Genomic DNA, 56,005 nt, shown 5'->3' with positions numbered 1-56,005 from the left:
AAACCCGGCTTCACGAACTCCGACGGCTGAAGCAGTACGCCGCCGATGTTGAGCCAGCGCACGGCGCCGTTGCGCTCCATGCCTTGCAGCAGCGCAAGCGCCATCAGCGCGAGGCCGACGCCGAACATGATCAGCGCCAGCCGCTTGACCTGTTGCGGAGTTGCAAGCGAAACGATGAACACGATCGCGAGCGCCGCCATCATGCCGAGCGCATGCCGCTTCACGAAATAGAACGGTTCGAGCTTGAGCTTCTGCGCGATGTAGGGGCTCGCGGCGAAGGAGGCCGCCAGACCGGCGACGGCGAGCACGAGGATCAGCGCAAGGAGCGTGCGATCGACCGTGATCCACCAATCGGTGACGACGGCGCGCTCCGCGCGGCTGAAGCTCATGCCGCATTTTCCTTGGCAGGCGGCGCTGACAGGGCCGCGACGGCCTTGCGGAAGGCATCGCCGCGAATTTCGAAGTTGGGATACTGGTCGTAGGATGCGCAGGCGGGCGAGAGCAGCACCACGGCATCCTCGCCGGACGCTTGCGACGCGGCGTCGGCGGCGGCTTCGGCCACCGCGCGCTCCAGCGTGCCCGCCATCGACACCGGCACGCGGCCGCCCATGGTCTTTGCGAAGTCCTCAGCCGCGACGCCGATGAGATACGCCTTCCTGATGCGCGAAAAGAAGGGCGCCAGCGGTTCGATGCCGCCTTCCTTGGGCTTGCCGCCCGCGATCCAGTAAATGTTGGTGAAGGAGAGAAGCGCGCGCTCGGCGGCGTCGGCGTTTGTGGCCTTCGAGTCGTTCACGAACAGCACACGCCCGATGCGGCGGATTTCCTGCATGCGGTGGGCGAGACCGGGGAAGCTTTTCAAGCCCTCAACGAGCGCTGACCACGGCAGGCCGAGGCTGCGCGCCGCGGCGAGTGCCGCGGCGGCATTCTGCGCGTTGTGCGCGCCGCGAAGTGAGCCGATACCGGAAAGCGAGGCGCGGTTCTTGAGCGCGCCGTCCGTCACCTCGAACAGGCCCGAGCCCTCGCCGTAAATGCCGGTCGCAACGGGCTTCGTCGAGGAGATGCGTAGCGTCCGCACGCCGCGCGCCTCTGTCCGCGCCGCGATGGCGTCGCACGGCGCGTCGTCCGCGCCGATGACCGCCGTCTGTCCGCCCGCCATGTTCGCGAACAGCTTCTCCTTCACGGTGGCGTAACCTTCGAGGCTGCCGTGGCGGTCGATATGGTCCGGCGTGATGTTGAGAAGGATGCCCGCGTCCGGGTCGGCGCTTGGCGTCAGGTCGAGTTGGAAGCTCGACAGTTCGAGCACGTAATGCCGGCCGTCGACGAACGGCGGCAGGTCGAGCACCGCCGTGCCGATGTTGCCGCCGCAGACGCTCGAACGGCCCGCCGCGTTGAGCAGGTGGTTCGAAAGCGCCGTCGTTGTGGATTTGCCGTTGGTGCCGGTGATGGCGATGACCGGGCAGCGCGCACCGACGCGCCTGCGCTCGCGGAAAAAGATCTCCGTGTCGCCGATGATCTCGACGCCGTTCGCCTGCGCGAGCCTCACGGTCCAATGCGGCTCGGGATGCGTGAGCGGCACGCCCGGCGCGAGAACGAGGCTGTCGAGCGCGCGCCAGTCGATTTCGTGCAGGTCGCGCAAGAAAAGCCCGGCCGCAATCGCCGCATCGCGCCCTTTCTCGCCGTCGTCCCAGACGATCGTCTCCGCGCCGCCCGCGATCAACGAACGAGCAGCCGCCAGCCCCGACATCCCCATGCCGAAGACGGCGACCTTCCGGCCCTTGAACGCATGCGCTTCGATCACGGGCGTTACCTCAGCTTCAGCGTGGCCAGCCCGACGAGGGCCAGAATCACGGCGATGATCCAGAAACGCACGACGACGGTGGGTTCGGCCCAGCCCTTCTGCTCGAAATGGTGATGCAGCGGCGCCATTCGAAAGACCCGCTTGCCCGTCAGCTTGTACGACAGCACCTGCACGATCACGGACGCGGTTTCGAGCACGAACAGCCCGCCCACGATGGCGAGAACGATCTCGTGCTTCACGGCGACGGCGACGGAGCCGAGGAGGCCGCCCAACGCCAGCGACCCGGTGTCCCCCATGAAGATCATGGCGGGCGGCGCGTTGAACCATAGGAAGCCCAGTCCCGCGCCGAGCATCGCGCCGCAGACGACGGCAAGCTCGCCTGCGCCAGGCACGAAATGGATTTGCAGATATTCGGAGAAGATGCGGTTGCCGACGAGATAGGCGATCAGCCCGAAGGTGGCCGCCGCGATCATCACCGGCACGATGGCGAGGCCGTCGAGACCGTCCGTCAGGTTCACCGCGTTGCCCGCGCCCGCGATCACGAACACGCCGAGGCACACGAACAGCACGGGTCCGAGCGTAAACACCGCGTCCTTCAAGAACGGCACGGTGAGGCTCGTCGAGATCGACGGAGCCGTAGCGACCATGATCGCGTAGGTGGCGATGCCCGCGATCAGGAGTTCGAGCAACAGACGAAAGCGCCCGGAAAATCCGGACGTATTGCGCTTCGTGACCTTGAGATAGTCGTCGTAGAAGCCGATCAGGCCGTAGGACAGCGTGACGGCGAGCACGATCCACACATACGGATTATACGGGTTGGCCCACAGGAGCGTCGCCACGCACAGCCCGAGAAGGATCATCAGCCCGCCCATGGTCGGCGTGCCCTTCTTCGAGAAATGCGACTTGGGACCGTCCTCGCGGATCGGTTGGCCCTTGCCCTGCCGCACACGCAGCGAGTTGATGAGCGACGGCCCAAGCAGAAACACGATGAGCATTGCTGTAACGACCGCCCCTGCCGTCCGGAAGGTGATGTACCGGAACAGATTGAAGACGGGCGCCTGGTTGCTCAGTTCGGCCAACAGATAAAGCATGCAAATGTCCAACCTCGGAGCGCGCCCGCCGATGCGGCGAACCGTCCTGTTTCTGTTTTACGCTCGGCTCTGCCGCTCCGGCGCATCCGGGGCGGGGCGATCCAGGGCACCGAGCGATCTCGCGATCAGGCGCTCCGAGAGGAAGCGAAGCGCGTCCTGAGCGCTTCCGCGAGCGGTCCCATCCGGCTGCCGAGCGATCCCTTGATCATCACGGCATCGCCCCCCCGCACGGCATCGAGCACCGCCCCGCGAAGATCCTCCGAGGCGCTGGCCCATCCGCCGCGCTTCTCGGCGGGCAGGCTTTCATGCAGGTTCGCCATCAAAGGACCGGCGCAGAAAACGAGATCAATGGCGTTGGAGTCAACGGCGCTCGCAAGGCGGGCGTGAAATTGTGGCGCGTCGTGGCCCAGCTCCAACATATCGCCGAGGACCGCGATGCGCCGCGCATAGCGCGAGGGCGAAATCTCGCCCAGCACGTCGAGCGCGGCGCGGACCGACGCCGGGTTGGCGTTATAGCTTTCGTCGATGACGAGCACGGGGCCTTGCGGCGTTTCGAACGTGGCGCTGCGGCCGCGCCCCTCCGGCGCTTCGAAGCGCGCGAGCGATGCGGCGGCGGCCTCGACATCGCCGCCGAGAAGCGACACGCCCGCCAGCGCCGCGAGCGCGTTCTGCGCGAGGTGCCGCCCCGGTGCGGCGAGCGCGAAGGTGACGCGCTGATCGAAAATGTCGGCCGTGACCACGGACCCTTCCTCGGTGCGCTCGAAGCTCACGAGCCGCGCCTCGGCGTTCGAGCTGTGCCCGAACGGCACGACGCGCGCACTCTTTTCGCGGGCAAACGCCGCGAGGCTTTCGAAATGCGGATTGTCTGCGGGCAGGATAGCCGCCCCGCCTTGCTCCAACCCTTCAAGGATTTCGGCCTTCGCGCGAGCGATCTCAGCTTCCGAGGCGAAGAACTCGATATGAACAGGCGCGACAGAAGTGATGATGGCAACATGCGGACGCACGAGCCTCGTAAGCGGCACGATCTCGCCCGCGTGGTTCATGCCGATCTCGAACACGCCGAAGCGCGAGTGCGCGGGCATGCGCGCGAGCGACAGTGGCACGCCCATGAAGTTGTTGTAGGACTTTACCGAGGCGTGCGTCGGCCCGGTTTCGGCGAGCATCGTGCGCAGCATTTCCTTCGTGGTCGTCTTGCCGACACTGCCGGTCACGGCGGCGATGCGCGCATCCGTGCGGGCGCGCGCGACGCGTCCCAGCTCTTCGAGCGCCGCGAACGGTGCGTCCACGCGGAACAGCGGCTCATCGGTCGCCAACGGGACTTGCGGCATGTAGTCGCGCGAGACGAGTGCGCCCGCCGCGCCGTTGTCGAAGGCGGCAGTGATAAACCGATGCCCGTCCGAACGCTCGCCCTTGATCGCGACGAACAGATCGCCGCGCTCGACCGTCCGGCTGTCGATGCTGACGCCCGAAACGGCGACATCGGAGGCTGGCGGCGCGATGCCGAGCGCGCGGGCGATCTCGGCGGCGGTCCACAGCGGTTCAGCCATCTCAACCATGGCTTGCTCTCCGTTCGCCTGAATGCGCGAGCGCGGCGGCGACCGCCTCGTGATCGGAATAGGGAATGATTTTCGTGCCGACGATCTGCCCCGTCTCGTGGCCCTTGCCGGCGACGAGCAACACATCGCCCCGCTCAAGGCCGCCGATGGCGGTGGCGATAGCGTCCGCGCGCCCGTCGATTTCGGCCGCGCCCGGTGCGGCGGTCATGATCGCGGCGCGGATCGCGGCGGGGTCTTCGCTGCGTGGGTTGTCATCGGTGACGTAAACGACGTCGGCGTAAGCGGTCGCCGCGCGGCCCATCTCCGGGCGCTTGCCCCGGTCGCGGTCGCCGCCGCAGCCGAACACCACATGCAGCCGCCCCGTCACGTAAGGACGCAGCGCTTCCAGCGCCTTCACCAGCGCGTCGGGCGTGTGGGCGTAGTCCACGAAGACGGGCGCGCAGTCCACTGTCTCGCCGACATAGTCGAGCCTGCCTTTCGCGCCCCGAAGCGCTTCCAGCGCCTCGAACACGCCGCCCGGCGAACTGCCGAGCCCGAGCGCGAGCCCCGCCGACACAAGCGCGTTCGACACCTGAAATGCGCCAGCGAGCGGCAGCAGCACGGTGAAAAGGCGCCCGCGATAGATGATCGAAAGCCGCTGGCGAAAACCGTCGCGCTCGACACCCTTCAGGCAAAGCGCGGCGCCGCGTTCGCCCACGGTCATCACGTCGAGCTTCCTCGCCCGCGCCGCGCCCACGACATCGTCCGCATGATCGCCATCCGCGTCGATGATTGCGGGTGCGCCCGAGGGCAGGAGATCGCGGAAGAGGCGCATCTTCGCGTTGAAATAATCTTCGAACGTGGGGTGATAATCGAGATGGTCGCGCGTGATGTTCGTGAACGCGCCCGCCGAAAAGCGCACGCCGTCCAGCCGGTACTGGTCGAGCCCATGGCTCGAAGCTTCGAGCGCGAGATGCGTCACGCCCTCGTTCGCGAGATCCGCCAAGGCCTTGTGCAACACGACGGGATCGGGCGTCGTATGCGACAGCGGCCGGTCGCCCGCATTGGTGACGATGCCGATGGTGCCGAGGCTTGCCGCGTCGTGGCCCGCCGTCGCCCATATCTGCCGCAGGAACGCCGCGACGGACGTCTTGCCGTTGGTGCCGGTGACGGCGGCGATGGTGTCGGGCTGGACGCGGTAGAACCGCGCGGCCAGAAGCGCCAGCGCGCATCTCGGCTCGGCGGCGCGAAGCACGGGCACGGAAAGCCCGTCGGCGTTCGCCGTCTCGCTCGCGAGCACCGCCACGGCACCGGCCCCTTCCGCCGCCTTCGCATAGGCCATGCCATCCGCCTTTGTGCCCGAAAGCGCTGCGAACAGCATGCCCGGCCTGACCTGTCGGCTATCGGCCGTAAGACCAGAAATCTCGAGGGTCGCCGCTATATCGGTATCCGCCGTCAGCGCGCGAGCCGCCTCGGTCGTCGCCGTATGCGGGAGGCCGTCGCGGCTGAGAGTAAGCGGAATATCCCTGATCAGATCCGCCAGTTTCATAACGATTCTTCCGGTATGGCGCGCGGCGCGCGTCGTAGGGCGCCGGCTGTTCATAGGAGGTCGCGGCCGCTTCGTCAAACAGGGGAGTGGGCAGAATGTCGAGCATGGGAGCGATGCGCTTGATGATGGCTCCGGCCGTCGGAGCGGCATTCTGCGATGCTTCGTTGCTCTTGGTTCCCGCCTCGGCGTGAGGCTCGTCGATCGTGACCATGACGAGATATCGGGGCGCATCGATCGGAACCGCCGCCACGAAACTGTTGATGACGTCCGAGGAATAGCGCCCCTCCTTCACCTTGAGCGCCGTTCCCGTCTTCCCTCCCACACTCAGACCTTGAACCGCGGCCTTGCGCCCCGTGCCCCGTTCCACCGCAGCGCGCAGGAGATCGCGCATCGTCGCGCTCGTTTCCGGCGAAATCACCCGCTGCGGCTCATCGCTCGCGCCGCTCCCGGCGATCAGGAACGTGGGCTTCACCCGCTCGCCGCCGTTCACGAGCGAAGCCATCGCCGACGCAAAAAGCAGCGGCGGCACCGCAATGCCATGTCCATAGGCTACCGTCGCCACGTTCACGGGCCGCCACACCTTCGGAATGACCGGCGTCGGAGACGATCCCGCCTCCGTCTCCAACTTCTCGAAAAGGCCGAGCGATTTCAGAAACGCCTGCTGCTTCTCTCCGCCCGCAGCCAGCGCGATGCGCGCAGAGCCCGTGTTCGACGAGTGGATGAAGATGTCCTCCACCGAGTACATCCGGCGGCTTGCGTGCGGGTCGCGCATGGTGAAGCGCCCGAGCTTGAAAGGGGTCGCGTCGAACACCTCGTAGCGGGTCGCGACGCCCTGATCGAGCGCCATTGCGATGGTGAGAGACTTGAACACCGAGCCGAGTTCGTACACGTCGGTCACGACGCGATTCTGCCGGTTCTGCCCGGCGGCCTGTTCGCGGCGGTTCGGATCGAAGTCGGGCAGCGACGCCGATGCGACCACCTCGCCGTTCTTCACATCGAGCACGATCCCCATGGCCGCCTGCGCAGTGTAGCGCTCCATGGCCTTCGACAGTTCGTCCGTCAGCGCATGCTGCACGCCGAGATCGAGCGAGAGCTTCACGATGGGTCGTTCCGCGAGCGATGTCGGCGTGAGCTGCGCGCCAAGCTTCTGGTCGATATACCATTCGACGCCGCTCCGACCCTCATTGTCGACATTCGTGATGCCGAGTATGTGCGCCGCGACGCTTCCGGCGGGATAGACGCGCTGCACGGTCGGCAGGAGCGAGAGCGCCGGTATTCCGAGCGCGTGCGCGGCCTCGGCCTGCTTCGGCGTCAGCCCGCGCTTGACGTATTCGAAGCGGCTGTTCTTGTCGCGAAATTTCCGCGCGAGCGAGCCCTGGTCGAGATCGGGAAAAAGAGCGACGATCTTTTCCGCGGCTTCGTCAGGGTTGACGATCTGACTCGGGTTCGCCACCAGCCAGTAAACGCGGATGTCCGTTGCGAGAAGCCTGCCGTTGCGGTCGACGATGTCCGGGCGGCTTTTCGCCAGTTCGGCGGGCGCCGATTGCGACGAGAGCGAAGGCATCTCGGCGGGCGCTGTGCCGTAGCGAGCGATTTGCAGCGAGAGGGTGAGAAAGCCCCCCGCGAAAAACACGGCCAGCAACGTCTGCGCGCGCCGCGCATTCTGCGCGGCTCGCTCGGCGCTTTGCGCGCCGCCGATCCTGCGACACAGCGAGGCCAGCGTTATCATGGGCTTAACGCGCTCCTGTCACCGCCGACTGAAGCGAAACATTCTCGATGAGCGCGGCGATGCCGTCCTTGCGAGCGGGCACGGCGAAGGAAGAAGACGGCTGCACGATTGCGCTTGCGCCGGGTCCGGCGATGACGGCGCTCCACGGCACGAGCTGCCGCGAGGAGATCGGTTCGAGCTTCAGCGTCTTCTTCGCCATCTCCTCGATGCGTTCCGGGCGCGAGAGGTAGCTCACCTCGGCGCGCATGAGGGCGAGAAAGTCGCTTTCGTCCTGAAGCGCGGTAATCAGTTCGCGCGCATCGGTTTCAAGCGCGCGCGTCTTGATCTTCAGGTCGTATGTGTAGGCGAACAATCCTACGAGGCAGCCGAAGGCGAGAAGGCAAAGTGAACGCATAACGGTGATCCCTGCGCGAGCGTCGCCTGATACTGCACGGGTGCCGTAAATTTTTCGTACAACGAGGGTTAACAAGCTGCTGCCGACCGCGAGCCGGGCCGCGTGTGGCTGTCCGCAACGCGGCGTCAGGCGGCCGAGGAGGCGCGCCGCGTCAGCGACTGATCGAGCAGCTTCTGCGCGAGAAGCACCGCAGTTGCCGCGCTGTCGGCCACGCCGTCCGCCCCTACGGCTTTTGCGTGCTGAGGGCACTCCTTGAACGCGGTGCCGCCGACCATGATGGTAATCGAAGGATTGCAGGAGTGCTGGCGGATCGCCTTGATGGTGTCATCAATGACGTCGAGTCGCGAGTCGCAACTCAGCGAAATGCCCGCCACTGCAAACCATTCCGCGTGGACGGCCTTGATCACGGTTTCGAGCGAAGCCCCCGCCTCGGAGCGCACATGCCACCCCGCCGCGCGCATGAATTTCTCGACGACGGCGAGGCCGAAGCGATGCTGCTCGCCTGGAGCCGTCAGCGTGATGATGCGGCGCATGTCGCCCATGGCGGGCACGCTATGCGTGTCGTTGAAAACGGCGAGCAGTTCCTGAAGGCGGGCGACTCCGAGCGTCACATCGAGGAAGTCGCAGCGGTCTTCGTCCCACATGCGGCCGATATGATGGGCGGCCGGTTCCAGGAGTTCGGTGAAGAGCACATGGATTGAAAGGCCCCGCCGCTTCACGCGCTGGATGTAGGTGTGCGCGGCCTGGATGTCGGGCCCGAGCACGAGAAGCGCAAGCTCCTCGATTTCGGCCCGCGTCGGCACGAACGGCTCGCAGGCGCAAGGCTTCAACACGTCGTGGTGGATCTGGATGAGCCGGGGAATGATTTCTTGAGCGATTACGGACGCCAGACGTTTCTGGCGTTCATGCGCATCGGAAGCTGTCGGTTTTGTGGAGCGGGCGACGCCGGAGAACTGATCGGACGAAAAAAAAGCAGACCCAGAAACTCGCTCTACGTTCCTCATAAACCGTTCCCCTCCACCCGACAGTTTTTGGCGACGGTGAAATCACATTTCAGTGATTACACGACCGTAAAAGCTTTTCGAGAAAGAAAACGTCATTTGCGACAATAAGTCTAGCGATCAATTTTAGAGATCGCCGGTCCCGTGCCGCCTGGACGAAACTCTCTCGTCTAAGCTTGGAGCCAGTCCATAACGCTCGACAAGCGTCCAGACATGCTCCGGTACCATATTGTGAATGCGTCTTGGCAGCTTCGCGCGAAGATGAAGCACAGTCTCGACCGCTTTCATCTCGACGCGGGCGCGCGCGAATTCGAGGCCGCGCGGGCCGACTTTTGGCATGAGCCATCCGGCGATCGGACGCGCCCAGTTCGGCATGCTGCGCATCGGAAGACCGCCCGCAGCAAGTTCGGTGTTCTTGAGAAAGCCCTTCACCGGGCCGTCTCGCTTTCCGGCCGTGCCGGGCTGCGAGAGCGAAACCTCGTCGCCGAGCAGCCGCAGCAGTTCCTCGCCCGTCTCGTTGCGCACGATCAGCCATTGCTGGCCCTGTCCGGCCATGTATCCGACCGTGATGTCGGAAAGCGAATTCGTGTAATCGACGCAGGTGCGGCAAGTCAGCGGGAAGAAATCGGCGGGGAGCTTCGAGATGGGCAGCAGGAGGAACGGAATTTCCTTCACCTTGCCGTTCTCAAAGCGCAATTCGACATGATAATCCGCCCGGAATTCCAGATAGGTAATTGTCTCCGGCTTATCCGACAGCAGGTTCAGGAACGTATGAAAATTCTCGGTCGTCGTGTTGTCCGAGCAGGGCGTGCCGATGGCATACACGCGATCGAAGCCGAGGTCGTGTTCGATCCCGCGCAACGCGAAGATCTGGCATGGCACGCCGATGACCGCGATGCGCTTGTGGCCCGCCTCGCGCGCCGGTTCCAGCAGCGCGAGCAGCGGCGCGTATCCCATCCGCATGCCGCGCGCCTTCGCCATGTCGGCGGCGCGCGTGATCAGGGCGGGCTTCGGACGCCAGCGGTCGGCGTCGTCCGCGACCATCGTCAGCACGGCGTCGACCGCGCCTGTTTCGAGAAGGCGTTCGCCGATGCGCGTGGTGATGCCGGTCCATTGCGCACCCTCGCGCGGGCGCTTCATCGCGGCGCGAGCCATGCGCTTGTAAGGGCCGAAGAATCGCTCGTCCTCGCGGTGCGGATTGCGCGCGCGGCCATGCACACGCGCTTCCATTTTCGGATAATCCGGCTTGATGAACTGGCAGGCGCGACCGCAACGGCGCGGATCGGAGGAGCGCGAAACGCCGCAATCGGTGCAGAGATCCCGAGGCAGGGCTTCGGCCACTTCGGGCGACCAGACGGCTGGCGTTTCGGCCTCTATCATCGATCAAGCCTGCTTATGCTGCGAGGGCGACACGAATAGGCGCGATGTCAGGAAATGTCGAGGGAAATCACGCCGCAGGGTTTAACGGAAGGCAGGCCCCTGGGGAACAGGAGCCTGGCTAGAGAAGCAGAAGAAGCCGATCCGAGGCGCAATCTCCAAGCCGCTTTCCGGCGACCGACAACCGCCACACGCCGTTGCAATCAATGCCGGAAGTGTCGCACGCCCGTGAACACCATGGCGAGGCCGCGTTCATCGGCCGCACGGATCACTTCCTCGTCGCGCATCGAGCCGCCCGGCTGGATGATCGAGGTGGCGCCCGCGTCGGCTGCGGCGATGAGGCCATCCGCGAACGGGAAGAACGCGTCCGACGCGACAGCCGTATCCTTCAGCGCCTCGTCCGGGTTTTTCCCGGCGTGCTCTGCCGCCTCGCGAGCCTTCCACACGGCGAGGCGCACGCTGTCCACGCGGCTCATCTGGCCCGCGCCGATGCCCAGCGTCGCGCCGTCTTTCGCGAACACGATGGCGTTCGATTTCACATGCTTCGTGACACGCATGGCGAAGACCATGTTGGCGCGCTCCGCATCGTTCGGCTCGCGCTTCGTGACCGTGCGCAGCGTCTTGCCTTCGAAGCCGCCGACATCCGCATCCTGCACGAGAAATCCGCCCGCGACGGAGCGGAAATAGGGTTGCCGCGCGACCGGCAGCAGCCCGCCCGTCACCAGAAGCCGCACGTTCGGCTTTGCCGCGAACGCCGCTCGCGCCGCATCGGACGCTTCGGGCACGATCACGACTTCGGTAAAGATCTTGAGGATTTCACGGGCCGCCTCCTCTTCGAGGCGCCCGTTCAGGGCGACGATGCCGCCGAATGCGCTCACAGGATCGCAGGCGAGCGCCTTGCGATAGGCTTCGACAAGCGACGAACCCAGCGCCACGCCGCACGGGTTGGCGTGCTTCACGATTGCCACCGCTGGCTCGTTGCCGGGAAACTCGGAAATCAGCTCGAAGGCCGCGTCGGCGTCGGTGAGGTTGTTGTAGGAGAGTTCCTTGCCCTGCACCTGTTCCGCACCGACGATGCCCGGCCCGCTTCGCTCGGCCGATTCGTAGAGCGCGGCCTTCTGGTGCGGGTTCTCGCCATAGCGCAGGCTCTGCTTCAGCGTGCCGGTGATGGTGCAGGACGACGGCGCCGCGCCCGTCTGCCCCGCGAACCACGTGGCAATCGCTGTGTCGTAGGCGGCGGTGCGCGCGAATGCCTTGGCCGCGAGGCGGCGTCGCGTCGCGTCGCCCGTCGCGCGCCCCTCGCCCGCGAGTTCGGCGGCAACCGCCTCGTAATCGGCCGGATCGGTGACGACCGTCACGCAATTATGGTTCTTGGCCGCCGCGCGCAGCATGGCGGGGCCGCCGACGTCGATGTTCTCGATCATGGTGTCGAAGTCGGCCGCGTGCTTCTTCAGCGTCTCTTCGAACGGGTAAAGATTGATGACCACAAGGCCGATGGGCGCGATGTTATGCTGCGCCAGCGCCTCGCGCGCGCTCGACTGTTCGAGATTGGCGAGGATGCCGCCGTGGATGGCGGGATGCAGCGTCTTCACGCGGCCTTCGAGGATCTCGGGAAACTTCGTCACATCGGACACCGACACAACGGCGATCCCATTGTCGCGCAGGAAGGCGGCGGTGCCGCCCGTGGAGACGATCTCGATGCCGAGTGCGTCGAGCTTCTTGGCAAATTCCGCAAGCTTCGACTTGTCGGAAACGGAAATCAGTGCGCGGCGCACCGGAAAAACCTGCGGATTGGTGGATTGTGCGGACATGGCTCGTAAGTGTGAGGCTGTGAAAGAAGATCAAGATCAGACGAGTCGGCGGGCGCCCTGAATCACGGGCTTCTGCTGCACCGCCACCTTCTCGAATTTCCAGTGGACGGACGTTGCCGCCGAGCACGGTCCCTTGAGGACAATCTGGAGAGAGCGTCTCAGGCAGATGGGATCCGCGAAGAAAATGCTCTCCTCGATGTTCAGGTCCGCGCCTTCCGCTACCATGCGCCACGTCGCGCCCGAGGGCAAGGTGAGCGTGACCGCGTTCGTATTGCGCGAAAGCTGCGCCGCGACGCGCGGATGCAGATGAAAGCGGATCGAGAAACGCGCATTGGCCTCCGTGGCCGTCTGGTTGACAGGCAAGAGTTGGTCATGCCCCGCGAATTCATTGCCGGATTTGTGAAGCGCAATCTGCCTGCGGTGGTTCATGCCGAAGCGCTCGCGATAGCCGTCGTGGCCGATGCGCACGCCGATGGAGGCTTCGTTCTCGATGATCTCGTGATGGACGGCGCGAGGGCCGGAAAGCCAGAACAGCTCCCGCCCGGCGGAGCTTTCCTGAGCCTTGATGAGTCGCGATGACGAGAGATCGTCGATGCTCAACGTCGAATGCGCCGCCGTCGACCTCGAAACGACGTACCAGTCGCCCGTCTCGTCCTGAGGCGCGCCGCAATTGGCGATCAGCGGCTCTGTCCCGACGCTCATTTCAAACGCGCCGCAACCGGCATGCGCCCGCGCCGAGAGATGCAGCGGCGGTGGCGCGCCGGCGTCCGCGATGACGACGACCTGGCCCGCTGCAAGCCGGGCATAGTTCGAATTCGGCGCGTGGAGGTCGGGGAAGGTGGCGCCGAGATCGTCATAGGCGAGAACGGCCGAGACCTGGTCGAGGTAGGTCGGCCCCATGCCGTTGAACCGTGCGAGGCTTCCATCGCCGAGACGCAGGAAGCGCACCATGGCCTGCATGCGCTTCAACGCCGAGAAGAGCTTTTCAGGCGGGTCGAGCTGACGCGCGACGAAGCATTGCTTCAGCGGCAAAAGTTCGAGCAGCAGTTCGATGAGTTCGCCCGGGTCGCGGGTGATGTGGCCGCCGTCTTCAAGGATCTGCCGGTCGAGTTCCGCCGAGAACGCGGGCAGATAGGATGTCAGGTAGGTTTCGTGCTCGGCGATGCAAAGGCCGGCCAGCAGAATGGCGGTCAGCGCCCTGAGCTTGGGCACGCCCGACCCGTCGCCATAGATGACGGTGAGTTCGTGCAGGTCGCGCGACAGCACGCGCATCACGGCGTCGTAGAAGTCCGGCTCCGCGCCGTCGAGCAGGAAAGCCGCGTGGGAGAGCAGCGCGATAACACGCCGCGCGGTGATTTCCCGGTCGTGACCGAGCGGCGGCGCGCTGCCTGCGAAGGCGATCCAGTCGAGCGTGAGCTTGCGCGCCTTCTCGCGGGCGATCTGGTCCTCGGCGGCATGCAGGTGGCGGAGCCAGCCGAACCCGTAAAGCTCCTTTTGCCAGGGAACCGTCGGCGGAATGACCCGGAACGGCGATTCCGAGCCGATGGGAGCGGTCGCCCCGGCGAGCCCGAAATACCCGTCGTATAGTTCGACCGCAAAACTCGGGTCGCCGGTGCGCAGGTCATGCGGCAGGATGAGGAGGTGGTAGGCGGCGGGAACGCCCGACATCCAGCGCGAAAGCGAAGATGTCAGCGCGAACCTGAGCGCCGAGCGGCCCGCCCTGTTGACGGCGAGGGCTGCAAGACGCGCCTGATCTGACATCTGAAGTGGCATCATTAACTTTTTTAGGCGATCCGCGCCCGCGTATGCAAGAGCTGTCTGCAACCGGCGGATGACGAACCACCCGTCAAGTTAACGTCTTCCAATCTAGAACCTGATTCGAGACATTTGCGGATCTTTTTCCGAGATTGTCCCCGGCCGCGACACGCTCTCGCGTCGCGACCTATCGCAGGATCGACAACGCCGTCACGGGAGTCGCCGCGCCGGCCTCGGATTCGCCGAAACGATGCCCCGCGAGGCCGTAGGCGAACTGCGCGAACAGCGCCATCCCGAATATGACGAGCACCACGCCCGACGCCTGATTGATGCGCTTCAAACGGCTCTCGGTCAGCTTGTGGCGAACGCGGCTGATGAGCCTCGACAGGCCCACCCACCACAACAGGCTCCCGGTCATGATCGCGGTGACGGCCGTCACCGCCTGAACCCAGCTGTCGATGCCGCCCATGATCGATGTCGCCCCGCCGAAAAGTGCGAACAGGCCGAGGATTGCGCCGGGGTTGGTGATGGTGAGGAAGAACGTCTGCGGCACAATGTTGAGATGCGGCACGATCCGCCAGATGCGGTAGCGCATGGCTGGCCGGAGGAAGGGCGGGATCGTGTTCGACAGCCGCCGGAGGCGCGCGATATTGGTCGACGCGGTGGCCACGATCTTCGGCTGCGCGCGGTAGATGCTGAAGCCGAAGGCGATCAGAATGATGCCGCCGACAAGCTCGATCTTGAGTTGGTGCGAGCGCATGAAGCCGGAGATTGCCGTCGCGCCATAGGCCGCCGCCGATGCGATGAGCCCGTCCGCGAGCACCGCTCCAAGCCCGGCCGCGAAACCGCCCCAGAAGCCGCGCTCAAGCGTTCGCTGGATGCAGACGATGTTCACCGGCCCCACGGGAGCCGCGATCAGCACACCGATGACCAGGCCGATGATGGCAAATCGCGTCGGATCGATGATCGACTCTGCCCACATAGGCCCGCTTCTAGCTCTCGTTAAGTCCCGTGTCACGAGAAGGAGCGCTTTCGCCATCCTCGCGCCCAAAAACGCCCGCGAGGTCACGACCGGATTCGCCGCGCCCGCAAGCACACATGCATGCCGCGAAACGGGGACGTCATGCAACAGGAGACGAACGTGAAGGTATCGCCGAAAACAAATTTCTTTAGGATGAGTGGCCGCTTGCGCCCGCGTTCAAGGATATTCGCGGCGGCGCTCGCCCTCGTTCTGATGCCATTTGCCGCTCTGCCCGCGCTTTCGCAGGCCGCGAACGAGCCGGCCGCGCCGAAGCCCGCCCAACCGGCCGAGGTACAGCTCGGGCGCGACGCGACGAAGCTGCCCGAGCCGGTTCAGCGCATGCGGCAGGCCATCCTTCGGGCCGCGACGAGCGGAGAGATCGAGGCGCTGCGGCTCCCCATCGACATGAACGAGCTTCCCCCCATTTTCGCGAAGGAGCGCACGCCCGACCGGATCGCGTATCTGAAAGGAGCTTCGGCCGACGGCAACGGCCGCGAAATGCTCGCCGTGCTCTACAGTCTTCTTACCACCGGTTACGCGATCAAAAACCAGGGCACGAAGAACGAGATGATCGTGTGGCCCTATCACGCCGCGCTTCCGCTCGACAAGCTGACGCCGAGTCAGGAGGTGGAGATCTACCGCTTCCTTTCGCCCGCGCGCTTGAAGGAAATGGCGGCCGCCGGAAAATACGGCTGGTATCGCGTCGAGATCAGCCCGGACGGCGTTTGGCACACGTTCGCGAAGGACGATTGATCCGTGAAGCGAGCGGCCGATCCGCTCGCTTCGCCTTGTCTACCGCACGCGTTCAACGGCGCGTTCGTCGCGGCGTTCTTCACGCCGCTTCGCTGTATCGGCGCGCTTCTCGCCGGCATCGGCGCGGGCCGTGGCCGTCGCTTCCAGGAACTTGAACGGCGCGGCGTCCTTGAACTTGTCCGCCGTCTCGCCCGCATAAACCTCGCCGTTCGCCAGCGCGAGCTTCTTCACGGGCGCACCGCGCTTCAAATCGAGCTTGTCGACCGAAACCCAGAACGTGTTCGGGCGAGTGGCGGAATCGAAGAAATAAACGCGGTCTTTCTGGTCCGATACGGTGCGCCAGATCGTGGAGGCGATGTTCGGCTTGTCCTTCTCGGGCGCGAGGCCGAGCGGCACGCTGACGCTGCGCACCGTGCTCAACACGCTGGCGGCCGCCTGATTGTCGAAGCTGTGGTCGGGCACGCTCTTGATATAATTCGGGTCGACCTTCTTCGGCAGGCCGTTCAGGAAGAAGGACGCGCGCGCGAAACGGTCGGCCGCGCGGCTCGTGCCCGGCAGGAATGAGTAGCCGCCGACATCTACCCAATAGCCGTTGATCGCGAGTTGCTTGTCGTATGTCGGCGAGTTCGTCATCACGGTGTATTGCCTGCCGTGGTGGATGTGCAGCTTGCCGCCGATGTATTCGAAGATCGCGGAATCGCCCGAGGCATCGGAGAGCGACAGATGCAGCGCGGATTCCGAGCCGTTCGGGAAGGTCGGCGCGAGAAGGGTGAACGGCTCCTTGCGAAGCGCCTCGACGGCTTCGGCGACGGTGGCGAAATTATCGAGCGCGTATTGCGCCCACGCGACGTTCGAAAGCAGCGGCTTCTGCCCGTCCGGCGTGCCGTAATCCGACTCCGCGAGATAGAGCAAATTCGCGACGAGGCCCTTCTCGTTCAACCCGTCGCCGCTGCCCGCATTGTAGCTCGAGGTGACGACGCTGCCATATTTCGACGTCCATTTCAGCGAGCGCGCCCCCGCCGCGCCGTCGCGCTCAAGGCCCGCCGGGAACGCCCACAGGTCGGACGACATGTCCTCCATCCAGTCGAGCGTGCGGCCCGTGAGCACGGTCTTGTCTTCGCCGGTGAACAGGATGCGCGTGCAAGGGGTCGCCGTTCCCGCCGATGTCAGCGCGAACGCGGCGGCGAGCAGGGCAAGGGCGCGAGGCTTCATGGGACACTCCGTTGCTGGGGAACGTCGAAGCGTAATGCCGAGGCTTTAATGCTCCCGCCTGTGCCGGTGCCGCGCTTTTAGTAAGATTCGACGGGTTATTTGCCGAGCGCCATCAGGCTCGCATTGCCGCCCGCCGCCGCTGTGTTGGTCGAAACGGTCTTTTCGCGCACGAGCATCGCGAGAAGGTAGGGCGGTCCGGCCAGCACGGGCACGATTTCCCCTTCGCGCTCCGAAGCCGCGCGCGCCGCATACGCGGCAAGGTCTTCGGTGGCGAGCACGGCCGCGATGCCCACTCCGCGAATCGATCGCGCCATCGACCATCGCGACGCAAGTGCAGACGGAAGCTTGGCGAAAAGCGAATCCGCCGCATTGCCGTCGAGCGCTATGAAATCGTTGCCGGTAACGAGCGCCGCGCCGAACTGTTGGATGAGTTCGGCAATGGCATCAGCCATACCGAGCACCCGCCCGCGCGGTAGGAAAAGGAGCCGGTTGTCCTCGCCGACGGGGCCGGGAAGGTTAAGGTCGCGCCCGATTGGCGTGTCCTGACGACAGGCGCGCAGGAACGCTCCGAGCGCCTCCCGATCCCCCGAGCCAAGCAGACCGCTCGCCCCGAGCCTCACCCAGTCCGCGAGATCGTCGAAAGCCGCAAGCCGGGCTTCATCACGCGGTCCTGAATGCCGCAGCGGCGGCGCGACTCGCATCAGCCTGCGGAGATAAAGCGGCCCGCCCGCCTTTGGCCCCGTGCCCGAAAGACCCTCGCCGCCGAAGGGTTGCGAGCCGACGACCGCGCCGATCATGTTGCGATTCACATAGATATTGCCCGCTTGGGCGCGCGCCGCGATGGAGCTTTGCGTCTCGTCGATGCGCGAATGGATGCCGAGCGTGAGGCCGTAGCCGGTCGCGTTCACGGCGTCGAGCGTCGCGGCCATATCCTCGCGGCGGAAGCGCAGCACATGCAGCACCGGGCCGAACACCTCGCGCTTGAGGTCCGCGATGCGGTCGATGCGGATGAGGGTCGGTGCGATGAAGATGCCCTTCGCCGTCTCGGGAAGCGGCGTCTGGTAGAGCATACTTTCACGCCTCATTTCGATGTAATCCGCAAGCGCGTCGCGCGCCTCGGCGTCGATCACCGGGCCAACGTCCGTTTCGATCCGCACCGGATCGCCCACGCGAAGCTCGGCCATCGCGCCTTGCAGCATTGCAAGCATGTCGTCGGCGATGTCGTCCTGAAGGCACAGCACGCGAAGCGCGGAGCAGCGCTGTCCCGCCGAGTCGAAGGCGGAGGCGAGCACGTCCGCCACCACCTGTTCGGGCAGCGCCGACGAGTCGACGATCATGGCGTTCTGGCCGCCCGTCTCGGCGATGAGCGGCACCGGCCCCCGCTCGGCAAGCGCGCGCTCGATGGATTTCGCGACGGCGGTCGAGCCGGTGAAGACGACGCCCTTCACACGCTCGTCTGCCACCAGTGCCGCGCCGACATCGCCCGCGCCGGGGAGAAAATGCAGCACATCTTGCGGGATGCCCGCTTCGTGGAGGATGCGCACCGCTTCGGCGGCGACGAGCGGCGTCTGTTCGGCGGGCTTGGCCAGCACGGTGTTGCCAACCGCAAGTGCCGCCGCGATCTGGCCGGTGAAGATGGCGAGCGGGAAATTCCACGGGCTGATGCAGGCCACAGGACCGAGCGGCGCGGCGGTGGCGAGGCTTCGGGCTTCGGCGGCGTAATAGCGGCAGAAATCCACCGCCTCGCGGATTTCCGAGACGGCGTTCGGCATCGTGCGGCCCGCCTCTCGGACGAGGAGCGCGCCGAGGCGTGGGCGCGCGTCTTCGATCAGGTCGGCGGCGCGTTCCAGCAATGCCGCGCGGTCTGCGGCGGGTGTTTCGGCCCAGCGCGATGCCGCATCGCTGGCTTTTGCGAGCGCGGCCTCAATGTCGGCGGCGGTGGAATCGGCGGCATGGCCCACGATGTCAGCGGGGTTTGCCGGATTGATGATGGCGCGCGCCACACCTGCCTCTCTCGCGTCGCTCGCCGGAGTTGGCGCGGCGCTGAACGACTCCCCCCGGCTTGTCTCGACGGCATGCGCGAAGGCGTTTCGCTCCCCGGCGTCGGCAAAATCGAGCCCGCGCGAGTTCCGGCGCGGCGCGAACAGATCGGCGGGCGCGGCGATCTCGGGATGCGGAGCGCCGCCGAGCCGCGCGGATTCCTCCATGGGATCGGCGATCAACTCGTCGACGCTCACCGTCTCGTCTACGAGCTGATGGACGAATGAGGAGTTCGCGCCGTTTTCGAGCAGCCGCCGCACGAGATAGGCGAGCAGCGTTTCATGCGTGCCGACGGGCGCGTAAATGCGGCAAGGGCGGCCGAGCGCGTCGGCGCCGACAACGCGGCTGTAAAGCGCCTCGCCCATGCCGTGCAGACATTGAAATTCAAAGTCGCCGACGCGGAAATCCGGCCCCGCGAGGTGGTAGATCGCCGACAGCGTATGCGCGTTGTGCGTCGCGAATTGCGGGAACACGCGGTCGCGCGCCGCCAACAGCCGCTTCGCGCAGGCGAGATAACTTACGTCGGTATAAGGCTTGCGCGTGAAGACCGGGAAGCCCGAAAGCCCGTCCACCTGCGCGCGCTTGATCTCGCTATCCCAGTACGCGCCCTTCACGAGCCGCACCATGATGCGGCGGCCCGAGCGCTCCGCAAGGTCGACGACCCAGTCGATCACCGGCGCGGCGCGCTTCTGATACGCCTGCACCACGAAGCCGAGACCTTGCCAGCCGGAAAGCACAGGTTCGAAGGCGAGCCGTTCGATGAGGTCGAGCGACGGCTCAAGCCGGTCGGCTTCTTCCGCGTCGATGTTGAAGCCGATGTCGCGCTCCGCCGCCATCGCCGCAAGTCGCAGGAGCCGAGGGTAAAGCTCTGACGAGACGCGGTCCGTTTGCGCGTAGGTGTAACGCGGATGCAGCGCCGAGAGCTTCACCGAAATGCCGGGCGCTTCGTAGACGCTCCGGCCGTGCCGCCGCTCGCCGATGGTTCGGATGGCATGGTCGTAGGAGGCGAGATAGGCGAGCGCGTCGGCGTCGGTCATGGCCGCCTCGCCCAGCATGTCGAAGGAATAGCGGAAGCCTTGGGCTTCGAAGGGCGCCGCGTGGTCGAGCGCTTCCTCGATCGTCTCGCCGGTGACGAACTGGCGGCCCACAAGCCGCATCGCAAGATCCAGCGCCTTGCGGATGACAGGTTCGCCGCCCTTCGCCAGCGCCCGTGTGAGCGCCGCGCCGAAGCCTTGCGCCTCATGCGCGGAGACCAGCCGCCCGGTGACGAACAACCCCCAAGCCGAGGCGTTCACGAAGAACGACGAACTTTTGCCCGCATGCGCCCCCCAGTCGCCTTTCGCGAGCTTGTCGCGGATAAGACGGTCGCGCGTCGGGGCGTCGGGAATACGGAGCAGCGACTCGGCAAGGCACATCAGCGCCACGCCCTCGCGGCTCGACAGCGCGAATTGCTGCATCAGCGCCTCGACGCCGAAGCCGTCCTGCTTCTCCGCGCGAAGTTCGGTCACGAGGCGGCGCGCGAGGGCCGCAACCTTCGCTGCGGTTTCGAGATCGAGGCGCGCGCGGTCGACAAGCGGCGGAAGGATGTCGGGCTCCGGGGCGCGCGTCGCTTTGCGGATTTCCGCGCGAAGGGCAGCGTTGCTCCCGGCTTCGAAAACCCGGTCTATGATGTTCATCTCGACCCTCCGCAAGGCGCCATCGCTCCAAGCCGCCCAACCCGGGGGCGATTGAAGCACTACCCTGGATATTTGATGTTTTGTCGCAGGCAACAAGACCGGGGCAGCGAGGAAAGGCGTTGCGAGCAGGCGGGATAGGTATAGTCTGACTGAACAGTCAGTCATATTGAGCGCATCATGACACAGGATGAACGCCCCGAGGATACCGCGTCCCATAGCGAGACGGACACGGCCACGCCGGACCGCAAGCGGCCATCGGCCGACGAGCGCCGCGCGGCCATCCTAGCCGCCGCCTTCGAGGTCTTCGCCGAACATGGTTTCGCCGCCGCGCGTCTCGAAGACGTCGCCCGCAAGGCGGGTGTGGCGAAGGGCACGCTTTATCTCTATTTCCCGGACAAGGAAGCGCTGTTCGAGCAGCTTCTTCTCAGCTTCGCCGAGCCGGTACTGGCCCGCATCGATGCTCTCGCGGCGCTGCCCGACCTTCCCGCGCCCATGATTTTCAATCACATCCTCACGATGTTCCAGACGCAGTTCATCGGGACCGAGCGCGAGAAGATGCTTCATCTCCTGATCTCGGAAGGTCCGCGTTTTCCGCGCATCGCCGAATTCCATCATCGCGAGGTCGTTTCCAAGGGGCTCGCGGCAATTCGCGACGTCGCCACGCGCGGGTTCGAGCGCGGGGAACTTCACAGCGACGCGCTGGTGAAATGCCCGCAGCTTTTTTTCTGGCCGATGCTCGGAATTGTCATCTGGCGGTCGCTGTTCGGTCGTTTCGATCCGATCGACGTTGCCACCGCCGTCGACGCTCATCGCGATCTGCTCGGCCTCGTCAAGAAGGAGAAGCCGGAATGAAACGCATCCTTCTCATCGCCCTTGTCGTTGTCGCGGCAGGCGGCGGCTGGTGGTGGTACAGAGCGAGCCACCGCGATACGGGCGAGTTGCGTCTTTACGGCAATGTCGAGGTCCGGCAGGTGAACCTCGGCTTCAAGGTGGCCGGGCGCATCGAGACGCTTGCGGTTGACGAGGGCGACAGGGTTCAGGCCGGGCAGACGCTCGCCTCGCTGGAGAAGATCTACTTCCGCGAAACGCTGGCGCAGATGCGCGCGCAGGCCGATCAGGCAGCGGCGAATTATGCGAAGCTCAAGGCGGGCTACCGCGTCGAGGAAATCGCGCAGGCGCGGGCAGCTGTCGCCGAGCGCGAGGCAATGCTTGCGAACGCCACCATCACGCGCAAGCGCGCGGAGTCGCTGCTGAAAACTCCCGCCGGATCTCAGAAAGTGTTCGACGACACGCAGGCGGCGGAGCGGCAGGGCGAAGCGCTGCTCAATTCGGCGCGCGAGGCGCTTCGGCTTCAGGAGGCGGGCTACCGCAAGGAAGACATCGCCTACGCCAAGGCGCAGCTCGACGAGCGCAAGGCAGTTACAGCCACCATAGAGCGCCAGCTTGCCGACGCGGATCTGATCGCGCCGGGCAACGGCACCGTGCTCTCGCGCGTTCGCGAGGTCGGCGCCATCGTGCAGCCGGGCGAGACTGTGTTCGTGGTGAGCCTCACGACTCCCGTGTGGGTTCGCACCTATGTGACCGAGCCGGACCTTGGCCGAATAAGGCCGGGGATGCCGGTCACGGTCCATACCGACACGCCGGGCGGGAAGGTCTATCGCGGCAAGATCGGCTTTATTTCGACGGCCGCCGAGTTCACGCCGAAAACGGTGCAGACCGATGAGCTTCGCACGTCGCTCGTCTATCGCCTGCGCGTTGTGGTCGACGGCAACGACGAAGAGCTTCGTCAGGGCATGCCGGTAACGGTGGAGCTAGCGCCCGCCCCCGAAGGCACGCCGGTTGCGAGCAAGGCGCCATGACCAGCAATGCGGCCATCGAAGCGAAAACGCAGGACGCGGCGCCGATGGCGATTGCGCGCGACCTCGTGAAGCGCTTCACGCCCGACGGGCCGCCCGCGCTCGACACGCTGTCCTTCGCCATCAGGCCGGGGCAGGTGACGGGCGTCGCGGGGCCGGACGGCGCGGGCAAGACGACGCTGATGCGGCTCATGGCGGGGCTTTTGGCGCCCACTTCAGGCTCGCTCACCGTTTGCGGGTTCGACACGATCCGCGACTCAATCGCGCTGCATCAATCCATCGGCTACATGCCGCAGCGCTTCGGCCTTTACGAAGACCTGACCGTTCTCGAAAACCTCGCGCTCTATGCGGATCTTCGCGGCGTTATCGGCAAGGAGCGCGATGACACGTTCAAGCGCCTCCTCGCCTTCACCGATCTTGCACGCTTCACCGACCGCCTCGCGGGCGCGCTGTCGGGCGGCATGAAACAGAAGCTCGGGCTTGCCTGCGCCATGCTGAAGGCGCCGCGCATCCTGCTTCTCGACGAGCCGGGCGTCGGCGTCGATCCGATTTCGCGGCGCGAACTCTGGCATATGGTCCACGTACTGACGGGCGAGGGCGTCGCGGTCGTCTGGACCACGGCCTATCTCGACGAGGCGGAGAATTGCGCCGAAGTCATCGTTCTGAACGAGGGCAAGCTGCTCTATCAGGGCGAGCCGAAGGCGATGACGGCGCGTATCGGCGACCGCGTTTTCCTGCTCGAAGGCGCAGGGGCAGAGCGGCGCGTCGTGCTCGAACGCGCGCTGGAACGGCCCGACATCATCGACGGCGTGCTGCAAGGCGCCGCCGTGCGCCTTGTCACGAAGGAAGGCGCGCCGCCGCCGAAGCCCGAGGACATCGAGACGGCGGAACCGATCACCATCGAGCCCGCGAAACCGCGCTTCGAGGACGCGTTCGTCGTCATGCTTGGCGGCCAGCCGAAGCGCACGCGCGACATGAAGTCCAACGGGCAGATCGAGCACCGCGACGGGCCCGCCGTGGAGGCGCTGAACCTCACGCGGCGGTTCGGAAGCTTCACCGCCGCGGACAACATCTCCTTCGCGATCCGGCGCGGGGAAATTTTCGGGCTTCTCGGCCCGAACGGCGCGGGCAAGTCCACCACCTTCAAGATGATGTGCGGCCTGTTGCGGCCCACGTCAGGCACCGCGCGCGTCGACGGTTACGACCTCTACAACGCGCCGGCGACCGCGCGGTCGCGTCTCGGCTATATGGCGCAGAAATTCTCGCTCTACGGCGATCTGACCGTGCGCCAGAACCTCGACTTCTTCGGCGGCGCTTATGGCCTCATGGGCCACGCAAAGCGCGAGGCCATCGAGCGCGCGATTGCCGCGTTCGACCTCGGCCCGCATCTTTCCGCCAACGCGGGGCAACTCCCGCTCGGCTTCAAGCAGCGCCTCGCGCTCGCGGCGGCGATCCTGCACAACCCGCCCGTGCTGTTCCTCGACGAGCCGACCTCCGGCGTCGACCCCATCACGCGCCGCGAGTTCTGGGGCACGATCAACGCCATGGTGTCGGGCGGCGTGACCGTCATGGTGACGACGCACTTCATGGACGAAGCCGAATATTGCGACCGCGTGGCGCTGATCTATCGCGGGCGCTGCATCGCGCTCGACACCCCGGACGCGTTGCAGGCGCGGGTGAAAACGCCCGAGCTGCCCAATCCCACGCTTGAGGACGCATTCATCGCGCTCGTCGAAGAACAGGACAGCCAGCGGCAGGCGGAAGGCGCGGGAGCGCGCTCGGGGACGGCGGCATGACGACGCTCGAACACACACCGGCAGACGCGGTCCCCTTGGCAGCCGCCACAGCGCAAGCCGATGCCGCGCCGCGCGACCGCAGCGGGCGCTTCCGGCGCATGAAGGCGCTCATCCGCAAGGAGACGCTCCAAATCGTGCGCGATCCGAGCAGCCTCGTGATCGCCGTCATCCTGCCGATCCTCCTCCTGTTCCTGTTTGGCTTCGGCGTTTCCTTCGACGTGACGAAGATGCGCATCGGCCTCGTCATCGAGCAGCCGACGCCCGACACGGCGAGGTTCGAGGCTTCGCTTGCCAACACTCAATGGTTCAGGGTGCAGGTGGCGCATGACCGGCGCGCGTTCCTCGACGACCTCACTGCCTCGCGCCTTGAAGGCGTGATCGTACTCTCGGGCGACTTCTCCGAGCGGATCGCGCGGGGCGATCCCGCCGCCGTGCAGATCATCACCGACGGCACCGACCCGAACACAGCCTCGCTCGTCAACGGCTATGCGCAGGGCGCGTGGCAAAGCTGGCTCGCGCAACTCGCCCTGTCGGGCGGCAAGGAAGGCGCGGCAGCCATCACCACGGACCCTCGTTTCTGGTTCAACCCGGAGCTTGAGAGCCGCCGCTTCCTCGTCCCCGGCTCCATCGCGCTGATCCTCATGATGATCGGTTCGCTGCTGACCGCGCTCGTCGTTGCGCGCGAATGGGAGCGCGGCACCATCGAGGCGCTGCTCGCCACGCCCGCGAGCGTGACGGAGTTTCTCGTCGGCAAGGTCGTGCCGAATTTCGTGCTCGGGCTCTGCGCGATGGCGGTTTCGGTGCTGTTCGCGATCTTCGTGTTCGACGTGCCGATGCGCGGTTCGGTGGCGGCGCTGCTGGCCGCTTCCACTGCCTTTCTGCTGGTCGCGCTGAGTTCCGGGCTTCTCATTTCGTCGCTTGCGCGGTCGCAGTTTCTCGCGAGTCAGATCGCGATGATCACGGCCTTCCTTCCCGCGCTGTTCTTCTCGGGCTTCATCTTCGAGATTTCGAGCATGCCCGGCCCGTTGCAGGCGTTCTCAGCGCTCATCCCCGCCAAATATTACGTGCGGAGCCTCCAGACGATCTTCCTCGCGGGCGATGTGGCCGCGGTGCTCGTGCCATCGATCCTTATCCTCGCCTTCATGAGCCTGGTTCTGATGCTGCTGACGGCGCGATTCTCGAAAATGAGGCTCGATTGAAATGCTGCCGCCGAGACTGCTCGCGCTCATCGTCAAGGAACTTCTCGCCGCGTTTCGCGATCCCAAGGCGCGCATCGCGTTCATCATTCCGCCGCTGATGCAGGTGTTCCTCTACGCATATGCGGCGACGCTTGAGGTCAAGCACGCTTCCATCGCGGTCGTCAACGAGGACTGGGGCGAAACCTCGCGTCAGCTGGTCAACCGCTTCGAGCGCTCATCCGCCTTCGGGCCGATCCTCTGGCTCAAGAGCGACCGCGAGATCGCGCCCGTCATCGACAGCCAGCGCGTTGTGGCCGTCGTCCGCATCGGCCAGGACTTTTCGCGGCGGGTGGCCGCACGCGAGCCCGCGACCGTACAGGTGATCCTCGACGGGCGGAGATCGAACACCGCGCAGATCCTGAACGGCTATATCGGCACCATCGTGAGCCAATTCGCCATCGATCAGGGGACGGGAGGGACAGCGCCGCCCGAGATCAGCACCGTGGTGGAGCGCTCCTGGTACAATCCGAACCGCGACTATGCCACGACCATGGTGCCGAGCCTCGTCGCGACGCTCACCATGACCACCGTGCTCATGATCATGGTCATGTCGGTGGCGCGCGAGCGCGAACTCGGCACCTTCGAGCAGCTTCTCGTGTCGCCGCTTCAGCCGCATGAAATTCTCATCGGCAAGGCTGTGCCGGGCCTCATCGTCGGCTTCGGGCTGGCGACCGCGATCATGCTCATCGTGACGCAGTTTTTCCGCATCCCCATGCTCGGCTCGCCGCTGGTGCTCTATGCGGGGCTGTTCGTGTTCCTGCTTGCGATCATCGGGGTGGGCTTGTTCATTTCCTCGCTCGTCTCGACGCAGCAGCAGGCGATGCTGGGCGCCATGGTGTACATGATGCCCGCGATGATGCTGTCCGGCTTCACGAGCCCCGTGCAGAACATGCCGGACTGGCTCCAGCCCGTCGCGCTCGCGAATCCCCTGACGCATTTTCTGGTGATCGTGCGCGGCGTCTTTCTGCGCGACATGCCGATGGCGCTGGTCGCGGAGCGCATCTGGCCGATGCTGTTCATCGCGGCGTTCACGCTGACGGCGGCGGGATGGCTGTTCCGGCGGAAGATTTCGTAGCGAGACCGCACGAGAATCCGGCCTTCGCTCGACGGGAACCTCAGACGCGCACGAGATCGGCGCGCTTGCGGGTGCGGCGACCGAACAGCGCTTTCTTGACGCCGAGGAGGCTCATCTGGAAACGCAGGTGCGCGGTGCGTCTGCTGACCGAGCGCAGGCCTTTCCGGACCGCATCACTCAGGACGCGCGCGGGCGAGCGGCGCGGCTTCGGCGCCTTTGCCGGGTTGCGCGGGCGACCCATCTCGCTTTCGCCCTCCTGCACCGCCGGGAGCGGGAACAGGTGAAAGATCGCGAGGTCCGCTGCGGGTGGATCGAACGCCTGACGGTCGTTCGAGGCGATCATGACGGGCATGCGAGCCAGAAGCGACTTCGCTCCACGCCGAGTCACCACGTAAGCGGCTGTCCCCGGCCAACCTCCCGCTGGCAGAAACACCAGATCGCGGCCCGCGAAAGCGGAGACCTTTATGAAAGGTATCTTCGCGCGCGGCAGCGCGATTTCCAGCTTCAGCACATCGACCTGCGGGGGAAGAACCCGCGCGGCGTCGAGGATGGCCGCGAAATCGGCGGAAAGGCGCACATCGTCTTCGAGGATGCAGGCGACGGGCAGGTCTCGCGCGAGGATGGTTTCAAGGATCGCGCGGTGGCTGAGGAAGCAGCCGATTTCCCCCGGATTGCGGCGTCGCCTTCCTTCCCAGAGGTGCGACGGGGCGACGGCCTCAAGCTCGTCCGCGCTCAGTAATTTGCCCGCCACGGCGGGAAAGCGCTCGAAGGCGAGGCCGAGCGCGTCGAGCTGCTGTTTCATCGCGGCGAGGCGGTGCTGCGCGCTGTCGAGGTTGAGCAGGAAAATCGGCGGGTTGGGCATAAGGCTGGATCCCTCCATCATCCGGCAATGGTTAACACACCACTTCTGATTGCACAATGATGGCGCCGCAAGCTTCGGTAACGTCTGGGGTCATATGCGTCAGGCATGGCGACAACCCTCAATTTTCCCGATGCGCTAACGCGTTCCGCACCGGCTCTAGAACTTCCATCATGGAAGCGCCGCAGCCGCACCTCCTATGCAATCGATTTCCTGGATCCCGCCCGCACGTACACCGGCAACACGCCGAGAACGGGCGCGATGGGCGGCACGGAAAGCTCCGTCGTCCTGCTGGCGGAAGCGCTGGCGGCGCGCGGGCACGATGTACGCGTGTTCAACGGCGTGGCGGGGCCGCAGCGCATGTTCGGCGTCGCGTATTTGCCGATGACGGACACCGGCAGGCAAACGCGGGGCGACATCGGCATTTCGGTGGCGGCGCCGAAGGTCTTCTGGAATACCTCATTCCGCGTGCCGGTTCTCTGGCTGCACAACCCGCTGAAAGGGTTTCGACAGATCCGCAAAGGGGCCGTGCTGCCGATGCTGAAGGCGCGGCCTCATTTCGTGCTGCTCGGCGATTATCACGGCCGCAAAGTCCCGCGATGGCTGCCGTCGGGCGGGCGCAGCATCATCCATCACGGTATCGCCGATGCTTTCCGGCGCGAGGTCCCCGCCGAAGCCGCGCCGCCGCCGTGCGCGATCTTCACCTCGCAACCCTATCGCGGACTCGACTGGCTTCTCGATCTCTGGCCGGAGGTGCGCGCGAGGGTGCCGCATGCGAGGTTCGACGTGTTCGCGCCGAAGGCACATCAGGCGAACGCCAATGCCGCCAAGCGGGCGCTGGATGGCGTCTCGTTTCGCGGGAGTATCGCGCGGGGCGCTCTCGTGCAGGAACTGGCAGGTGCGCGCATTCAGTTCATCCCCGGACACCGCGACGAGACGTACTGCCTCGCCGCTGCCGAAGCCGTCGCATCGGGGGTGCCGGTGGTGACGCTGGGCGCTGGATCGTTGAGCGAGCGCGTGCGCGACGGCAAGACCGGATTCGTCGTGAAGGACAGGGACGAGTTCATCGGGCGCAGCGCGGCGCTTCTCTCCGACGACGCGCTGTGGACAAGGATGCACCGCGCATGCCTTGCTGATGACGCGCTTGTCACATGGGATGCGCGCGCGGCCGAATGGGAAGCGCTGTTCGAGCGATTGGCCACGCAAGCCTCGTGAGCCGCTGGACGGTCGCGGTCAATCGCAGCGTGACGCGAGTTTCGCCCCCGCGTCACACCAGCGATTAACGCAGGCTGATCAAGCCGCCCGAGCGTCGCGAAGTTCCGCGCGCGAGGCGGGCTCCTCGCCATGGCTGCTGTCATGGTCCGGCGCTGGCAGCAAAAGCGGCTTGTCCGCTCCGCCGAGCACGCGTTGCTTGAAGATGCGCACGGTGTGCAGCCGTCGCGGCCCTGTTTCCATGATCTCGAAGGTTACACCGGAGGCGTGATGAATGAGCTGCCCACGCTTCGGGAAGCTTCCCACCATCGCGAGGATAAGGCCGCCGAGCGTATCGACGTCGTCTGTCACGCCGGGCGTGCAGAGAGACAGGCCGAGCACCTGCTCCACATCCTCGATAGGGGCGCGGGCACTCGCAACGAAGGTCTCGTCCTTGATCGCGATAGAGAATTGCTGGGCGTCGTCATGCTCGTCGGCGATGTCGCCCACGATGGAGTCCATGAGATCCTGCAAGGTGACAAGGCCGTCTGTGCCGCCGAACTCGTCCACCACGATGGCGAGATGCGTCGTCTTCGCCTTCATCTTCGCAAGCAGAGCCAGCGCCGGCATGGAAGCGGGAACGAACAGCACCTCTCGCATCAGCTTCGAATCCGCGATGGTCGTCTTGAGCACGTCCTGACTGAGATCCACCTGGCCCTGTTTTGCGCCATGCTTCATCACCCAGACCATGGCATCCTTGATGTGAACCATGCCGATGACATCGTCGAGGCTTTCGCGATACACGGGGATACGGGCGTGGCCTTCCCGCGCGAAAAGCGCGAGCAGGTCGCCGACCGTTTGCTGTTCCTCCACAGCTACCACATCCGCGCGTGGGAGCATGATCTCGGACACCTTCGATTCGCCGAAACCCAGCACATTCAGGAGCATCATGCGCTCCTGCTGCGACATGGATTTGTCGTCTTCGGCAACGCTTTCGGCTATGGCGCTTTCAAGCGTCTCGCGCAAATTCTCATTATTGGCGAAGCCGAGATTGGCCGCCATCCGCTGCAACCAGCCAGCGGATGGTTTCGATTTTCCCGTTTCGAGCAATATTTGTGGTGGCATGGCTTTGAGGTGAGTGGCCCTGTTATTGAGGTCAAAGTGTCTGAACTGAAGCGCTCGCATCGTCCCGATAAGGATCGGGAATGCCGAAGCGGGCAAGGACGACGCGCTCGGCGGCTTCCATAGCGTCGGCATCGGCGTCCGCTTCATGATCGAAGCCGACCAGATGAAGAACACCGTGGGCCACGAGATGAGCGGAATGATCGAGAGGGGTTTTCGCCTGGGCTTGCGCCTCGCCCACGACCGCGTCGTATGACAGGGCGACATCGCCGAGAAACGCCGGTTCATCGTCGAAACGGGCGGCTCGCACCGCCTCCCCCGATGGAAATGACAGCACGTTGGTGTCGGCGTCCTTGCCGCGAAACATCTTGTTCAGCGAGCGAACCTGTTCGCCGGACATGAGTGCCACGCTGACGCAAGTGTCGTCCGGCGCGAATCCGGCCTCGCGCAGCGTTTCGGCCACAAGTTTCGGAATCAATTCTTCCAGCCCCGCGACGGATACCCACCGATCGTCCTCGATCGAGATATCCGTGCCTATTCGGTAGGGCTCGCCTTCCGCGCTCGGACCAGGATCCGAGGGGGCATTCGTCGTTGCATCGGTCAGTGGAGGTGTCATAGCGTTCTTAATTTAGCGCTTCGTTTCGTAAGCTTCAATAATTCTCCCGACGAGCGGGTGACGAATCACGTCCGCGCGCGTGAATGCCACGTGCGCGATGCCTTCCACGCCGTCGAGCACGCCAAGTGCATCGGCGAGGCCGGAATGCTGGCCGGCGGGCAAGTCGATCTGCGACGGATCGCCGGTGATGATCATGCGGCTGCCCTCGCCGAGGCGCGTCAGAAACATCTTCATCTGCATGACGGTGCAATTCTGCGCCTCGTCGAGTATGACGATGGAATGCGCGAGCGTGCGGCCGCGCATGAAGGCGAGCGGCGCGATCTCAATCATCTTTGTCTCAAGCCCGCGCTCCACCTTTTCCGGCGGAAGCACATCGTAAAGCGCATCGTAAAGCGGGCGAAGATACGGGTCGACCTTCTCTTTCATGTCGCCGGGCAGGAAGCCGAGCCGTTCGCCCGCTTCCACGGCCGGACGCGAAAGCACGAGCCGGTCGACTTCGCCGCGTTCGAGGCAACCCGCCGCATAGGCGACGGCGAGGTAAGTCTTGCCCGTGCCCGCCGGGCCGGTGCCGAAAACCATCTCCCGCGATTGAAGGGCGGTGATATAGGTGGATTGCGCGGGGGTTCGCGCGACAATGGTACGCTTGCGCGTCTTGAGTTCGCCGACATTGGGCACCGGTTGCGCCACCGCGAGCCCCGAGCCGCCGAGGCCCGGCCCGCCCGTCAGGTGGCGGATCGCGCCATCCACGTCGCCCTGCGACAGGGTGCCATCGCCCTTGGCGCGGCCATACAGCGCTTCCAACACCGTTTTCCCCTGAAGGCACGTCTCCTTGTCGCCGTCGAGCACGACGACATTGCCATGCACCACCGCGCGGAGGCCGAGCCTGTTTTCGATAAGGGCGAGATTTGAATCGAACTCGCCCAACACATCGGCGAGCTTTCGGTTATCGTCGAACGTGATTTCAATCCGGTAAAGGGATTGCGCGGATTGCGACGGTTTCGAACCGGCACGCCAAGCCTGACGCGAGGGAGCGTTCATCGATCGCCTTGGCGGTATGTCGACACCTGGCAAAAAGTATTTCTCCGCGTTCTGCTTGCCGAGCGCTCTTTCACTATTGTCTCTTTATGTAGCGTCTTCGTCCAGATTTTTTATGACAGCGCGAAGACTATTTTGGCTTGCTGCCACGATTTCCACATCCGCGATGCTGCCCAGCAGCGCCGGGTCGCCCTCGGCATACACCGACTGGAGATAGGGCGAACGACCCACGATCTGGCCGTCGTTGCGTCCGCGCGAGTCCCACAGCACGGAAAGCGTCCGTCCCACCATCGCGGCATTGAAGGCCGTCTGCTGGGCGAAAAGGCGCGCCTGAAGCCGGGCGAGGCGCTCCGATTTCAAATCTTCCGGCACCTGTTCGGGGCGGTCGGCGGCGGGCGTTCCGGGCCGCGCGCTGTATTTGAACGAATAAGCCTGCGCGAAGTGAACGCGTTCTACCACGCGCATGGTTTCCTCGAAATCGGCGGTCGTTTCGCCCGGAAAACCCACGATGATATCCGTCGACAGCGCAAGGTCGGGGCGCACGTCGCGGAGCCGGTCCACGATGCGGAGGTAATCTTCGATTCGATGCTTGCGGTTCATCGCCTTCAAGATGCGATCCGAGCCGGACTGGAACGGCAGATGCAGATAGGGCATCAGTTTCGGCAAGTCGCGATGCGCGGCGACGAGCGCCTCGCTCATGTCGTTCGGGTGGCTTGTGGTGAAGCGAAGGCGCGCAATGCCGTCGATTTCGGATAGCGCCGCCAGCAAATCCGGCAGCGTCCATGTCTTCCCCGACGGGCCTTCCCCCGCCCACGCATTCACATTCTGCCCGAGAAGGGTGATCTCGCGCACGCCGCGCTCGGCAAGGCGCTTCGCCTCATCGACGATCTGCGCGACGGGGCGCGAATATTCCGCGCCACGTGTATAGGGCACCACGCAGAACGTGCAGAACTTGTCGCAGCCTTCCTGCACGGTGAGGAACGCGGCGGGCGCGGAGCGAAGCTTCGGCGCGGGCAGGTTCGCGAATTTCTCGGCGGCGGGAAATTCGGTTTCGATCACGACGCCGCGCGTTCCGGCGCGCCTTTCGATCAGTTCGGGCAGGCGATGATAGCTCTGCGGGCCGACGATAATGTCGACCAGAGGCGCGCGGCGGGCGATTTCCTCGCCCTCGGCCTGCGCGACGCAGCCCGCGACCGCGATCATGAGGTTGCCGCCGCCGAGTTCGCGGCGCGTCTCGCGCAGCACGCGCAGGCGGCCAAGCTCCGAAAACACTTTTTCGGCGGCCTTCTCACGGATATGGCAGGTGTTCAGAATGACAAGGTCGGCATCTTCCGGCGCATCCGTCTCGGCGAAACCGGCCGAGCCGAGAGCATCGGCCATGCGTTCGCTGTCATAGACGTTCATCTGGCAGCCGAACGTCTTGATGAAGACGCGCTTTTCCGGCGTGTCGCCAGTGGGCCGCACGTCTTCCTCAGTCTCGGGAGCGCAAGCGTCCTGCATGTCTCAAGCCGCGCGCGGACGCGCCGTCACCTGCTCGATATAGGACTGGCGAATTTGCGCCTCGGAGAACGCAGCGAGCGCCTTCCTGTCGCGCAACGAAGCCAGCCGCACCGGCTCGCCAAGGCGAATGGTTACATCGATCGGGCCGCTTTTGAGCACGTTCCACGCATGGCTCATCATGTCCATGTCGCCGTACCACGCGATGAGCGGGCGCTCGTGACGCAGGATCGGCAGGCCGTGAAGATGTGTGTAGGCGATGGAAACGGTTTGCACCACGGCTTCCGGGCCGTTGTCGTTTGCGGCGTTCGGCGCCAGCGATGCGGCGGAGAAAAGCGAGCTTCGGAACGGAAGGATGCGGTTGCCGTCGCTGCTGGTGCCTTCCGCGAAGAGAACGATGGTGTCGCCCTTGGCCAGACGCTCGGCGATCTCGCCGGCCTTGTCCCTGACGAGGGTGCGCCGCGTGCGATCCACGAACACCGTGCGCTGAAGTCTGGCGAGCAGGCTGACGAACGGCCACACACCGACCTCCGCCTTGGCGACGAAACTCAGCGGAGCCACGGTCGACAAGGCGGGAATGTCGAGCCAGGAAATGTGATTCGAGACGAGGAGAACCGGGCTATCGTTGGCAAGTTTTCCCTCGACATGGACGCGGATGCCGAGGATGCGGCAGACAAGCTTGTGATAGCCGTTCGGCAGCGTCCTTGCCTGCTTGAGCCCGAGTTTCAGGAACAGCCATTGCAGGAGCATGAGCGGCAACGTGACCGCGACGAAAGCCGCAAGCAGGATCGACGCCCGAATTGAACCGAGCATCCGCATCATAAATCCATGAAAAACGAGAGCATCCATGCCGCTTTCACTTCCGAGCGCGTTCAACGTTCGCTTCATTACGGGCTGCTTATCTCCGGGTCAACGGCCGAACGCAGCGAATCCAGCCTCATGACGAGAGCCGTTTCCGACGCAGAGCTTTCGTGCCGATAATAATTGTCACGCCGCGCGACGACGCGAAAACCGAGCTTTTCGTAAAGGCCGCGCGCTTTGCGATTAGTTTCCGCCACTTCCAGATAAATGCAAGCGATGAATCGCTCGCGGCACAGCTCGAAAGCGGCTTGCATCAGCCGCGTTGCATGGCCGCGACCTTGTGCGTCCGGCGCGACTGCGATGGCAAGGACTTCCGCTTCGTCGGCGGCGAACTGGAACAGCGCAAAGCCGCAAAGGCGCTCGCGATTCGCGGCTTTCAGAAGCGCGCGATTCGCGTCGATGGTCGAGGCGGCGAAGTCGGACGGGGGCCAACCGGGCGGCAGGGCTTGCGCGTGCAGGGCAGCGATCTCGGCGGCGTCCTCGGGTGCGGCGCGGTTAATCGGGAAATCCGATGGCTCACTCATCTTTGCGGGCGATGATATTGCGCTTCTGCGGCTTGGCGTCGGGCGGGCGAACATAGAAGGGCGTGGGGAGATCGCGCGCCGGGCTCAGAGACGGCGCAAGCTCCGCCAGCGTGAGTGCGTCCGGGAAGAGATCGGGGGCAACGAGCGGAAGGGCTACGAAGCCCCCGTCAATCAGTGCCGAAGAGGCGGGGCCGGACAGGCCGTCGGCTCTTCCGTTAAAGAAAGCCGCGCAATCGGCTTGAGGCATGGCCACGATGTCGGTCACGGCTTCGCGCCCCGGTTTCAGAATCTGGCAGAAGACCGCGTTCAAACCCGCAGGGGCCGCAAGTCCATAGGCGCCCTTTGCATGTCCGGCTTTTTCGTAGGCGGCGGCCATGATCGTGAAGCTCGTCGCACCCACGACGGGAAGCTTCGCGGCCAGCCCGAAAGCCCGCGCGGCCGCGACGCCTGTTCGAATGCCGGAGAACCCGCCGGGTCCGATCGACACGGCGATGCGGTCGAGACCGGCGAAAGCAAGGCCCGCTTCGGCCATCAGCGTCCCGATGAGCGGAATGAGCTGCTCCGCTTGGCCGCGCACGGCTTCAAGCCTTTTGACGCGCGCAGGTTCACCTTGGCGAGCCGCTGTCACGGCGACCGAGGTGCGGCCCATGCTTGTTTCGATTGCTAGAACTCTCACGACCGAAGGACACAACTCTTGTTACTGGCGGGAACGACAATTGCTTGTCGCAGGAAGGGATAGAATACGACTATACGATTTCGGAAATCTCATCGAAGGCAAAGCGAGGTAAACGCGCGCGCAACGCGGCGGGGTCGCCATAGCCCAAATTGCACAGAAAGTTCGATTTGATGGACGTTCCACCGAAAATGAACGGCGAGCGCCTTCGCGCTGTCACCCTTCGGAAAAACGAAGCGTGCGGGCGAGTGAGTGGCGCTGGTTGGGCCAAGGGCCGTCAGGTCTACGATCCGCCGCAGAATGTCGTCCGCGACGGGTCTGTCCTGCCATTTGCTTTGGGTGCGGGCCTTCAGAAAAATCTGGTCAAGGCATTCCGCGACGATGGGGCGCCCCATGCATTACCTCTTATTGTGTACTCCAACCCAGGGCAGCACAACATATAGAGGATCGCAGGTCGCAGCACTAGACGGGCTGAACCTCCTGAACTTCGGGAACGAAGTGTTTCAACAGGTTTTCGATGCCATGGCGAAGCGTTGCCGTCGCGGACGGGCAGCCTGAGCACGCGCCTTGCATCTTGAGGTAGACGACACCGTCGCGGAACCCTTTAAAGGTGATGTCGCCCCCGTCGCTCGCCACGGCGGGGCGTACGCGGGTTTCGATCAATTCCTTGATTGTGGTGACGACTTCGGTGTCGGCGACGTCGAAATCCTCATCTTCCGCGACGAGCCTTTCGTCCGACAGGACCGGCTGGCCCGACATGAAATGCTCCATGATCGCGCCGAGGACGGGAGGCTTCAGGCTCTCCCAATCGCCGCGATCCTTTGTCACGGACACGAAGTCCGAGCCGAGGAAAACGGCGGTGACGCCTTCGATATCGAACAGTCGCGATGCCAGCGGCGAAACGCCTGCCGCATCGTCGCTCGTGAGAAACTCGCGCGTGCCCTCTTCGATTACCGTGCGGCCGGGCAGAAATTTCAGCGTCGCCGGATTCGGCGTTATCTCGGTCTGAATGAACATGATTTTCCTCTTTTGCGCCCTCTCTCCCCTCGGGCGCGAACAACCATTCGCCAGATAATAAGGCAGGGTTGCGCCCGCCTTTCAAGAGAAAAGCCGACTGCTGAGGTCGGAAACCCGCCTTCGCCTCAGGCGAGGCCGTTCACTTCTTCGAGGGTAAGATTGCCGGGCACGATTGCGATAGGGATCGGGAATGTGCCCGCTTTCGCACCCGCCAGCGAGGACACGAGCGGACCCGGTCCTTTTGGATCGGTCGAGGCGCCGAGCACGAGGATGCCGAACTCGCGGTCCTCCTCGATGAGCTTCACGATTTCCTCGGCGAGAGGCCCCTCGCGGATGATCTCCTCCGGCACGATCTCCTCGAAGCCCCACGTCTTGAGCTTGCGCGCCCGAAGCCGGAACACGGCACGCGCCTTGTGATACTGCTCCTCGCGAAAGGTCTCGTCGACGCCGAGCCAGTGCGTCATTTCAATCGGCTCGATCACAAACAGAAGCGAAAGGCTGCCGCCCGTGCGATGCACACGGCGCGCGGCGTAATAGAGGGCGGTTTCGCCCTCCGGCGACTCGTCCACGATGACGAGGAATTTTCGCTTGTGACCGACGGTGAAAAGATCGCGTGGCTGACGGTTCGCCATGGTTTGCGTCCCCTTTGGAGGGTTGAGCTTACCATGAACGGCGCGCCCGCAAACGGCGTTTTCTTGGTCGGGAGAATTCCTACCGCGGCTTCGTAACGAAACCGACGATGTTCTGCACATGGCGCAGCGTTTCGGACGCGAGCACGTCCGCCCGCTCCGCGCCATCCGCCAGCACCGCGTCGATATAGGCGGCGTCGGCCGAAATGCGCTTCATCTCGTCGCCGATGGGGCCGAGCCTCGCCACGGCGAGGTCGGCGAGCGCGTTCTTGAACGCCGAGAACTGCGAGCCGCCGAATTCTCCGAGGATCTTTTCAACGCTCTCGCCGGACAGCGCCGAATAGATGCCGACGAGGTTCTCCGCCTCGGGGCGTCCCTCGAAGCCCTTCGGATCGGTCGGCAGCGGCTCGGGATCGGTCTTCGCCTTGCGGATTTTCTTCGCGATGGTGTCGGCGTCATCCGCTACATTGATGCGCGAGAGGTCGGACGGGTCGGACTTCGACATCTTCTTCGTGCCGTCGCGCAGGGACATGACGCGCGTCGCGGGGCCGGAAATGATCGGCTCGGGCTGAGGGAAGAAGCCGTCCGCGAAGCCTTCCGCCGCGATGGTTTCCGCGAAATCGTTGTTGAACTTCTGCGCGATATCGCGGGACAGTTCCAGATGCTGCTTCTGGTCCTCGCCGACGGGCACATGCGTCGCGCGATAGGCGAGGATGTCGGCCGCCATCAGCACGGGATACACGTAAAGCCCGACGCTCGCGTTTTCGCGGTCCTTGCCCGCCTTGTCCTTGAATTGCGTCATGCGGTTGAGCCAGCCGATGCGCGCGACGCAGTTCAGCACCCAGGCGAGTTCGGCGTGCGCGCTCACCTGCGACTGATTGAAGATGATGTGTTGCTTGGGGTCGACGCCCGCCGCGATGAACGCAGCCGTCACTTCTCGCGTCGAGCGCTTAAGATCGGCGGGATTCTGCGCCACCGTGATCGCGTGCAGATCCACGACGCAATAGATGCAGTCGGTCCGATCCTGCAACGCGACGAAGTTCTTGATGGCGCCGAGATAGTTGCCGAGATGCAGATTGCCGGTCGGCTGAACGCCGGAGAAGACAAGCTCTTTCATTGTCGTGCTGGCCTTGATGGTGCGAGGCGTTGTTATGAGCCGCGCCGGTGGCAAAATGCAAGCCCGAGCTTTGCCCCCGCCGGCGCCCACCCGCCGCGGCAGCGACGATCCGGCCAATTCGCCAGCCTCAACGCCAGTCGGGCAGAGACCGGCCGGTGGTCGGCCGGGCTTCACGCCGTTCGAGCATTCAGCTGCGGATCAGGACTTCCCGAGAACGAGCTTCTCATTCGCCGCGACGGCGGCCGAGATATCCTGCTTTTCTTTTTCGTTGCAGTTGACGGTGTTCGCGGGTGGCATCGGAATGGTATTCGGATCGCGCTTCGCCGCCTCTTCCTGATCGACGACTTCCACCTTGCCTACCAGAAGCTGCACGGTGAACAGATGAAGCGTGTTGATATACTGAAGCTGGCTCGACGACCACTTGCCGGTGTTCTTCTCGCGGAGGAGCAGCGCATCGCGGTTCGCGATCACCAGTTCCTGAAGGTCGCATTTCTGGGCGCGGGCGCTGAGATAGGCGGCGCGGATCACTTCGCGCGCGTCGGCGTCCGGGATGATGATCTTCGACGGATCGGACTTGTCGATGACCGTCACCGACTTGTCCGGCTGGAGGATCTTGTTCGGCAGCGACTGCCAGGCAAGCGTCTTCAACGTCTTGAGTGTCTTGTCGCTGATCTCGCCCTTTGCCGTCTGCGTCTGCGCGACTGCAACCGGCGTGGCAAGCAACGTGGCAGCGAAGATGATCGATCGCAAAATCATGCTGGCCCCGAATCCCCTGATTGACTGAACATTTTGCGCCGCGCCTTCGGCGTCCGACGCGTCAAACCCCGGCTCATGGCAACGGGAGAAACGCGGCAACACTATGGCCTCATTGCACGCAGGTCACGCCTTGTTGGAACCCTGCCACGGTCCACGCCGAAGAATGGCGACGATGCCGCGCAGCGTTCGAACCTCCTGCTCGGTCGGCGCCATTCTCCCGAACATCGTGCGGATGTTGTTGACCATGGTTTCACGCTTCTCGGGTGGGAAGAGAAAGCCGCAATGGTCGAGTTCGCCTTCGAGGTGCTCGTAAAAGCCGATGAGTTCGCCGCGCTCCGCCGGGCGGCTCGCCTTGAAGCGGTGTCCCGCGCCCAGCGGCGCGTCGGGCAGCGCGCGGCCGAGCGAATGCGGGTTCACCAGCTTGCGCCATTCATAGGCGAAAAGCAGAACGGACTGCGCGAGGTTGAGCGAGGCGAAAGCCGGATCGACCGGGGCCGTCATGAGCGCGTCGGCAATGGCGACGTCCGAGTTTTCAAGTCCCGTCCGCTCCTTGCCGAAGAGAACGCCGCAGCGCAGGTCGGCGCCTTGCCGCTCTGCGATTTCGGTAACGGCGGAGTCGGGAGCCAGCACGGGCTTGGCGAGGAAGCGGCTGCGTGCCGTTGTTGCCACGATATAGTGCAGATCAGCCACAGCGGCGGCGAGATCGGGATAAAGCCGCGCGCCGTCGACGATTTCCACCGCGAGCGCCGCCGAGGCCCGCGCGGCTTCGTTCGGCCAGCCGTCGCGCGGCGCAACGAGGCGAAGTTCGCGCAGTCCGAAATTCGCCATCGCGCGCGCGGCAGCACCGATATTCTCGCCGAGTTGGGGCTCGACGAGGATGATGGCGGGAGCGGATGGCGATGGAGCCGATGTCATGGCGGGATCCTGTCCGGGGCGTGCCAAACAGGTTTACAGCGTTTTCAGGCGAAATCGATACCGCTGCGCGAAAGCGAGGCGGCAAACCGGCTTGGGCGCGACGGGTATGCTCCGAGCGCCCGCCGCGTCGATGCCTCAAGGACGCTCCCTCGCATGTTCGCCATGAAGCGCGGGAGACGCGCCCGCTCTGGAGCCGAAAGGCGCGTTCAACCTCACGATCCTCCAGTTGAGGAACGCCGCGAACGTGACCCAGAGCAGAAATGGCACGAGGAGCCACGACGCGGTTGATGAGATGTCCCAGAGGCCGATCACCAGCGCCAGGATGGAAAGCCACAGGAACGGCACCTCGGCGAGCGCCCAGTCCGGCCGCTTCGCCGCGAAGAACAGTGGGCTCCAGATGACGTAAAAGAAGATGTTGATCGCGAACAGCACGGCGACGCGGGTTTGCTCTCCGCTATCGGCGGCCGCCGTCCACGCGAACACACCCGCCGCTCCTGCCAGCGAAAGAATGATGGTCCACGCCGGGCCAAAAGCCCAGTTCGGCGGATTCCACGATGGCTTCCTGAGGTTGCGATACCACTCGCCGGGACGGCTCGCGATGCCGCCCAGAATGAAGACCACCAGAACGATGGCCACGGTTACGATGATCGTTAATGTCATGTCGATCCTTGCCGGTTTGTATTCGCGCGAGGCTTCAGCGCTTGGGTTTCTCCGCGCGGGCGGCTATTTTTGCGAAGCCGGAAGCGGCGACGGTCGCGAGAGCGGCGATAACGAGAAGCGACGAAACGATGATAAGCTGAAACATCTTTCGGCACCCCTTCATGACTTCAAGTGATACGAACGTCACGGACGAAAAGCGGTTCCGCATTGGCGAGGCGCGGCAAAACGGTCGTCCGAAAGTCATTGAAGACATGGGGCCGCATCTGCTAAACGCCAAGAATACGCCTGCAATACAGGCGGCGTTTCTGTTGTCGAAGGGGGATACCATGAGCCTTGACACTCTCGATCTGAAAGCGCTGGTTCGCACGATCCCCGACTATCCGAAGCCCGGCATCATGTTCCGGGACATCACGACGCTGATCGGTCATGCGATTGGCTTTCGCGCCGCGATCCGTCGTATCGCCGCTCCTTTCGAGGGTGAAAAGATCGACGCGGTCGCAGGCATCGAAGCGCGCGGCTTCATCGTCGGCGGCGCCGTCGCGGATCGCCTCGGCTGCGGCTTCATCCCGATCCGCAAGAAGGGCAAGCTGCCATGGCGCGCCGTCGGGCAGGATTACCAGCTTGAATACGGCACCGACATCATCGAGATGCACGAGGATGCCGTGAAGCCGGGCGAGCGGGTGCTGATCGTCGACGATCTGATCGCCACGGGCGGCACGGCGGAAGCAGCGGTCAAGCTCATCAAGCTTGTGGGCGGCGAAGTCGCCGGTGCGGCCTTCGTGATCGATCTGCCGGAACTCGGCGGCGTCGCGAAACTCGCCGCGCATGGCGTTCGTTGTCATGCCCTGATCGCCTTCGACGGGCACTGAGGCCGCCGGCGGCCCCGCTACTCGCCGCGCGAGTCCCGGTGCAGCGCGCGCAATCTCTCCATGTCGAGAACGTGCAAATCCGGCCCTTCGCGCCGGACGATCCCCATATCCTGAATACGGCTCAACACGCGCGATACCGCCTCGCGATGGGTGCTGATGCGCGCCGCGAAATCCGCGAGCAAAGGCGCGGGAGAAATCAGCGCCCGCCCATCCCTTTCGCCCGCGAGGATCGCAAGCCGCAACAGTTCCGCGTGTACGCGCGCCTGAACGCTCAACGTGCTGAATTCGAAGATCCTGTCCGAAAGCGTGCGGACCTTTCCCGCGAGCTTCTTCATGATGAGAAGCGATAATTCCGGGTGGCTCTTGAGCAGCCCCAGAAACTGATCCTTTGAAAGGACAGCAAGCATGCAATCGCTGCTCGCCTCGATGGTGACGGAACGCGGCTCTCCGTCGAGGGCCGACAGTTCGCCGAACATTTCCTCCGCTCCTATGGTTGCGAACAGAACGGGCTTTCCTTCCGCCGCCGAATAAAGAAGTGCGCGAAGTTTTCCCTTCGTCACGAAGTAGACGTCTCGCGTGCGTTCGTTGGCCATCACGATCTGCTTGCCGGCCGGCACGGAATGCCAGGTGCAACTGCGCGCGACATCGCGGACGACCGCGTCGGGAAGGTCTCTCAGAATCTCGCAGCGCTTGAGAGTGGCCATTCTAAAGGGCAAGGGCTGCGCTCCCTTGCCCGAAAGCTCTCTGTGAACAGGCGCGCCCGCAAGAACCCGAGCACGGTTCGCCGGTTCTATTTCTCCCGCTCGCATTCATCGGCATCGCACCCCGCAAGCCTGAGCCCCTCGATAATGGTGCTGTTCCAGCGTCCGTCGCTAAATGGCAACCTTTCGATCCCACGATGAAGGAAAGCACCAGACCACGCCTTCACTTCGGCGCGCGCTTTCGCCACCTCGCCGGTTCGCCCAAGGGTGGCGATCTGGACGACCTTGGCGAGCCGATACCGCGCCCGAATATTGAGAGCGCGCTCGGCATGGTCGACCGCCGCTTCCCATTCCCCAAGGAGGTGATAGGCGAGCGCGGTTTCGCCGAGAAAGTGAAAGGTCAGCGGATCGCACGGGCTGAGACGCATCGCGCGCTGATAATGAGCGATCGCATTCGCAGGTTCGCCCGCCAGCGTGTAGCTGCTTCCCATGCCGCAATGGGCCATGGCGAAGCTCGGATTGAGGTCGAGCGAACGCTGGAGATAGGTACGCGCTCGCTCCGGCGCTCTTGTGACCAGCTTCAGAAAGGCGATCACGAGGTAAACGCGCGCGTCTTGCGGATCGAGGAGGCAGGCCTTGCGCGCGAGGGTTTCGGTTTCCCGCAGGAGCGCGGCATCGTGCCGGTGCATCCAGATCTTCGCAAACCCGCAGGTGGCAAGCTGGATCAGCGCTTCGCTCGAACCGGGATCGCGCTCAACGGCCGCCCTGAAGCACTCGACCGCGATGTCGAGGTGCTCCCTGGTCAGTTTCTTGAGATGCCAGGTGCCACGGCGCGACAGTTCCCACGCGTTCAGGTCTGCCTTCTTCTTCACGCTGAGGCGGGCGAACTCCGCGCGCTCGAGTTCGACTTCGAGGGCGCTGACCGCCGCGGTCGTAAAGTCGTCCTGCGCGGTGGCGGGCGACGCAGGATCGAGCGCGAACGTGCGCCCCCAAAGGTTGTGACCGCAGCCCGCATCGATCAGGTTGATCGTCACGCGAAGCTCGGACCCGGATAGTTTCAGGCGACCCGTCACGAGATAGCGCGTGCCGAGCGCCCGCCCGATCTCGCAGGGACCATGCCGACCGGACATGAACCGCAAGCTGGACCACTGCGAGAGAACGGGAAGCCAGCGCAGCCGTGAAAGACCGTTGATGAGGGAACCTGCGAAGGCCTCACCGCCGAATTCATCCGCTGGGCCGTCCCCGTGGACATGGAAGGGCAGAACTGCGAGCGCGGATGTGCGGTCGTGGCGCTGCGCTTGCTCGATCGCTGCGTCGCGCGAAACGTTCCCAGTTTCGCCGTTTGTGACGCCGGGATTTACGGAGAATGCCGAGACCGGAGCGAAGATGTTCTTCAGTTGACGCGGTCCGAGCGCGTTGAAAGAGACATCGATCTGGCTTTCAACGGAATGGAACACCGCTTCCGAGAGCATGAGATGACCGGGCGCGCAGATCTGCTGCAACCGTGCCGCGATGTTTACCTCGTCGCCAAAAAGGCCAGACGTATCCACCATGACATCGCCCATATGGAGGCCGATCCGAAGGCGGATGCGGTTTTCTTCCGGCAGGAGGAAATTGCGCCGCTCGATGGCGCGCTGCGTCTCGATCGCAGCTCGCACCGCGTCGAGGGGGAGCGGAAACTCGGCCATCCATGAATCGCCCGCGACGCCGAACATGCGGCCCCGGTTCGAGCGGATGACATGCTCGGTGACCTGGCGATAGGCTAGAAAGCGCGACAATGTCAGTTCGTCGTCCGCTGCCATGTGGCGGCAATAATCCGCCACGTCGGTTGCCATGATCGTGACAATGCGCCGTTCAAACTGCCAGGCACGCCTGTTCACCGTCTTCATTTTTTGACTACCAGGGCGCAACTCTTATGCCGATTTTTCATACGTACGGCTCGGCCTCTGTCAACATAGTACCGGCCATTGAAGAAAACTTTATAAAAACTTTAGGCAAATGCATGAGAACCGGCCGAGAGGCAGGGACAACCACTCATGATTGTAGTTGGATTATCGTAATTGGCGTCCTTGGCGTCAATTCCTGCCGATGGTAAATGGAACGCGCCGGTTCATATGCGACCTTAGGTAGCAACATCGGTAGCGCTGCCTGCGAGAGGTCGCCGCCGGTCATTTGCCGCCGTCTCGAGCGCATGCTTCAACCTGTCTTCGAGTCTGCCGCTGTCGTCGTCCTCGATAGCAACGGATTCGAGTTCGACCGATGCTGATCGAGCCGCCAGCCTCAGACGGAAGTAGACGCGAACCCGCGCGTGCCGGAACATCATCGGCAGGAGGATTTCCGGTGGCTCAGTCCACGAAAGCAGAGCTTGTCCGAGTTCACACAGTTCGATCGTCCCCGGCTTGAAATAGGGTTCGGCCGAGGAGTGAACCAGGCTCCTGAGGTTCGCCATCTGGCCGATGCGGATGAAAGCGGCAAAGTCGAGCGCATCGACGAGACGGAGTTCCGAGGCGAAGCCGGCAAATGCGGCGCCCAGAACTCTTTCCATGGCGGCGAAGTCCGCTTCCGGATCCGGGGCGCTTTCGGCAAAGAATGCACCCTCTGTCGTCATTGGGCGCCGCTCGCGGAAAAAAAACGCGATGCCAGCATCCTTCTGGCGCGCGAAAAGCGACGGCGCTCCACCTCTTCGAGAACGGCGCTTCTGACTTCTGCCGCATCGTGCCGCGCGTCGTCCGCCTCGGCGACATTGTCGGCAACGGAAATCCAGATCCGCCGGAACTCGGACAGAGCCTCCTGACGATGATGCAAAGGCGTATCGGCGCCGTTCGTGATGTCGAACAATTCGAGGGCGTCTGCCAGTCTGCGCGCGGTCGGGACATCCTGCGAGGCTTGTTCCTCGCAGATGAAAGAATAAGAAAACTGGTACATCACATCCTCTTGATGGCAGACCGCAACCGCCGCCGTTTATCGCATGTGACGCTTATGCCAAGCGTGAGGCGCCGGCGGAGCGAACTTGACATTCAAGTTCCGGTTGCCGCCAGATCTCGCTCGAATGTAAAATTAAGAAACTGTAATGGAAACAGTAGGTTGCGAGTAGTCCGCGCGATTCCGACATCTGCTCGCGAGCGTGCTGCAAGCGGATGCAAATGTCGGAACGGGCTCTAAGCCCGCGCGGGCTCAAGCAGTGCCGTCGAGGGCTTCTCGATGACCGACGCGCCCGGCAGGGCGATGGTCACGCGGAGGCCCCCCTCGGGCCGGTTCTTCAGGATGACGTCGCCGCCGTGAAAACGGACGATGCCGCGCGCGATCGCGAGGCCGAGCCCCATGCCGCCCGTGTCGGCGTTTCTGGAGTTTTCGAGGCGAACGAAAGGCGAGAAGACCTTTTCCATATCGTCTTCGGGGATGCCGGGACCGTCGTCCTCAATTACGATCAAGGCTTCGCTGCCCGTGAGCTTCGTTGTGACGCGCGCGTGGGTGCCGTAGGCAACCGCGTTCACCACGATGTTGCGCAACGCGCGTTTCAGGGCGAAAGCGCGACAATGGAGGCTGAAGCTCGGCGTGTCGCTGCATTCGACCGGAGCGCCCATGTCCGCGAGGTCGGCGCACACCGACGACACGAGGGCGCCGACATCCACGAGCCGCGATTCTTCCAGCTCCTCCAGTTCGCCGCCCTTGGCGTAGGCGAGCGCGGATTCCGTCATCTGGAACATCTCGGCCAGTGTCTGGAGGATCTTCCGGCGCATTTCGTCGTCTTCGATGAATTCCGCGCGAAGCCTGAGGCTGGTGATCGGCGTGCGAAGATCGTGGCTTAACGCCGCCAGCATCTTCGTCCGCTCCTGCATGAAAGTGCAGAGCTTGTCCTGCATGTCGTTGAAGGCGCGGATCGTCTCGACGACTTCGGTCGGGCCCTTTTCTTCGAGCTTCGCGGTATATTCGCGCCTGCCGAGCGCTGTGGCCGCGTCCGCCAGTTCCTTCAGCGGGCGCACAACGCGGATCATGATGAACATGATGCCGAAGGCGCCAATTGCGGCCATGATAACAAACTGAACGAAGAGGGTCGGCGCGTGCGTGGGCGCGCCGCGAGGTCTGACGGCCACATTCAGCCATGTGCCCTTTTCGAGCGGCAACGAAACGCGCGCATACACAGGATAGTTGGCAGGGCTCCTCGTGTCGCTCGTCCCGTGCAGACGTTCATAGACACGCTGGAAACCGCGCGCGAGCGTTCCGAGGCGAAATTCCGCGCGGAAGGGATCGTAATAGGCGACGACGACCTTCTTCGCCCGATTTCCGAAAACATCGCGCGCGCCCGCAGGCTCAACCTCAGCGTCGCCGACGGTCTCTCGCGCACGTGCCTTATCGTCGATCGTAAACTGGACGACGGGCGAATTTGCCGCCTTGAGTATGGTGTCGTGATATTGCGACGGCGTGGTATCGACAATTTCCGCGACGGTTTCGATGCGCGAGAAAATGCTGTTGAGCCAGTCCCTCATCATGCGGGACTGCTGGTCACGGATGATGACGACATACCCCACGGCCTGCGCGAGAAGCAGCCCTGCGATGGCGAGGACGACCAGCTGCCCCTTCAGGCTTTTTGGAAAGATCCGCATTATACGCGCTCGACCGCGCCGACGAATTTGTAGCCCCCGCCCCATATGGTCTGAATGATCTTCGGATCTTTCGGATCTTCCTCGATCTTGCGACGCAGTCGGCTTACCTGATTGTCGATGCTGCGGTCGAACAGGTTGGCCGCCCGTCCGCGCGTGATGTCGAGAAGCTGGTCGCGCGTCAACACCACATTCGGCCGGTGCAGGAACGCGGCAAGCAGAAGATGCTCGCCATAGGACAGCGGCGTCGCCATCTGGTTGGCGTCGATCAGTTCGCGCCGGTCGGCGTCGAAGATGAACTGTCCGAACTTGAGCCGCTCGCCGGGCGGCGTGTCGCGGCTGGGCGGCATGCTCTGCGCGCGGCGGATGACGGCGCGGATACGCGCCAGGAGTTCACGCGGATTGAAGGGCTTCGTGACGTAATCGTCGGCGCCGAGTTCGAGACCGATGATGCGGTCGGTATCTTCCGCCACGGCCGTCAGGAAGATGATCGGGGCGCTGTTGCTGTCGCGAATGTCGCGGCACAGCGAAAGCCCGTCCTCGCCCGGCATCATGATGTCGAGCACCAAGAGGTCGAATGCGCCGGCCTTCAGATGTCGCCGCGCCTCCGCCGCATCTGCCGCGACCGTCACGCGCATGCCATGCTTGACGAGAAATTTTGCGAGGAGGTCGCGGATGTCCTTGTGATCGTCGACGACGAGGATATGAGTTGATGTGTCCATTGGCTTCTCCCTCTGGCGTGAATGAAAGCGCCCGCGAGCGAAGTCGCTGTCACGCGCCGGGCCGGTGTCGCGCGCTTTGGCTGCGCCTTTTGTCGGGCCGGATTTTGTCAAAGTTGCGCAAAAGACACGATGCCGCTGATCTTTGGCATAAAAAAGCGCGACACTCGACGAGACCGCCAAATCGCGACACTTATTTGAAGTCCCGTTCGGTCGTTCCCAGAGTCGCGTTGCGCGTCCGCGGTTCGACCGAGAACAGCCTTTCCGTCTTGTCATAAAATCGCAGCCTGACTTACGTAGCATTCCACCTACGAACGATTCGCGGAACAAGTGACAAGCACATAGCGTTAGTCCGAGCGCTCTCCCCACCCGGTCGCAAGACGGTGCAGCGGTAGGCGCAAGCCGTTGATATAAATTACAGACAGCAACCGATTCTCATAACCGGAGAAGGTTTCGATGGAGCCGTTCGTTTTAGGCTGGCGCGAATGGGTTGCGCTTCCCGAACTGGGGTTGCCCGCGGTGAAGGCCAAGATCGACACGGGCGCGCGCACCTCCGCGCTGCACGCCTTTTCGATCGAGACCTTCGGGCCGATCGATGCGCCCCGTGTCCGTTTCGGCGTCCATCCCGCCGATTACAGCGACGACATCGAAATCTGGTGCACGGCGAAGATCGTCGACCGGCGCATGGTGCGCAGCTCCAACGGTCAGGCGGAAAACCGCTTCATCATCGAAACCCCGATCAAGATCGGCGACCGCGAATGGCCGATCGAGATTTCGCTCTCGAACCGCTACACCATGGCGCATCGCATGCTTCTCGGCCGCACGGCGCTCGAAGGCGCGTCCGCCACAATCCTGCCATGGTCGGAATATCGTCAGGCGCAGCTTTCCTATGACGTGTATGGCGAGCAGGCGGGCAAGCCGAAGAAGCGCTCGCTTCGCATCGCGCTCCTCACCATGGAGCCCGGCAATGTCTCGAACCGCCGCCTGATCGAGGAAACCGAGAAGCGCGATCACGTCATCGAGCCGATCAACACGCTGCGCTGCTACATGAACATCAAGTCCATCGCGAGCGCGGTCCATTACGAAGGCAAGACGCTGCCGGACTACGATTTCGTCATCCCGCGCATCGGCGCGTCGATCACCGCCTACGGCACCGCCGTCGTGCGCCAGTTCGAGATGACGGGCGCGTGCGTGCTCAATTCCGCGCAATCCATCGTGCAGAGCCGCGACAAGCTTTTCGCGCATCAGCTTCTCGCGATGCACAAGCTGCCGATGCCGGACACGGCGTTCGCAAGCTCGCATCACGACACCGACGACCTCATCAAGATGGTGGGCGGCGCGCCGCTCGTGATCAAGCTGCTGCAATCGACGCAGGGCAAGGGCGTGGTGCTCGCCGAGAACCGCAAATCGGCCGTGTCGCTGATCGACGCGCTTCGCAGCACCGAAACGAGCTTCCTCGTGCAGCAATTCGTCTCCGAGGCGGCGGGGCAGGATCTGCGCTGCATCGTGCTCGACGGCAAGGTGATCGCGGCCATGGTGCGCCGCGCGGCTGGCGACGAGTTCCGCGCGAACCTGCACAAGGGCGGGCTTGCCTTCGAGGCGAAGCTCACGGCCGAGGAGCGCAAGCTCGCGATCAAGGCCGCGCACCGGTTGGGGCTGAAATTCGCGGGCGTGGACATCCTGCGCTCGTCCAAGGGGCCGCTGCTGCTGGAGGTGAACTCCTCGCCCGGCCTCGAAGGCATCGAGCGCACCACGGGCGTCGATGTCGCGGGCCTCGTGCTCGACTATATCGAGCAGAGGAGCTTCGGCACGCGGCCGCGGATGAAGAAGGCGGCTTAGGTCCGCGATATTAGGCGTTTTCTAATGCTAAGAACCCGAACCGCTGACCTCTCAACACCCATATATTTCGCAATAAGCGTATCCACGCCGGGCTGCAAATCTCGTCGTAGAAAGCGGCCAAAGCGCTTACTTTCAGAACTTGAAATTGTCGGATATGATTTTGCCCACCGCGCGACTTTTCGAGCGGCGTAACCGCCAGCAAGTGTGGCTGAGCAACCGATCAGGCTACCTGCGAGGCCAAGGGCCGCTGCGGAGAGGATGCTCCCGAACATAATGGGGTTGTCTTTAATAGTCGTTCCTAGGGCGTTTACCGCAGCGTAACGTGTGGAACTCTCAAGACGCTCAATCTGCCGATTGATTTCCATAACCCTTTTCTTAATCATGGTAATGGCGTGCTCGGCCCCCCTTCGAGGCGGTGAGGCGATTTCTTCCTGAACCAAATCATTTATCTGAGGACGAACTTCCCTTATAAGATCAATATAATCGTCGATCGGCAAATTGATCGGAACGTTGATCGCGAGACCTTCGAGCAGTTCCGATCTCAACTGAGTCCGCAACTGACGTTGATCCTTACTAATAATTGCTACCTCTTCAGGAATAATTTCATCAGGATCTAGCATCAATGTTGCATTCAGGATGTCAGCTGAGCGAAATGCTTTAAGGGTAAATGCTATGTTTCGAATTTGCTCTAGGTAGCGTAAGTTGCCATCTTTGATCGCTTTCTCTGCAAGCATAAAAATATGCTCATCCCTATTAATATATGGATACGAATTATCAAATATTGCCTCCAAATTTTCTTGTGCATACCGCGCGCGGCGCTGTGCTTTGATCGAATCAAGAGATTCGCTTATCTTTTTCCAAGCGCATGAGCGGCATATATGAGAATCAGATGCAGAAAGCCAGCGCAATTCGGAGAAAAAATCGAATTCGTGAGCCGATATATGATCAATTCCCCGGATTCCTTTGCAAAAATAATCATTATATTGTTCATAATCTGATAGCAATACAGGAACAACAAGTCCGGCGCGAGCTAATTTTAGGCGATATTATAGTTGACGTACCCAGCGAACTCTAGTAAGTTGATCTTACTGGAGAAAAGCCATGTCCGCACTCAACGCCGAACACCTGCACGACGAAGAAGCCGCCTACGCTTGGGTTGAGGCTCACGTTTGGCCGAATGGTCCGGTTTGCCCGAAGTGCGGAGGCGGTGATCGCATCGGCAAGATGGGCGGCAAGAGCACCCGCATTGGCACCTATAAGTGCTATGCTTGCCGCAAGCCTTTCACGGTAAAGGTTGGTACGATCTTCGAAGACAGCCACGTTAAAATGCACATCTGGCTTCAGGCGATCTATCTCATGTGCTCCAGCAAGAAGGGCATCAGCTCCAACCAGCTTCACCGCACGCTCGGCGTGACGCTGAAGACGGCTTGGTTCATGAGCCATCGCATTCGCGAAGCGATGCGGAGCGGAAGCCTTGCCCCGATGGGCGGCCCCGGCTCCATCGTGGAAGCGGACGAAACCTTCATCGGCAAGAAGGAAGGCGCGGTGAAGCATCCGAACGCTCGCGGCTATGCTCACAAGCAAGCGGCGCTTTCTCTGATCGAACGCGGCGGCGAAATCCGCTCCTTCGTGATCGACAAGGCGGACACGGCCAATGTGAAGCCGATCATCGACGCGAACCTTCGCAAGGAAAGCATGCTGATGACGGACGAGGCCGCGATCTACGGCAAGATCGGCAAGGAGTTTAAGCACCACTTCACCGTGGAGCACGGCAAGGACGAATACGTTCGCGGCTCCGTCCATGTGAACACGCTGGAAGGCTACTTCTCCATTTTCAAGCGCGGCATGAAGGGCGTGTACCAGCACTGCGACGAGAAGCATCTGCATCGCTATCTCGCCGAATTCGATTTTCGCTACAACAACCGCGTCGCGAAGGGTGTGAATGATGGCGAACGGGCAACCAAGGCGTTGCTTGGCATTCAGGGAAAGCGTTTGAAGTACCGGGACTCGTCGCTGGACGGCGAATCGGTCATCAATTAAGATTCGTCCCCATGAACAAGCACAGCGAAGTTAGATGGGAGATCAAGGCGTATACGGCTGAGACTATGCCGCTTGACCGCTTGACCAAATATCTTACTGAATTGGCTACGCTTTTGGGTAAGCCGCAGCAGATGCATTTGCTTCGCGTCGAGAGTGGAAGCACGGTTCCTGTGCTTCGTATCGACGAAAGTGGCTTGCCTGATATCAAGAGACGAAGCGACGAAATACGTCGCGGCGTCGCGCCAATAGCCTCCATGCAGAGCTATAGAAACATCAACAGGATGCTCAAGGAGGATAAGACCGGAGCGAGCCTTGTTGAGGTTGACGGAGAAAAGAGCGCTGAGATCATTCCATTTCCTGGAATATCCGAATTACCCCCTCTCCTTAAGGGTGTGCAGCAACATGGAAAGGTCGACGGTAGGCTGCAACGGATTGGCGGAGCCAAGGCTATGGTCCCGATCCAGCTTAGAACTTTAGATGGTAGCACCATAAGCGGATGTTACGCGAAAAGAGACTTGGCGAAGGAAATAAGTGGGCACCTCTTTGAGCCTGTCAGGCTCTGGGGGCGTGGCAGTTGGAGCCTGTCCGCGACAGGACAGTGGGCAATGGATAGTTTCCATGTCGACTCCTTCGATAAAATGTCCGATGAATCCTTATTGGATGTTGTTGCAGCCTTGCGGAAGGTGAAGGCGGATTGGGTTGATGACCCAATCGGGAGCATTTTAGATGAAGGGAATGATTAATGGATGGGATGGATGCCAGTGTTTTAACATTGGTGCTTCATCCTGAAGCCAAGAGCCCGTGTGACCCTGTTACGGGCAAGCCTATTCCCCGTGCTAAAGATCGGGTTGACCACCTTCTCGCGACGTTGCAGCAGGCGAATAGGAAGATTGTGATACCAACTCCGGTTCTGAGCGAAGTTCTCGTTCGAACCGGAAAGGAAGGATTGGGATATATCCATCTCCTTCAAAAATCTGAGTTTTTTGACATCAGGCCGTTTGATGAAATCGCGGCGATTGAACTGTCAGAAATCAATAGGCGCGCAATCGCAGAAGGCAACAAAACGGCGAAGAGCGAGGCTCCGTATCAGAAGATAAAAGTAGACAGACAGATTGTCTCCATATGCAAAATGGCTGGCGTTCAGGTGCTTTATGCCTGCGACAGGGTGCTTATGAACTTTGCCAAGCAGGCCGGTCTGAGGGTTTGCGGACTGCATGAACTTCCGTTGCCGCCCGATCCTCAGACGCCTCCGCAGTTGGATATCTTCTCTTATAAGGATGGCAACTTAGACGCGGAGGCGCTGGAGCTTCACGATGAAGAAGATTGAATCTAAAGAACAAAGTGAGCGCTTCCGTCAAACCGCGCGGGAACTCGAAGCGGACGAGACAGGCGAAGCCTTCGAGCGCGCCTTCGGCAAGATAGTGCCGCCAAAGACGCCGAAGCCTACGAAAGAGCCTGAGCCAAAGACCAAAAAGACCCGCAAATAGCGGGTTTTTTAATCTCGAGACCATGAGCGGTTACGCATATTGGAACGGCTTGGTCACGAGATCATTCCCCAATCAACTTAAGGGAGAAGTCTATGAATCAGGATATAAAAGAACGCGGAGACGCGAAAATGCAGATTTCCATCGTCGAAAGGCATGACGCTCCCGGCGTTTGGTCGGTCGAGGTGGTCGACAATGAGCACGAAGGAGCTGTCTACTCCGCCGTATTTTATGGACCGGACTCCGAGGAGCGCGCCAGAGAATACGCGGCTATGAAGTATTGAGCCTAAAAGGCAACCTCTACGTCAACGTCATCAACACAGGTTTGTATCCTACTATGCCCTGTCCCTGTGTACCAATCGCCGTCCTGCGCTCTGGCGTCGGTGATTTCCTCCAAAAACATGCAGCGCCATTGCCCACCATGGGGCAGACCCTTGCTACTACCGCCGCCAAACTGGAACGACAGCACTTTTTCACGGCCGTCTTTATAGCCGAGAACGTGCGGACAAAGCTGCCGTTCGTACCCTTGGTACATGCAGACGACCTGCTTCCTCTTTAGGACAGCATCCCGAAAAACCGCATAAGTGCTGCTTGGCATGATTGCTTCTCCGTTTGCTTTGGATAGCAATCTCTCATGCGATTCGCTGGGTACGTCAACTATAATATCGCCTAATTTTATCAGAGTTATTGAATTTTTCTTGTCAATGCAAACCGGACAAACAGTGCAATAGACATTCTCATGAAATGGTATGGCTGATAGAAGCTTCCTCGAACCGGCGCCTTGAATAAATACCTTTTCCATCGGAAGATCGCGAATAACGCGTTCGCTCACAAATATTTGCTTCGCTCCGACATTTTTCAGATTTGAAAGTCTCTGCAGTCTGTCTGTCGAATATCTATCCAGGTTCATATCTGAGATGATCCAAAGTGAGAGATTTCACATCCGAAGTTATGGGGCGCCTACTGTGAGCGCTGGGCGGCGTCAATTTTTTCTCGGTTTAACCGGCGCATCAACAATTTGGAAAGCAACCTTCCTGCTTTCAAGATACCTGCAAGCCATGCCTTCTGTTAAGCCACTTCCCTTTAACATGTAACTGTTGCTCGCAAAAGCGCCGCGCGCTTTCCCCATCTCGTTAACCCTTTTTGCGTCGGATTCTGCTAAATTCCCACGTGTTCCGGTATCCGTTGCAGTGGTGAGTCATGCGTTCTTGTGTTGTGTCCGGCGGGGCGGCGCCCCTTGCCGCGGAAGGTATTCTTCAGGGCGATTGCCTCGACATCCTGCGGCGCATGCCGTCCGCCTCGGTCGACCTCGTCTTCGCCGATCCGCCTTACAATCTCCAGCTTGGCGGCGAATTGCTCCGCCCCAACAACACGCGCGTCGACGGCGTAGACCACGCGTGGGACCGCTTCGCGGATTTCGCCACCTATGACCATTTCAGCCGCGCCTGGCTCGCCGAGTGCCGCCGCATCCTGAAGCCGAACGGCGCGCTTTGGGTGATCGGCACCTATCACAACATTTTCCGGCTCGGCACGGCGCTGCAAGACCTCGGCTTCTGGCTGATGAACGACGTCATCTGGCTGAAGACGAACCCGATGCCGAACTTCAAGGGCACGCGCTTCACCAACGCGCATGAGACGCTGATCTGGGCGGCGCGCGACGAGAAGGCGCGCCCGACGTTCAACTATGACTCGATGAAGGCGTTCAACGACGACCTGCAAATGCGCTCGGACTGGCTCATCCCGATCTGCTCCGGCCCGGAGCGGCTGCGCGACGATGGCGGCCGCAAGGCGCATCCGACGCAGAAACCCGAGGCGCTCCTCGCGCGCGTGCTGATGGCGACGACGAAGCCCGGCGACCTCGTGCTCGACCCGTTCTTCGGCACCGGCACCACGGGCGCGGTGGCGAAGCTGTTGCGGCGTCGCTTCATCGGTATCGAGCGCGACCCGGATTACGTGGCGGCGGCCGGCGCGCGCATAGACGCCATCGAGCCGTGCGACGAGAAGGCAGCCGCGCTCATCACCTCGAAGCGCGCCGAGCCGCGTGTGCCCTTCGGAATGGTGCTGGAACGCGGCATGCTGCGGCCGGGCGATGTGCTGTTCGACGCGAAGGCGGAAATCCGCGCGCAGGTGATGGCGGACGCGTCGCTGATGTGGAACGGGACGCGCGGCTCCATTCACGCGGTCGGCGCGAAGGCGCAGGGGCGCGGCGCGTGCAACGGCTGGACCTTCTGGCATTTCGAGAAGCCGACGGACGGGCTCGCGCCGATCGACCTGCTGCGCGTGGAAGTGCGCAAGACGTTGGGGATGCGTGCGGCAGCGTGATAGCGGTTGGGGATCGAGGCGCTGTACCGGCGTCCGCGCACGACGAAGCCGGAGCCGGGGCATAAGGTCTGCCCCTATCTGCTGCGCGGCGTGGAAGTCGCGCGGCCGAACCAGATGTGTGGTGCCCGCAACAGCAACATGCAGCACGGAAGGCAGTTCACCTCGGTATTGGGAGCGAACTCAACCTATACTGCATCCCGGTTTTATTGAAGTACAACGAAACTTGGTCTGCTGCGCCGACAGTTTGCAATTTTAGGTAGTTTACGGTTTTTATACCCTATCTGTAGTAGAAGAGCAAAGTCAGTACCGTCCAGAGCTGTTGTGTGTAGCGCGGCCCACGGCCCTCAAGTTCAAATCTCAGTCTCTAGTGGAGCGAATTTGACATTTGAGCGAGAGCTTTCAGCAACCGGGACTCAAATGTCAAATTCGCTCCACTAGCGAGCGTGCACGGCGACTTGTCCTGGTAGCACCTCATCGATAGCCCGAACACCCTGCTCCCCGCCTTTCGCAACCGTGCCCCCAAACGAGGCAGCTGCGCTACACAACCGTGGGCACGCCCTGCCGGTACCTCGATAGCGCGACGCACCAGGACGCCTCTTTTTTTGCAGGCGCATCGTTTTTTCCAATCCAGAGTGGTGAAATTAATCCGTGTGAAACTACAGCGAGATACTTTGCAATCGCCAGTAATGCGCGCGTATAGCATAAGTACATCTTCCGTATACGCTCGGTTTTAAATAGTAAAAAAGGGTATCGGTATGGCCGACCAACTAGTAGAAGTATAGGGCCGCGATATAGCGGGAACCACCAAATATATTTACTACTTCGATGGCACAAATTATACGCTGTTGGGTAGTACAAATAATACGACTGCGGCAGTTGATGCGGCGGTCGGGAGCGCCACGATCGCCGAGTACAAGGTCATCGTCAGCCTGGACGACACGCTGGACCCGAACAATATTGTCGTGTTCAACCAGGCCGGGACGATTCAGACACTCGGAAGCCGCGAGGTAAACGGGCAGTATGAGGTTACGCCTCTAACAGGCCGCTGAAATAGTCGGCCGACGGGAAGGATCTTCCGTTTCCGAGAATTTCCGGGGCTGTGTGCCCTGCCGGGCCGTCGTTCCTCGGTCTCAGGCGGCGAGCAGTCGGGGCAGTCGTGCCAGATTGTTGGCTGCCATTGTCAGGATGAACCGCGACCGGACGCGTTCGATGCCGCGATACATGATCTCAGTCATGCCGCCTACGGTCTTG

The 56,005-nt window shown here is 62.9% G+C and carries 53 protein-coding genes and 3 pseudogenes (1 of these 56 cut by a window edge); 19 read left to right on the top strand and 37 right to left on the bottom strand.

The genetic code is table 11. From position 1 onward, the window contains the following. The 12 genes from KKP04_RS12710 to KKP04_RS12655 form a co-directional block, all read right to left on the bottom strand. On the bottom strand, positions 1 to 389 hold the 5' portion of the coding sequence (locus tag KKP04_RS12710; RefSeq protein WP_215031917.1) for an FtsW/RodA/SpoVE family cell cycle protein. Its footprint begins 754 nt before the window's first position; only the first 389 of its 1,143 coding nucleotides appear in the window; its start codon is at positions 387 to 389; the stop codon falls past the left edge of the window. Continuing rightward, positions 386 to 1,798: a UDP-N-acetylmuramoyl-L-alanine--D-glutamate ligase gene (gene murD / locus KKP04_RS12705; protein ID WP_215031914.1), complete on the bottom strand. Its 1,413-nt coding sequence runs from the start codon at positions 1,796 to 1,798 to the stop codon at positions 386 to 388. Before murD ends, KKP04_RS12710 begins: the two co-directional genes overlap by 4 nt. 5 nt (positions 1,799 to 1,803) lie before the next feature. After that, positions 1,804 to 2,889 carry a phospho-N-acetylmuramoyl-pentapeptide-transferase gene (gene mraY, locus KKP04_RS12700; RefSeq protein ID WP_215031911.1) on the bottom strand — a complete coding sequence of 362 codons (1,086 nt, stop codon included), beginning with the start codon at positions 2,887 to 2,889 and terminating at the stop codon, positions 1,804 to 1,806. A 125-nt stretch (positions 2,890 to 3,014) separates the two neighbouring features. Beyond that, a complete protein-coding gene (locus KKP04_RS12695) occupies positions 3,015 to 4,436 on the bottom strand; it encodes a UDP-N-acetylmuramoylalanyl-D-glutamyl-2,6-diaminopimelate--D-alanyl-D-alanine ligase (RefSeq protein ID WP_215031956.1) in 1,422 nt (473 codons plus the stop codon). Position 4,437: 1 nt separating this feature from the next. Beyond that, the gene (locus KKP04_RS12690; protein ID WP_371818797.1) at positions 4,438 to 5,847 is read right to left on the bottom strand and encodes a UDP-N-acetylmuramoyl-L-alanyl-D-glutamate--2,6-diaminopimelate ligase; all 1,410 of its coding nucleotides are present in this window, start codon (positions 5,845 to 5,847) and stop codon (positions 4,438 to 4,440) included. Continuing rightward, on the bottom strand, positions 5,825 to 7,702 hold the full coding sequence (locus KKP04_RS12685) for a penicillin-binding protein 2 (protein ID WP_215031908.1): 1,878 nt from the start codon (positions 7,700 to 7,702) through the stop codon (positions 5,825 to 5,827). The genes KKP04_RS12690 and KKP04_RS12685 overlap by 23 nt, the downstream gene beginning before the upstream one ends. A gap of 4 nt (positions 7,703 to 7,706) precedes the next feature. After that, on the bottom strand, positions 7,707 to 8,096 hold the full coding sequence (locus KKP04_RS12680) for a hypothetical protein (RefSeq protein WP_215031906.1): 390 nt from the start codon (positions 8,094 to 8,096) through the stop codon (positions 7,707 to 7,709). 125 nt (positions 8,097 to 8,221) lie between these two features. Next, positions 8,222 to 9,100, bottom strand: coding sequence for a B12-binding domain-containing protein (locus KKP04_RS12675; RefSeq protein WP_215031903.1), 879 nt, complete (start codon positions 9,098 to 9,100; stop codon positions 8,222 to 8,224). A gap of 123 nt (positions 9,101 to 9,223) precedes the next feature. After that, entirely contained in the window at positions 9,224 to 10,477 is a 1,254-nt protein-coding gene (locus tag KKP04_RS12670; RefSeq protein WP_215031900.1) for a Coenzyme F420 hydrogenase/dehydrogenase, beta subunit C-terminal domain, read from the bottom strand. A gap of 200 nt (positions 10,478 to 10,677) precedes the next feature. Continuing rightward, positions 10,678 to 12,285, bottom strand: coding sequence for a bifunctional phosphoribosylaminoimidazolecarboxamide formyltransferase/IMP cyclohydrolase (purH, locus tag KKP04_RS12665; RefSeq protein ID WP_215031897.1), 1,608 nt, complete (start codon positions 12,283 to 12,285; stop codon positions 10,678 to 10,680). A gap of 36 nt (positions 12,286 to 12,321) precedes the next feature. After that, entirely contained in the window at positions 12,322 to 14,046 is a 1,725-nt protein-coding gene (locus KKP04_RS12660) for a heparinase II/III family protein (RefSeq protein ID WP_215031894.1), read from the bottom strand. 181 nt (positions 14,047 to 14,227) lie between these two features. Next, positions 14,228 to 15,022: a LysE family translocator gene (locus KKP04_RS12655; RefSeq protein ID WP_215031891.1), complete on the bottom strand. Its 795-nt coding sequence runs from the start codon at positions 15,020 to 15,022 to the stop codon at positions 14,228 to 14,230. A gap of 204 nt (positions 15,023 to 15,226) precedes the next feature. On the opposite strand from KKP04_RS12655, the gene KKP04_RS12650 reads away from it, so the two are divergent. Continuing rightward, on the top strand, positions 15,227 to 15,814 hold the full coding sequence (locus tag KKP04_RS12650) for a hypothetical protein (RefSeq protein ID WP_215031888.1): 588 nt from the start codon (positions 15,227 to 15,229) through the stop codon (positions 15,812 to 15,814). Positions 15,815 to 15,853: 39 nt separating this feature from the next. On the opposite strand, the gene KKP04_RS12645 is transcribed toward KKP04_RS12650, so the two are convergent. After that, a complete protein-coding gene (locus tag KKP04_RS12645) occupies positions 15,854 to 17,026 on the bottom strand; it encodes a linear amide C-N hydrolase (RefSeq protein WP_215031886.1) in 1,173 nt (390 codons plus the stop codon). A 95-nt stretch (positions 17,027 to 17,121) separates the two neighbouring features. Beyond that, complete coding sequence (putA, locus tag KKP04_RS12640) at positions 17,122 to 20,742, bottom strand: bifunctional proline dehydrogenase/L-glutamate gamma-semialdehyde dehydrogenase PutA (protein WP_215031883.1); 3,621 nt, start codon at positions 20,740 to 20,742, stop codon at positions 17,122 to 17,124. A gap of 177 nt (positions 20,743 to 20,919) precedes the next feature. Between putA and KKP04_RS12635 the strand changes: the two genes are divergently transcribed. Genes KKP04_RS12635 through KKP04_RS12615 form a run of 5 tightly spaced genes read left to right on the top strand, consistent with a single transcriptional unit; the run spans position 20,920 to position 26,707 of the window. Further along, positions 20,920 to 21,594, top strand: coding sequence for a TetR/AcrR family transcriptional regulator (locus KKP04_RS12635; protein ID WP_215031880.1), 675 nt, complete (start codon positions 20,920 to 20,922; stop codon positions 21,592 to 21,594). Then, the gene (hlyD, locus tag KKP04_RS12630) at positions 21,591 to 22,601 is read left to right on the top strand and encodes a secretion protein HlyD (protein ID WP_215031877.1); all 1,011 of its coding nucleotides are present in this window, start codon (positions 21,591 to 21,593) and stop codon (positions 22,599 to 22,601) included. The genes KKP04_RS12635 and hlyD overlap by 4 nt, the downstream gene beginning before the upstream one ends. Continuing rightward, complete coding sequence (locus KKP04_RS12625) at positions 22,598 to 24,394, top strand: ATP-binding cassette domain-containing protein (protein WP_371818794.1); 1,797 nt, start codon at positions 22,598 to 22,600, stop codon at positions 24,392 to 24,394. Before hlyD ends, KKP04_RS12625 begins: the two co-directional genes overlap by 4 nt. Further along, complete coding sequence (locus tag KKP04_RS12620) at positions 24,391 to 25,593, top strand: ABC transporter permease (protein ID WP_215031874.1); 1,203 nt, start codon at positions 24,391 to 24,393, stop codon at positions 25,591 to 25,593. Before KKP04_RS12625 ends, KKP04_RS12620 begins: the two co-directional genes overlap by 4 nt. Position 25,594: 1 nt before the next feature. Beyond that, on the top strand, positions 25,595 to 26,707 hold the full coding sequence (locus tag KKP04_RS12615) for an ABC transporter permease (RefSeq protein ID WP_215031871.1): 1,113 nt from the start codon (positions 25,595 to 25,597) through the stop codon (positions 26,705 to 26,707). Between the two features lie 40 nt (positions 26,708 to 26,747). On the opposite strand, the gene KKP04_RS12610 is transcribed toward KKP04_RS12615, so the two are convergent. Next, complete coding sequence (locus KKP04_RS12610) at positions 26,748 to 27,569, bottom strand: glycosyltransferase family 25 protein (protein ID WP_215031869.1); 822 nt, start codon at positions 27,567 to 27,569, stop codon at positions 26,748 to 26,750. A 105-nt stretch (positions 27,570 to 27,674) separates the two neighbouring features. Here KKP04_RS12610 and KKP04_RS12605 point away from each other — a divergent pair, with 105 nt between their 5' ends. Beyond that, complete coding sequence (locus KKP04_RS12605) at positions 27,675 to 28,781, top strand: glycosyltransferase (RefSeq protein ID WP_215031866.1); 1,107 nt, start codon at positions 27,675 to 27,677, stop codon at positions 28,779 to 28,781. Positions 28,782 to 28,859: 78 nt separating this feature from the next. Here the strand turns inward: KKP04_RS12605 and KKP04_RS12600 are convergent, their stop codons facing one another. The 13 genes from KKP04_RS12600 to KKP04_RS12540 all read right to left on the bottom strand — a co-directional run bounded on the left by KKP04_RS12600 (position 28,860) and on the right by KKP04_RS12540 (position 40,179). Continuing rightward, entirely contained in the window at positions 28,860 to 29,819 is a 960-nt protein-coding gene (locus KKP04_RS12600) for a hemolysin family protein (RefSeq protein WP_215031863.1), read from the bottom strand. A gap of 94 nt (positions 29,820 to 29,913) precedes the next feature. After that, complete coding sequence (ybeY, locus tag KKP04_RS12595) at positions 29,914 to 30,495, bottom strand: rRNA maturation RNase YbeY (RefSeq protein ID WP_215031860.1); 582 nt, start codon at positions 30,493 to 30,495, stop codon at positions 29,914 to 29,916. Between the two features lie 12 nt (positions 30,496 to 30,507). After that, positions 30,508 to 31,533, bottom strand: coding sequence for a PhoH family protein (locus tag KKP04_RS12590; RefSeq protein WP_215031844.1), 1,026 nt, complete (start codon positions 31,531 to 31,533; stop codon positions 30,508 to 30,510). A gap of 84 nt (positions 31,534 to 31,617) precedes the next feature. Further along, positions 31,618 to 33,030 (bottom strand): tRNA (N6-isopentenyl adenosine(37)-C2)-methylthiotransferase MiaB, encoded by a 1,413-nt coding sequence (gene miaB / locus KKP04_RS12585; RefSeq protein ID WP_215031841.1) that lies wholly within the window; start codon positions 33,028 to 33,030, stop codon positions 31,618 to 31,620. A gap of 3 nt (positions 33,031 to 33,033) precedes the next feature. Next, a complete protein-coding gene (locus KKP04_RS12580; protein WP_251134093.1) occupies positions 33,034 to 33,840 on the bottom strand; it encodes a 1-acyl-sn-glycerol-3-phosphate acyltransferase in 807 nt (268 codons plus the stop codon). Positions 33,841 to 33,914: 74 nt separating this feature from the next. Beyond that, the gene (gene rimI, locus KKP04_RS12575) at positions 33,915 to 34,412 is read right to left on the bottom strand and encodes a ribosomal protein S18-alanine N-acetyltransferase (protein ID WP_215031835.1); all 498 of its coding nucleotides are present in this window, start codon (positions 34,410 to 34,412) and stop codon (positions 33,915 to 33,917) included. Further along, positions 34,405 to 35,088 carry a tRNA (adenosine(37)-N6)-threonylcarbamoyltransferase complex dimerization subunit type 1 TsaB gene (gene tsaB, locus KKP04_RS12570; RefSeq protein ID WP_371818792.1) on the bottom strand — a complete coding sequence of 228 codons (684 nt, stop codon included), beginning with the start codon at positions 35,086 to 35,088 and terminating at the stop codon, positions 34,405 to 34,407. Before tsaB ends, rimI begins: the two co-directional genes overlap by 8 nt. 459 nt (positions 35,089 to 35,547) lie before the next feature. Next, entirely contained in the window at positions 35,548 to 36,102 is a 555-nt protein-coding gene (locus tag KKP04_RS12565) for a NifU family protein (RefSeq protein WP_215031828.1), read from the bottom strand. A gap of 125 nt (positions 36,103 to 36,227) precedes the next feature. Then, positions 36,228 to 36,734, bottom strand: a complete 507-nt coding sequence (locus KKP04_RS12560) for a universal stress protein (protein WP_215031825.1) — start codon at positions 36,732 to 36,734, stop codon at positions 36,228 to 36,230. 79 nt (positions 36,735 to 36,813) lie between these two features. Then, entirely contained in the window at positions 36,814 to 37,848 is a 1,035-nt protein-coding gene (gene trpS, locus KKP04_RS12555; RefSeq protein ID WP_215031823.1) for a tryptophan--tRNA ligase, read from the bottom strand. A gap of 198 nt (positions 37,849 to 38,046) precedes the next feature. Then, positions 38,047 to 38,604: a hypothetical protein gene (locus tag KKP04_RS12550; protein ID WP_215031820.1), complete on the bottom strand. Its 558-nt coding sequence runs from the start codon at positions 38,602 to 38,604 to the stop codon at positions 38,047 to 38,049. Between the two features lie 123 nt (positions 38,605 to 38,727). Continuing rightward, a complete protein-coding gene (locus KKP04_RS12545; RefSeq protein ID WP_215031817.1) occupies positions 38,728 to 39,519 on the bottom strand; it encodes an RNA methyltransferase in 792 nt (263 codons plus the stop codon). Between the two features lie 135 nt (positions 39,520 to 39,654). Further along, positions 39,655 to 40,179: a TspO/MBR family protein gene (locus KKP04_RS12540; RefSeq protein WP_215031814.1), complete on the bottom strand. Its 525-nt coding sequence runs from the start codon at positions 40,177 to 40,179 to the stop codon at positions 39,655 to 39,657. Here KKP04_RS12540 and KKP04_RS12535 point away from each other — a divergent pair. Continuing rightward, positions 40,178 to 40,354 (top strand): hypothetical protein, encoded by a 177-nt coding sequence (locus KKP04_RS12535; protein ID WP_215031812.1) that lies wholly within the window; start codon positions 40,178 to 40,180, stop codon positions 40,352 to 40,354. The genes KKP04_RS12540 and KKP04_RS12535 overlap by 2 nt on opposite strands. A 151-nt stretch (positions 40,355 to 40,505) precedes the next feature. After that, positions 40,506 to 41,048, top strand: a complete 543-nt coding sequence (locus tag KKP04_RS12530; protein ID WP_215031808.1) for an adenine phosphoribosyltransferase — start codon at positions 40,506 to 40,508, stop codon at positions 41,046 to 41,048. 17 nt (positions 41,049 to 41,065) lie between these two features. On the opposite strand, the gene KKP04_RS12525 is transcribed toward KKP04_RS12530, so the two are convergent. The 6 genes from KKP04_RS12525 to KKP04_RS12500 form a co-directional block, all read right to left on the bottom strand. Beyond that, positions 41,066 to 41,764: a Crp/Fnr family transcriptional regulator gene (locus KKP04_RS12525; RefSeq protein ID WP_215031806.1), complete on the bottom strand. Its 699-nt coding sequence runs from the start codon at positions 41,762 to 41,764 to the stop codon at positions 41,066 to 41,068. Between the two features lie 74 nt (positions 41,765 to 41,838). Beyond that, positions 41,839 to 43,638 (bottom strand): adenylate/guanylate cyclase domain-containing protein, encoded by a 1,800-nt coding sequence (locus KKP04_RS12520; RefSeq protein WP_215031803.1) that lies wholly within the window; start codon positions 43,636 to 43,638, stop codon positions 41,839 to 41,841. A gap of 233 nt (positions 43,639 to 43,871) precedes the next feature. After that, complete coding sequence (locus KKP04_RS12515) at positions 43,872 to 44,357, bottom strand: hypothetical protein (protein ID WP_215031800.1); 486 nt, start codon at positions 44,355 to 44,357, stop codon at positions 43,872 to 43,874. Continuing rightward, positions 44,354 to 44,674, bottom strand: coding sequence for a hypothetical protein (locus tag KKP04_RS12510; protein WP_215031798.1), 321 nt, complete (start codon positions 44,672 to 44,674; stop codon positions 44,354 to 44,356). The genes KKP04_RS12515 and KKP04_RS12510 overlap by 4 nt, the downstream gene beginning before the upstream one ends. Before the next feature lie 233 nt (positions 44,675 to 44,907). Next, positions 44,908 to 46,353: an ATP-binding protein gene (locus KKP04_RS12505; protein WP_215031795.1), complete on the bottom strand. Its 1,446-nt coding sequence runs from the start codon at positions 46,351 to 46,353 to the stop codon at positions 44,908 to 44,910. After that, complete coding sequence (locus KKP04_RS12500) at positions 46,353 to 47,072, bottom strand: response regulator (RefSeq protein WP_215031792.1); 720 nt, start codon at positions 47,070 to 47,072, stop codon at positions 46,353 to 46,355. The genes KKP04_RS12505 and KKP04_RS12500 overlap by 1 nt, the downstream gene beginning before the upstream one ends. Before the next feature lie 453 nt (positions 47,073 to 47,525). Between KKP04_RS12500 and KKP04_RS15970 the strand changes: the two are divergent. Together KKP04_RS15970 and rimK are read left to right on the top strand one after the other, a co-directional pair. Further along, a pseudogene (locus KKP04_RS15970) lies at positions 47,526 to 47,909 on the top strand (ATP-dependent zinc protease); the annotation flags it as partial. Between the two features lie 54 nt (positions 47,910 to 47,963). Further along, a complete protein-coding gene (gene rimK / locus KKP04_RS12495) occupies positions 47,964 to 48,908 on the top strand; it encodes a 30S ribosomal protein S6--L-glutamate ligase (protein WP_371818795.1) in 945 nt (314 codons plus the stop codon). Here the strand turns inward: rimK and KKP04_RS12490 are convergent. Then, entirely contained in the window at positions 48,905 to 49,912 is a 1,008-nt protein-coding gene (locus tag KKP04_RS12490; protein WP_215031786.1) for a hypothetical protein, read from the bottom strand. The two genes, rimK and KKP04_RS12490, sit on opposite strands and share 4 nt — an antisense overlap. Before the next feature lie 97 nt (positions 49,913 to 50,009). Here KKP04_RS12490 and KKP04_RS12485 point away from each other — a divergent pair, with 97 nt between their 5' ends. The 5 genes from KKP04_RS12485 (at position 50,010) to KKP04_RS12465 (ending at position 52,716) form a co-directional block, all read left to right on the top strand. Then, complete coding sequence (locus KKP04_RS12485; RefSeq protein ID WP_215031783.1) at positions 50,010 to 50,948, top strand: IS1595 family transposase; 939 nt, start codon at positions 50,010 to 50,012, stop codon at positions 50,946 to 50,948. 11 nt (positions 50,949 to 50,959) lie between these two features. Further along, complete coding sequence (locus KKP04_RS12480; RefSeq protein ID WP_215031780.1) at positions 50,960 to 51,691, top strand: hypothetical protein; 732 nt, start codon at positions 50,960 to 50,962, stop codon at positions 51,689 to 51,691. Then, positions 51,691 to 52,275 (top strand): hypothetical protein, encoded by a 585-nt coding sequence (locus KKP04_RS12475; RefSeq protein ID WP_215031777.1) that lies wholly within the window; start codon positions 51,691 to 51,693, stop codon positions 52,273 to 52,275. Before KKP04_RS12480 ends, KKP04_RS12475 begins: the two co-directional genes overlap by 1 nt. Next, a complete protein-coding gene (locus KKP04_RS12470; RefSeq protein ID WP_215031774.1) occupies positions 52,262 to 52,435 on the top strand; it encodes a hypothetical protein in 174 nt (57 codons plus the stop codon). Before KKP04_RS12475 ends, KKP04_RS12470 begins: the two co-directional genes overlap by 14 nt. Before the next feature lie 92 nt (positions 52,436 to 52,527). Next, positions 52,528 to 52,716, top strand: coding sequence for a hypothetical protein (locus tag KKP04_RS12465; protein ID WP_215031771.1), 189 nt, complete (start codon positions 52,528 to 52,530; stop codon positions 52,714 to 52,716). Between the two features lie 2 nt (positions 52,717 to 52,718). On the opposite strand, the gene KKP04_RS15570 is transcribed toward KKP04_RS12465, so the two are convergent. Further along, positions 52,719 to 53,342, bottom strand: coding sequence for a hypothetical protein (locus tag KKP04_RS15570; RefSeq protein ID WP_251134092.1), 624 nt, complete (start codon positions 53,340 to 53,342; stop codon positions 52,719 to 52,721). Positions 53,343 to 53,632: 290 nt separating this feature from the next. Here KKP04_RS15570 and KKP04_RS12455 point away from each other — a divergent pair, with 290 nt between their 5' ends. The 3 genes and pseudogenes from KKP04_RS12455 to KKP04_RS12445 all read left to right on the top strand — a co-directional run bounded on the left by KKP04_RS12455 (position 53,633) and on the right by KKP04_RS12445 (position 55,803). Further along, positions 53,633 to 54,754, top strand: coding sequence for a site-specific DNA-methyltransferase (locus tag KKP04_RS12455; RefSeq protein ID WP_215031768.1), 1,122 nt, complete (start codon positions 53,633 to 53,635; stop codon positions 54,752 to 54,754). A gap of 3 nt (positions 54,755 to 54,757) precedes the next feature. Further along, a pseudogene (locus tag KKP04_RS12450) lies at positions 54,758 to 54,871 on the top strand (IS3 family transposase); the annotation flags it as partial. Positions 54,872 to 55,599: 728 nt separating this feature from the next. Further along, on the top strand, positions 55,600 to 55,803 hold the full coding sequence (locus KKP04_RS12445) for a hypothetical protein (protein ID WP_215031765.1): 204 nt from the start codon (positions 55,600 to 55,602) through the stop codon (positions 55,801 to 55,803). Positions 55,804 to 55,884: 81 nt separating this feature from the next. On the opposite strand, the pseudogene KKP04_RS12440 reads toward KKP04_RS12445, so the two are convergent. Beyond that, positions 55,885 to 56,005: pseudogene (locus KKP04_RS12440) on the bottom strand (IS5/IS1182 family transposase); the annotation flags it as partial.

This window comes from Rhodomicrobium sp. Az07 (genome assembly GCF_018619475.1).
Classification (GTDB): Bacteria; Pseudomonadota; Alphaproteobacteria; order Rhizobiales; family Rhodomicrobiaceae; genus Rhodomicrobium.
This window is presented reverse-complemented; position numbering and strand designations above follow the sequence as displayed.

What these genes read in the sequence shown, in the direction of transcription:
- KKP04_RS12510 (WP_215031798.1), bottom strand. Translation starts at nt 44,674, where the DNA reads ATGTACCAGTTTTCTTATTCTTTCATCTGCGAGGAACAAGCCTCGCAG.
- KKP04_RS12465 (WP_215031771.1), top strand. Translation starts at nt 52,528, where the DNA reads ATGAATCAGGATATAAAAGAACGCGGAGACGCGAAAATGCAGATTTCC.
- KKP04_RS12625 (WP_371818794.1), top strand. Translation starts at nt 22,598, where the DNA reads ATGACCAGCAATGCGGCCATCGAAGCGAAAACGCAGGACGCGGCGCCG.
- miaB (WP_215031841.1), bottom strand. Translation starts at nt 33,030, where the DNA reads ATGCAGGACGCTTGCGCTCCCGAGACTGAGGAAGACGTGCGGCCCACT.
- KKP04_RS12655 (WP_215031891.1), bottom strand. Translation starts at nt 15,022, where the DNA reads ATGTGGGCAGAGTCGATCATCGATCCGACGCGATTTGCCATCATCGGC.
- KKP04_RS12685 (WP_215031908.1), bottom strand. Translation starts at nt 7,702, where the DNA reads ATGATAACGCTGGCCTCGCTGTGTCGCAGGATCGGCGGCGCGCAAAGC.
- KKP04_RS12660 (WP_215031894.1), bottom strand. Translation starts at nt 14,046, where the DNA reads ATGTCAGATCAGGCGCGTCTTGCAGCCCTCGCCGTCAACAGGGCGGGC.
- KKP04_RS12695 (WP_215031956.1), bottom strand. Translation starts at nt 4,436, where the DNA reads ATGGCTGAACCGCTGTGGACCGCCGCCGAGATCGCCCGCGCGCTCGGC.
- KKP04_RS12545 (WP_215031817.1), bottom strand. Translation starts at nt 39,519, where the DNA reads ATGACATCGGCTCCATCGCCATCCGCTCCCGCCATCATCCTCGTCGAG.
- putA (WP_215031883.1), bottom strand. Translation starts at nt 20,742, where the DNA reads ATGAACATCATAGACCGGGTTTTCGAAGCCGGGAGCAACGCTGCCCTT.
- KKP04_RS12670 (WP_215031900.1), bottom strand. Translation starts at nt 10,477, where the DNA reads ATGATAGAGGCCGAAACGCCAGCCGTCTGGTCGCCCGAAGTGGCCGAA.
- KKP04_RS12485 (WP_215031783.1), top strand. Translation starts at nt 50,010, where the DNA reads ATGTCCGCACTCAACGCCGAACACCTGCACGACGAAGAAGCCGCCTAC.
- KKP04_RS12560 (WP_215031825.1), bottom strand. Translation starts at nt 36,734, where the DNA reads ATGGCGAACCGTCAGCCACGCGATCTTTTCACCGTCGGTCACAAGCGA.
- KKP04_RS12535 (WP_215031812.1), top strand. Translation starts at nt 40,178, where the DNA reads ATGTCGATCCTTGCCGGTTTGTATTCGCGCGAGGCTTCAGCGCTTGGG.
- KKP04_RS12515 (WP_215031800.1), bottom strand. Translation starts at nt 44,357, where the DNA reads ATGACGACAGAGGGTGCATTCTTTGCCGAAAGCGCCCCGGATCCGGAA.
- KKP04_RS12550 (WP_215031820.1), bottom strand. Translation starts at nt 38,604, where the DNA reads ATGATTTTGCGATCGATCATCTTCGCTGCCACGTTGCTTGCCACGCCG.
- KKP04_RS12475 (WP_215031777.1), top strand. Translation starts at nt 51,691, where the DNA reads ATGGATGGGATGGATGCCAGTGTTTTAACATTGGTGCTTCATCCTGAA.
- KKP04_RS12590 (WP_215031844.1), bottom strand. Translation starts at nt 31,533, where the DNA reads ATGAACGCTCCCTCGCGTCAGGCTTGGCGTGCCGGTTCGAAACCGTCG.
- purH (WP_215031897.1), bottom strand. Translation starts at nt 12,285, where the DNA reads ATGTCCGCACAATCCACCAATCCGCAGGTTTTTCCGGTGCGCCGCGCA.
- KKP04_RS12540 (WP_215031814.1), bottom strand. Translation starts at nt 40,179, where the DNA reads ATGACATTAACGATCATCGTAACCGTGGCCATCGTTCTGGTGGTCTTC.
- ybeY (WP_215031860.1), bottom strand. Translation starts at nt 30,495, where the DNA reads ATGACACCTCCACTGACCGATGCAACGACGAATGCCCCCTCGGATCCT.
- KKP04_RS12620 (WP_215031874.1), top strand. Translation starts at nt 24,391, where the DNA reads ATGACGACGCTCGAACACACACCGGCAGACGCGGTCCCCTTGGCAGCC.
- KKP04_RS12615 (WP_215031871.1), top strand. Translation starts at nt 25,595, where the DNA reads ATGCTGCCGCCGAGACTGCTCGCGCTCATCGTCAAGGAACTTCTCGCC.
- KKP04_RS12675 (WP_215031903.1), bottom strand. Translation starts at nt 9,100, where the DNA reads ATGAGGAACGTAGAGCGAGTTTCTGGGTCTGCTTTTTTTTCGTCCGAT.
- KKP04_RS12605 (WP_215031866.1), top strand. Translation starts at nt 27,675, where the DNA reads ATGGCGACAACCCTCAATTTTCCCGATGCGCTAACGCGTTCCGCACCG.
- KKP04_RS12580 (WP_251134093.1), bottom strand. Translation starts at nt 33,840, where the DNA reads ATGCTCGGTTCAATTCGGGCGTCGATCCTGCTTGCGGCTTTCGTCGCG.
- KKP04_RS12610 (WP_215031869.1), bottom strand. Translation starts at nt 27,569, where the DNA reads ATGCCCAACCCGCCGATTTTCCTGCTCAACCTCGACAGCGCGCAGCAC.
- KKP04_RS12470 (WP_215031774.1), top strand. Translation starts at nt 52,262, where the DNA reads ATGAAGAAGATTGAATCTAAAGAACAAAGTGAGCGCTTCCGTCAAACC.
- hlyD (WP_215031877.1), top strand. Translation starts at nt 21,591, where the DNA reads ATGAAACGCATCCTTCTCATCGCCCTTGTCGTTGTCGCGGCAGGCGGC.
- KKP04_RS12500 (WP_215031792.1), bottom strand. Translation starts at nt 47,072, where the DNA reads ATGGACACATCAACTCATATCCTCGTCGTCGACGATCACAAGGACATC.
- rimI (WP_215031835.1), bottom strand. Translation starts at nt 34,412, where the DNA reads ATGAGTGAGCCATCGGATTTCCCGATTAACCGCGCCGCACCCGAGGAC.
- KKP04_RS12600 (WP_215031863.1), bottom strand. Translation starts at nt 29,819, where the DNA reads ATGGCGGCCAATCTCGGCTTCGCCAATAATGAGAATTTGCGCGAGACG.
- KKP04_RS12680 (WP_215031906.1), bottom strand. Translation starts at nt 8,096, where the DNA reads ATGCGTTCACTTTGCCTTCTCGCCTTCGGCTGCCTCGTAGGATTGTTC.
- KKP04_RS12530 (WP_215031808.1), top strand. Translation starts at nt 40,506, where the DNA reads ATGAGCCTTGACACTCTCGATCTGAAAGCGCTGGTTCGCACGATCCCC.
- KKP04_RS12480 (WP_215031780.1), top strand. Translation starts at nt 50,960, where the DNA reads ATGAACAAGCACAGCGAAGTTAGATGGGAGATCAAGGCGTATACGGCT.
- KKP04_RS12645 (WP_215031886.1), bottom strand. Translation starts at nt 17,026, where the DNA reads ATGAAGCCTCGCGCCCTTGCCCTGCTCGCCGCCGCGTTCGCGCTGACA.
- KKP04_RS15570 (WP_251134092.1), bottom strand. Translation starts at nt 53,342, where the DNA reads ATGAACCTGGATAGATATTCGACAGACAGACTGCAGAGACTTTCAAAT.
- KKP04_RS12635 (WP_215031880.1), top strand. Translation starts at nt 20,920, where the DNA reads ATGACACAGGATGAACGCCCCGAGGATACCGCGTCCCATAGCGAGACG.
- KKP04_RS12505 (WP_215031795.1), bottom strand. Translation starts at nt 46,353, where the DNA reads ATGCGGATCTTTCCAAAAAGCCTGAAGGGGCAGCTGGTCGTCCTCGCC.
- mraY (WP_215031911.1), bottom strand. Translation starts at nt 2,889, where the DNA reads ATGCTTTATCTGTTGGCCGAACTGAGCAACCAGGCGCCCGTCTTCAAT.
- KKP04_RS12565 (WP_215031828.1), bottom strand. Translation starts at nt 36,102, where the DNA reads ATGTTCATTCAGACCGAGATAACGCCGAATCCGGCGACGCTGAAATTT.
- KKP04_RS12455 (WP_215031768.1), top strand. Translation starts at nt 53,633, where the DNA reads ATGCGTTCTTGTGTTGTGTCCGGCGGGGCGGCGCCCCTTGCCGCGGAA.
- trpS (WP_215031823.1), bottom strand. Translation starts at nt 37,848, where the DNA reads ATGAAAGAGCTTGTCTTCTCCGGCGTTCAGCCGACCGGCAATCTGCAT.
- KKP04_RS12520 (WP_215031803.1), bottom strand. Translation starts at nt 43,638, where the DNA reads ATGAAGACGGTGAACAGGCGTGCCTGGCAGTTTGAACGGCGCATTGTC.